At 48.4% G+C, this 45,143-nt stretch carries 40 protein-coding genes, 1 CRISPR repeat array and 2 riboswitches; of the genes, 25 read left to right on the top strand and 15 right to left on the bottom strand.

Going from position 1 to position 45,143, the window contains the following annotated elements:
• The first annotated feature begins 337 nt into the window (after positions 1 to 337).
• Positions 338 to 1,039: a DUF2786 domain-containing protein gene (locus BZG75_RS12800; protein ID WP_021023265.1), complete on the top strand. Its 702-nt coding sequence runs from the start codon at positions 338 to 340 to the stop codon at positions 1,037 to 1,039.
• 314 nt (positions 1,040 to 1,353) lie between these two features.
• The gene (locus BZG75_RS12795) at positions 1,354 to 2,367 is read left to right on the top strand and encodes an outer membrane beta-barrel protein (protein ID WP_077577205.1); all 1,014 of its coding nucleotides are present in this window, start codon (positions 1,354 to 1,356) and stop codon (positions 2,365 to 2,367) included.
• Between the two features lie 99 nt (positions 2,368 to 2,466).
• Here the strand turns inward: BZG75_RS12795 and BZG75_RS12790 are convergent, their stop codons facing one another.
• A complete protein-coding gene (locus BZG75_RS12790; protein ID WP_077577204.1) occupies positions 2,467 to 3,036 on the bottom strand; it encodes a gamma-glutamylcyclotransferase family protein in 570 nt (189 codons plus the stop codon).
• Between the two features lie 110 nt (positions 3,037 to 3,146).
• Between BZG75_RS12790 and BZG75_RS12785 the strand changes: the two genes are divergently transcribed.
• From BZG75_RS12785 to BZG75_RS12770, 4 genes are all read left to right on the top strand, one after another.
• Complete coding sequence (locus tag BZG75_RS12785) at positions 3,147 to 4,634, top strand: carboxypeptidase M32 (RefSeq protein ID WP_077577203.1); 1,488 nt, start codon at positions 3,147 to 3,149, stop codon at positions 4,632 to 4,634.
• A gap of 185 nt (positions 4,635 to 4,819) precedes the next feature.
• Complete coding sequence (locus BZG75_RS12780) at positions 4,820 to 6,424, top strand: ABC-F family ATPase (protein WP_077577202.1); 1,605 nt, start codon at positions 4,820 to 4,822, stop codon at positions 6,422 to 6,424.
• Between the two features lie 103 nt (positions 6,425 to 6,527).
• Positions 6,528 to 7,010, top strand: coding sequence for a DUF2780 domain-containing protein (locus BZG75_RS12775; RefSeq protein WP_077460594.1), 483 nt, complete (start codon positions 6,528 to 6,530; stop codon positions 7,008 to 7,010).
• A 169-nt stretch (positions 7,011 to 7,179) separates the two neighbouring features.
• Positions 7,180 to 8,076 carry a DMT family transporter gene (locus BZG75_RS12770; RefSeq protein WP_025744670.1) on the top strand — a complete coding sequence of 299 codons (897 nt, stop codon included), beginning with the start codon at positions 7,180 to 7,182 and terminating at the stop codon, positions 8,074 to 8,076.
• A gap of 249 nt (positions 8,077 to 8,325) precedes the next feature.
• Here the strand turns inward: BZG75_RS12770 and BZG75_RS12765 are convergent, their stop codons facing one another.
• Positions 8,326 to 10,062: a methyl-accepting chemotaxis protein gene (locus BZG75_RS12765; RefSeq protein ID WP_077577201.1), complete on the bottom strand. Its 1,737-nt coding sequence runs from the start codon at positions 10,060 to 10,062 to the stop codon at positions 8,326 to 8,328.
• A gap of 315 nt (positions 10,063 to 10,377) precedes the next feature.
• Between BZG75_RS12765 and BZG75_RS12760 the strand changes: the two genes are divergently transcribed.
• From BZG75_RS12760 to BZG75_RS12735, 6 genes are all read left to right on the top strand, one after another.
• On the top strand, positions 10,378 to 12,279 hold the full coding sequence (locus BZG75_RS12760) for a bifunctional metallophosphatase/5'-nucleotidase (RefSeq protein WP_077577200.1): 1,902 nt from the start codon (positions 10,378 to 10,380) through the stop codon (positions 12,277 to 12,279).
• 210 nt (positions 12,280 to 12,489) lie between these two features.
• Positions 12,490 to 12,726, top strand: a complete 237-nt coding sequence (locus tag BZG75_RS12755; protein ID WP_021023597.1) for a TA system antitoxin ParD family protein — start codon at positions 12,490 to 12,492, stop codon at positions 12,724 to 12,726.
• Positions 12,695 to 13,042, top strand: coding sequence for a type II toxin-antitoxin system RelE/ParE family toxin (locus BZG75_RS12750; RefSeq protein WP_077577199.1), 348 nt, complete (start codon positions 12,695 to 12,697; stop codon positions 13,040 to 13,042). The genes BZG75_RS12755 and BZG75_RS12750 overlap by 32 nt, the downstream gene beginning before the upstream one ends.
• A gap of 306 nt (positions 13,043 to 13,348) precedes the next feature.
• The gene (locus BZG75_RS12745) at positions 13,349 to 13,672 is read left to right on the top strand and encodes a type II toxin-antitoxin system RelE/ParE family toxin (protein ID WP_077460598.1); all 324 of its coding nucleotides are present in this window, start codon (positions 13,349 to 13,351) and stop codon (positions 13,670 to 13,672) included.
• The gene (locus tag BZG75_RS12740; RefSeq protein ID WP_077460599.1) at positions 13,665 to 13,949 is read left to right on the top strand and encodes a helix-turn-helix domain-containing protein; all 285 of its coding nucleotides are present in this window, start codon (positions 13,665 to 13,667) and stop codon (positions 13,947 to 13,949) included. The genes BZG75_RS12745 and BZG75_RS12740 overlap by 8 nt, the downstream gene beginning before the upstream one ends.
• Positions 13,950 to 14,447: 498 nt before the next feature.
• A CRISPR array of direct repeats spans positions 14,448 to 14,776; the repeat unit is 28 nt; unit sequence TTTCTAAGCTGCCTGTGCGGCAGTGAAC.
• A 218-nt stretch (positions 14,777 to 14,994) separates the two neighbouring features.
• Positions 14,995 to 15,264: a TIGR03643 family protein gene (locus BZG75_RS12735; RefSeq protein ID WP_077460600.1), complete on the top strand. Its 270-nt coding sequence runs from the start codon at positions 14,995 to 14,997 to the stop codon at positions 15,262 to 15,264.
• A gap of 333 nt (positions 15,265 to 15,597) precedes the next feature.
• Here the strand turns inward: BZG75_RS12735 and BZG75_RS12730 are convergent, their stop codons facing one another.
• Positions 15,598 to 16,761, bottom strand: a complete 1,164-nt coding sequence (locus BZG75_RS12730) for an amidase family protein (RefSeq protein WP_077460601.1) — start codon at positions 16,759 to 16,761, stop codon at positions 15,598 to 15,600.
• Positions 16,762 to 16,887: 126 nt separating this feature from the next.
• Positions 16,888 to 18,057: a J domain-containing protein gene (locus tag BZG75_RS12725; protein ID WP_077577198.1), complete on the bottom strand. Its 1,170-nt coding sequence runs from the start codon at positions 18,055 to 18,057 to the stop codon at positions 16,888 to 16,890.
• A gap of 275 nt (positions 18,058 to 18,332) precedes the next feature.
• Positions 18,333 to 18,420: riboswitch (glycine riboswitch) on the top strand.
• Positions 18,421 to 18,423: 3 nt separating this feature from the next.
• Positions 18,424 to 18,501: riboswitch (glycine riboswitch) on the top strand.
• An 80-nt stretch (positions 18,502 to 18,581) separates the two neighbouring features.
• Between BZG75_RS12725 and BZG75_RS12720 the strand changes: the two genes are divergently transcribed.
• Positions 18,582 to 19,985, top strand: coding sequence for an alanine/glycine:cation symporter family protein (locus BZG75_RS12720; protein WP_077460603.1), 1,404 nt, complete (start codon positions 18,582 to 18,584; stop codon positions 19,983 to 19,985).
• Positions 19,986 to 20,064: 79 nt separating this feature from the next.
• Here BZG75_RS12720 and BZG75_RS12715 read toward each other — a convergent pair whose 3' ends face one another.
• Entirely contained in the window at positions 20,065 to 20,739 is a 675-nt protein-coding gene (locus BZG75_RS12715; protein ID WP_242413604.1) for an HAD family hydrolase, read from the bottom strand.
• Between the two features lie 307 nt (positions 20,740 to 21,046).
• Here BZG75_RS12715 and BZG75_RS12710 point away from each other — a divergent pair, with 307 nt between their 5' ends.
• From BZG75_RS12710 to BZG75_RS12685, 6 genes are all read left to right on the top strand, one after another.
• Positions 21,047 to 21,631: an FMN-dependent NADH-azoreductase gene (locus tag BZG75_RS12710; protein WP_077460605.1), complete on the top strand. Its 585-nt coding sequence runs from the start codon at positions 21,047 to 21,049 to the stop codon at positions 21,629 to 21,631.
• A gap of 168 nt (positions 21,632 to 21,799) precedes the next feature.
• The gene (gene sbcB / locus BZG75_RS12705; protein WP_077460666.1) at positions 21,800 to 23,221 is read left to right on the top strand and encodes an exodeoxyribonuclease I; all 1,422 of its coding nucleotides are present in this window, start codon (positions 21,800 to 21,802) and stop codon (positions 23,219 to 23,221) included.
• Between the two features lie 213 nt (positions 23,222 to 23,434).
• Positions 23,435 to 23,932, top strand: a complete 498-nt coding sequence (locus BZG75_RS12700) for a hypothetical protein (protein ID WP_241824054.1) — start codon at positions 23,435 to 23,437, stop codon at positions 23,930 to 23,932.
• A 78-nt stretch (positions 23,933 to 24,010) separates the two neighbouring features.
• On the top strand, positions 24,011 to 24,751 hold the full coding sequence (locus BZG75_RS12695; RefSeq protein WP_077460606.1) for an ABC transporter substrate-binding protein: 741 nt from the start codon (positions 24,011 to 24,013) through the stop codon (positions 24,749 to 24,751).
• A 199-nt stretch (positions 24,752 to 24,950) separates the two neighbouring features.
• Positions 24,951 to 25,847: a cytidine deaminase gene (gene cdd / locus BZG75_RS12690; protein WP_077460607.1), complete on the top strand. Its 897-nt coding sequence runs from the start codon at positions 24,951 to 24,953 to the stop codon at positions 25,845 to 25,847.
• 95 nt (positions 25,848 to 25,942) lie between these two features.
• Complete coding sequence (locus tag BZG75_RS12685) at positions 25,943 to 26,842, top strand: DMT family transporter (protein ID WP_199878897.1); 900 nt, start codon at positions 25,943 to 25,945, stop codon at positions 26,840 to 26,842.
• A 28-nt stretch (positions 26,843 to 26,870) separates the two neighbouring features.
• Here the strand turns inward: BZG75_RS12685 and BZG75_RS12680 are convergent, their stop codons facing one another.
• The gene (locus BZG75_RS12680) at positions 26,871 to 27,503 is read right to left on the bottom strand and encodes a thiopurine S-methyltransferase (RefSeq protein ID WP_077577195.1); all 633 of its coding nucleotides are present in this window, start codon (positions 27,501 to 27,503) and stop codon (positions 26,871 to 26,873) included.
• Positions 27,504 to 27,701: 198 nt separating this feature from the next.
• On the opposite strand from BZG75_RS12680, the gene BZG75_RS12675 reads away from it, so the two are divergent.
• Positions 27,702 to 28,109: a hypothetical protein gene (locus tag BZG75_RS12675; RefSeq protein ID WP_131825143.1), complete on the top strand. Its 408-nt coding sequence runs from the start codon at positions 27,702 to 27,704 to the stop codon at positions 28,107 to 28,109.
• 8 nt (positions 28,110 to 28,117) lie between these two features.
• Here the strand turns inward: BZG75_RS12675 and BZG75_RS12670 are convergent, their stop codons facing one another.
• Positions 28,118 to 28,552 carry a hypothetical protein gene (locus tag BZG75_RS12670; RefSeq protein ID WP_077577193.1) on the bottom strand — a complete coding sequence of 145 codons (435 nt, stop codon included), beginning with the start codon at positions 28,550 to 28,552 and terminating at the stop codon, positions 28,118 to 28,120.
• A 276-nt stretch (positions 28,553 to 28,828) separates the two neighbouring features.
• Complete coding sequence (locus tag BZG75_RS12665) at positions 28,829 to 29,194, bottom strand: hypothetical protein (protein WP_021023613.1); 366 nt, start codon at positions 29,192 to 29,194, stop codon at positions 28,829 to 28,831.
• Positions 29,195 to 29,460: 266 nt separating this feature from the next.
• On the opposite strand from BZG75_RS12665, the gene BZG75_RS12660 reads away from it, so the two are divergent.
• Positions 29,461 to 30,144 carry a DUF2982 domain-containing protein gene (locus tag BZG75_RS12660; protein ID WP_077577192.1) on the top strand — a complete coding sequence of 228 codons (684 nt, stop codon included), beginning with the start codon at positions 29,461 to 29,463 and terminating at the stop codon, positions 30,142 to 30,144.
• Positions 30,145 to 30,272: 128 nt separating this feature from the next.
• Here the strand turns inward: BZG75_RS12660 and BZG75_RS12655 are convergent, their stop codons facing one another.
• Positions 30,273 to 30,917, bottom strand: a complete 645-nt coding sequence (locus tag BZG75_RS12655) for an MBL fold metallo-hydrolase (RefSeq protein ID WP_077460613.1) — start codon at positions 30,915 to 30,917, stop codon at positions 30,273 to 30,275.
• Positions 30,918 to 31,102: 185 nt separating this feature from the next.
• Here BZG75_RS12655 and BZG75_RS12650 point away from each other — a divergent pair, with 185 nt between their 5' ends.
• Entirely contained in the window at positions 31,103 to 32,848 is a 1,746-nt protein-coding gene (locus BZG75_RS12650; RefSeq protein ID WP_021023616.1) for a GNAT family N-acyltransferase, read from the top strand.
• A gap of 116 nt (positions 32,849 to 32,964) precedes the next feature.
• Here the strand turns inward: BZG75_RS12650 and BZG75_RS12645 are convergent, their stop codons facing one another.
• From BZG75_RS12645 to BZG75_RS12625, 5 genes are all read right to left on the bottom strand, one after another.
• Positions 32,965 to 34,725, bottom strand: coding sequence for a L,D-transpeptidase family protein (locus tag BZG75_RS12645; protein WP_077577191.1), 1,761 nt, complete (start codon positions 34,723 to 34,725; stop codon positions 32,965 to 32,967).
• A 149-nt stretch (positions 34,726 to 34,874) separates the two neighbouring features.
• Complete coding sequence (locus tag BZG75_RS12640; RefSeq protein WP_077577190.1) at positions 34,875 to 35,981, bottom strand: DUF1513 domain-containing protein; 1,107 nt, start codon at positions 35,979 to 35,981, stop codon at positions 34,875 to 34,877.
• Positions 35,962 to 36,975, bottom strand: coding sequence for an imelysin family protein (locus BZG75_RS12635; protein ID WP_158009989.1), 1,014 nt, complete (start codon positions 36,973 to 36,975; stop codon positions 35,962 to 35,964). Before BZG75_RS12635 ends, BZG75_RS12640 begins: the two co-directional genes overlap by 20 nt.
• Before the next feature lie 40 nt (positions 36,976 to 37,015).
• Positions 37,016 to 38,413: a di-heme oxidoreductase family protein gene (locus tag BZG75_RS12630; RefSeq protein ID WP_077577188.1), complete on the bottom strand. Its 1,398-nt coding sequence runs from the start codon at positions 38,411 to 38,413 to the stop codon at positions 37,016 to 37,018.
• A gap of 60 nt (positions 38,414 to 38,473) precedes the next feature.
• Positions 38,474 to 39,730 (bottom strand): imelysin family protein, encoded by a 1,257-nt coding sequence (locus BZG75_RS12625; protein WP_077577187.1) that lies wholly within the window; start codon positions 39,728 to 39,730, stop codon positions 38,474 to 38,476.
• A gap of 412 nt (positions 39,731 to 40,142) precedes the next feature.
• On the opposite strand from BZG75_RS12625, the gene BZG75_RS12620 reads away from it, so the two are divergent.
• Entirely contained in the window at positions 40,143 to 40,640 is a 498-nt protein-coding gene (locus tag BZG75_RS12620) for a MarR family winged helix-turn-helix transcriptional regulator (RefSeq protein ID WP_077577186.1), read from the top strand.
• A gap of 183 nt (positions 40,641 to 40,823) precedes the next feature.
• On the opposite strand, the gene BZG75_RS12615 is transcribed toward BZG75_RS12620, so the two are convergent.
• Positions 40,824 to 41,684, bottom strand: a complete 861-nt coding sequence (locus tag BZG75_RS12615; RefSeq protein ID WP_077577206.1) for an aldo/keto reductase — start codon at positions 41,682 to 41,684, stop codon at positions 40,824 to 40,826.
• Positions 41,685 to 41,964: 280 nt separating this feature from the next.
• Between BZG75_RS12615 and BZG75_RS12610 the strand changes: the two genes are divergently transcribed.
• Complete coding sequence (locus tag BZG75_RS12610) at positions 41,965 to 42,462, top strand: GNAT family N-acetyltransferase (RefSeq protein WP_077577185.1); 498 nt, start codon at positions 41,965 to 41,967, stop codon at positions 42,460 to 42,462.
• Between the two features lie 102 nt (positions 42,463 to 42,564).
• Positions 42,565 to 44,880 carry a methyl-accepting chemotaxis protein gene (locus tag BZG75_RS12605; RefSeq protein WP_077577184.1) on the top strand — a complete coding sequence of 772 codons (2,316 nt, stop codon included), beginning with the start codon at positions 42,565 to 42,567 and terminating at the stop codon, positions 44,878 to 44,880.
• Positions 44,881 to 45,143 lie beyond the last annotated feature (263 nt).

Genomic DNA, 45,143 nt, shown 5'->3' with positions numbered 1-45,143 from the left:
GGTCACGGTAATACGTTGGCTCTTTTTATCCACTTGGACAGAGTCGACAGTCCATGGCGGAATCAGTCCAAGGATCGCTTGATAGAGTGCTGTATCTTTCATCTGATTCAGGGCCCAAGTGCAGAGTGTTTCCTTATTGTCCAATTAATCGGAAAACTTGAAAAGAAACACTTTCCACCACATCCGGTGAAGAGCCATAGATAAACAGTTTTAGCCCTCTTTTTACACACGTGACAGCCAAACAACGTGCTCCGCCGAGACGCCCATTATAATCTCGCCTTTGTTGTCGCTTGCGGACGCGATACAATGCGCGTTTGTTCGTTATCGGGAAGTATGAATGTCAGATCCGAAAAGCAAAGCGCTCAAAAAAATTGCTAAATGTCTAGAGCTCAGCAATTCCGCCAATGTCAACGAGGCGGCGCAAGCGATTAAAATGGCCGAGCGGCTGATGCGGAAGCATGGTCTCGATCAGGACGACATTGACTTCATCAGTATGGGTAAAACGCGCTCTGAGAAGCTGTTGCCAGCGTCTATTAACCAATCGATCTTAAAAATTATCCGTGGCATCAATAGTCGCTTTGGCGTCGAGTGCGTATTGGTCAACCACAAAGGGCTCAAGCAGGCTGAATTTATCGGTGATGCCGACCGGGCTATTTTCGCGGCGTTTGCATTTGATGTGGTGTATCGCGATATGAATGAACATATTGGCCAGTTTCGTAACAGCTTCGCAGGCTCAGGCACCAGCACCCAACAAGTCACCCGCCGTGTTCAGTCTTTCACGACGGGCTGGCTTGAGGGGGCGCTCGACAAATTGCCACAGCTTGATGCCCGAGACAGCGACGATAAGATCAAAAGCTATATTGATAAAGAGTTCGCCAACATTGACCGAGAGACATTTAAGCAGCAACTCAAAGACGCCATGGCGGCAATGACCGATGACTACGAACGTGGCATGAAAAAGGGCCGCGAAATTTCAGTTAGTCGCCCTGTAAGCGGTCAAGGCCCACAAAAGCGCCTAACAGGTAACACAAAATCATAACCACAATTCTGTAATAACCAACGCCCCTTTAATACTCTCTCATCACGTGAAAACGGCCGGCGATTTGTCCGGCCTCTGTCAGTATTTTCCCACCAATAAGACACTTGTGTTAAACACGTCAAATCATGGTCAAATCGCTTGTCGCCTATTGTGTTACACGCCTCTCAGGTCTAGCCTAGGATCCATGTCACATTATCTATGTTCCGTCTGCCCGACTCGCTGGCAGTTGCGATCGCATGGTCTAAGGTGACTAAATAACAAGCATTCACAATGCGTAAAATAAGATACTTCATATCCTTAATTAGGAGAGTGGCATGAAAAAAGTCGTGACAGGTCTCGGCCTCTTACTGGCCGTCGCACCCGCAGCTTATGCACAGCAAGACAGTGGTCTTTACATGGGGGGTCGTATTGGGCCGTCGTTTTTAGAAGATAGCTGTGTGTCTGACACCGACTGTGGTGATCAAGAGCTCGGGGCAGGTATCATTACTGGTTATGATTTCAATGACTGGTTTGCGCTTGAAGGCACCTATGATTATTTAGGTCGCTTTGACACTGAATTCGATACCTTTGGTAAAGCATCGGGCGATCTCACCGCGCTGACACTTGCCCCCAAATTGTCGTATCACGTTAAACCCGATACCGCACTGTACGGGAAAGTGGGTGGCGCGATGTGGAACTTTAACAGCAATGCCGGTGATCGCGACGATGTGTCGTTGATGGGCGCGATCGGTGTTGATCACCAAGCCACCGATAAACTCAACCTTCGCCTAGAATACCAACACATCAATGATATGGATGATGGCTATTTCTCAAGCGTTGATAATAACCTCGTCACCGTCGGGATGACCTATCACTTTGGCCGCACCGCCAGCGAGCCAATGACTGAAGCAATGGTTGAAGAGCCAGTTATGGCAGAGCCAGAGCCCGTTCAAGAGCCAGAGCCGGTTGCCGAGCCGCAATCAATTGTGCTCTCAGAGGCCGGCGAAACCGAAATGTTCGGCTTTGATAAAGCAACGTTATCTGAGCAAGCGGTCGCCTCCTTGCAGCCATTAGTTGACCGGTTGCTTAAGCATGAAGAAGCCACAGCGACGATTGTGGGTCATACCGACAGCCAAGGGCCTGCCGCTTATAACCAAACACTCTCTGAAGAGCGTGCACAAGTCGTTGCGGATGTCTTCTTAGACGCGGGCATTGCGGCTGAGCGCTTAACCGTGATGGGCAAAGGCGAGTCCGCGCCAACCGCCAGTAACGAGACTGCCGACGGTCGTGCGAAAAACCGCCGCGTGGAAGTCACTTCGCCAGAGTTCGTTTATGTGGAAGTGAATTAATCACATCGACGATCGCATCATATAAATATGCAAATATAAATACGCAAAGGCCACCGCATTGTCGGTGGCCTTTTCTTGTCATGAACAATCAATGACTGATTAACCGCGCGCTGTAAAAGCGGTCAAGTGCGCCTGCATCAGCCGATCGATGTCTACTCTATCTTGATCGCTCACTCCTGCCACCCGTGGATACCTTGGCTCGGCGCGATCGTTATGATAAGCGCCTTCCCACCCCTGAGTGGTGGTTAAAAACGCGCGGGCAAAATCCGTTGAGTAGCGTAAACAGCCTGCCATGACCGTATCGACATAGGATTGGGCAATCGGCTTGTCTACGTCTGGGGTACGCTGCGTATCGGCAACATACACGTACACGGGGCCATCAAGCGTCACCTCTTCGGGCAGAGTGATGTTTGATTCAGCTAACTGTAACCGCTGATAGCCTGCCTCTCGGCGATCAAAGTCGGGCAATGACTGTGGATCGATGCTGACCAGCACCCCATTACATTGACCTTCACCTTGTAACACCACCAAAGGCGAAATAAACGCCTCACTGACATTGCTCCAATGACGACTTAGCCCGGTCACGGTAACCGGGCACGTCCATCCAGATTCACCGGTCAGCGCCCGTGACGCCGGATTCATTAAACTCCCGTATCCAAATAGATACATGACGTTGCAAACTCCTTTATTGCATAACCTGACAGAACGGTAGTGGCTGCCTTGCTTTTTTCATACAAATTGCCAGAATATCCGGCAATGTTGTTAACAAGGAAGTCATCATGGAACCACTCAATAAGCTCGAAGCCCACTTCAAACGGCTGTCACATTTTCAGCACCTTGCCGCAATCTGCGGTTGGGATCAAGCCACCATGATGCCAGATGGAGGGAATCAAGCCCGTGCCGACGCGATGGCAGAGCTCGCGCTTTATTGCCATCAACAAAGCACCCAACCTGAGCTTAGTGACTGGTTAGCAGAGCTGGACGATAAATTGGAGCAACTGACACCGACGCAAAAAGCGAGCGTGGCAGAGATGAAGCGCGAGTGGCAGCAGGCCAGCGTATTGCCTGACACCTTGGTCAAAGCCAAATCTTTAGCGGGTGCCAAATGCGAGCATGCTTGGCGCCAACAACGTCAAGATAACGATTGGACAGGCTTCGCCAAAAATTTAAAAGAAGTGGTGGCCTTGGCGCGCGAAGAAGCCCATATTCGTGCGGACCAAAAAGGTTGTGCGCCTTACGATGCCCTGCTCGACCTCTACGAGCCAGGAATGACCGCTGATCGTGTCGATGAGGTATTTGGTGCGCTTAAAGCATGGCTACCGGAGACTATCCAGGCGGTAGTCGACAAGCAAGCGCAACAGCCACCCCTTATGCCCAAAGGGCCATTTACCCAAGCACAACAAAAAGCCTTAGGTGAGCAGGTGATGCAGCAGTTGGGCTTTAACTTTGCACAGGGTCGTCTGGATGTCAGCACCCATCCATTTTGTGGCGGCGTACCCACTGATGTGCGCATTACCACCCGCTACGACGAGCAAGATTTTACCTCGGCATTAATGGGCGTGATCCACGAAACCGGCCATGCGCGCTATGAACAAGGGTTGCCTAAGGACCTGGCAGGCTTACCCGTGGGCCAAGCGCGCTCGATGGGCGTGCACGAAAGCCAAAGCCTGTTTTTTGAAATGCAGCTGGCCCGCAGTGAAGCATTTACCACCTTGATTTGTCAGCGTGCTAAATCTGCCTTTAACCGCCAAAACGATCCCGCCTTTCATGTCGAGAATTTCCACCGCGTGTTAACGCAAGTCGCGCCCGGTTATATTCGTGTCGATGCCGACGAGGTCACCTATCCGGCACACATCATGCTGCGCTATGACATCGAGCGCGATCTGATCAGTGGCAACATGGAAGTTGATCATATTCCTGAGCGTTGGGACAACGCCATGCAGCAATACCTTGGCCTCAGCACCGCCGGCAACTATAAAAACGGCTGCATGCAAGACATTCACTGGACCGATGGCAGCTTTGGCTACTTCCCCACCTATACCTTGGGTGCCCTGTATGCCGCGCAATTAATGCAAGCGATGCGCCAGCAACTGGATGTGGATGGCATTATCGCCAGCGGCAACCTGTCGCCCATTTTTGATTGGTTATCCCAACATATCTGGCAACGCGCCAGCACCACCTCAACCGACAACATACTCAAGAATGCCACCGGCGAAACCCTCAACCCCGCCCACTTCCGCGAGTATATTCAAGGGCGGTATTTGTAATCCGTGTCCCCAAGGCCAGCGATATTGGCCTTGGTTTTTTCAGGTTAATCTGTTAATTCCATCACACTTCTGTACAATGCGCGCTCAGTCATATTTATCTTTACACCCTCTCGCTTGGCCGTGAGTCAGATGCTTTGTTGGCATGACTACACGCCCTGGTTGAGCACATTCGCTAGGAACGTCTTTTGATTTCAATCGCCAATATCACCATGCAGTTTGGTGCCGAGCCGCTATTCGAAAACATCTCTGCCAAATTTGGTAACGGTAACCGCTACGGATTGATCGGAGCCAACGGCTGTGGCAAATCCACCTTGATGAAAATCATGAGTGGCGCGCTCACGCCTACCGCAGGCAATGTGTCCATCACGCCAGGACAAACCTTGGGCGAGCTTAGCCAAGATCAATTTGCCTATGAGCAATACTCAGTGATTGATGCGGTGATGATGGGCGATCGCAAGCTGTGGGAAATCAAACAAGAGCGTGAGCGCATTTATTCTTTGCCGGAAATGAGCGAAGAAGATGGCATGGCCGTCGCAGAGCTAGAAAGCCAGTTCGCGGAAATGGACGGTTATACCGCCGAGAGCCGTGCTGGCGATATTCTACTGCAAGCGGGGATTGAAGAAGAGCTGCACTTTGGCCTGATGTCGCAAGTGGCACCGGGTTGGAAATTACGGGTGCTGCTTGCCCAGGCTTTGTTTGCAAATCCTGATATTTTGCTGTTGGATGAACCGACCAACAACTTGGATATTCATACCATCAACTGGTTGGCCGGTGAGCTGCAACAGCGCCAGTGCACCATGATTATCATTTCTCACGATCGTCACTTCTTGAACGCCACGTGCACCCACATGGCCGATATCGACTTTGGCGAGCTACGTGTATATCCAGGCAACTACGATGACTTTGTCGCCGCATCTAGCTTGGCACGCGAGCAACTGTTGTCGAGCAACGCCAAAAAAGAAGCCGAGTTGAGTGAGCTGCAAGACTTCGTAAATCGCTTTGGTGCCAATGCCTCTAAAGCTAAGCAAGCCAGTTCACGCGCCAAACGCATGGAAAAGATCCAGCTTGATGAAGTCAAAGCATCCAGTCGCGTGCACCCTTATATCCAATTCACTGAAAGCAAAAAGCTCCATCGCCAAGCAGTCGAATTACGCGAGGTTGGCCATACCTTTGACGAGACTCCTTTATTTAAAAACGGTCACTTTTTGCTTGAAGCTGGATCGCGCCTGGCGATTATTGGCGAAAATGGTGTGGGTAAAACCACCCTATTGCGTTGTTTAGTGGGCGAGCTTGCGCAAAGCGAAGGCACAATTAAATGGTCAGAAAACGCCGCAATTGGTTACTGTGCACAAGATAACAGTGCCGAGTTTGATAACGATCTCACCGTGTTTGACTGGATGTCGCAATGGCGTACGGCCAAGCATGATGATTTGATTGTTCGTGGCATTTTGGGTCGCTTGTTGTTCTCAGCCGATGATGTGAACAAAAAGGCCAAAAGCTGCTCAGGGGGCGAGAAAAACCGCCTGATGTTCGGCAAGCTGATGATGCAAGATATCAATGTGATTGTGATGGACGAGCCGACCAACCACATGGATATGGAAGCCATCGAATCACTCAATAAAGGCCTAGAGCAATTCCCAGGCACTTTGATTTTTGTCAGCCACGACCGTGAATTTGTTTCCTCATTGGCGACCGATATCATTGAGATCAAAGACCAGCAATTGATCCACTTTAACGGCAGTTACGATGAATACCTCGCCCACTTAGAAAAAGTACGTGCGGTGGCTTGATCATAAGACTGAGCCTGAATTTGCCGCTGATTGGCTTCCATTCAGCGGCAAGTCCCGCTATACCTAGAGTAACGTGCTTATTCTTTATAACGAGCGAGGGATCATGAAATACGCGGCCACACTGTTAACGCTTTCCAGTCTTCTTCTTACCACTCCGAGCTATGCCCTTTTCGGCCAAGGCGATAAAACCACTGATGTGATGACGCAAATGGCAACCCAATTTGCCGGTGATGAGGTGAGCCAATCTCCGCTCGTTAAATCGATCACTGAACAAGTGGATGTGAGCCCAGCTCAAGCAACAGGTGGCGCCGGGGCCTTACTCGCCATGGCAGCGAATGGCCTCACCGGCAGCGATCAACAAGAGCTTGCAAGTTTACGCCCTGATTTATCGTCGCTTTCGTCATTACTCGGAGACAATGCGAGTGCGGGTGGCATCGGTTCAATGGGTGATGTGTATCGTGCAGCAGAAAAACTTGGTATCGACGCGGCCACGTTAAAGCAGTTTGTGCCGGTTGTGCTCGACTATTTGGGCCAACAAGGTGCGAGCGATGGATTGCTAAGCTCGCTAACCCAACTTTGGCCATAGCGCGACGCGACTTAAACACCGATTAAATTACTCCGTCGCCGCATGCCTCGGCAGTTTAAACAACGACAACGCGCGGCAACCGCTGACGCGCGTTTATTTATCGAATCATCAAGCAAAGCGCACCGAGACGCGTTATCATAGTCGCCCTGTTGTTTAAGTTTGTATGATTATGCCTGCCTTCTCTTTCTCTGCGATCCCCGTTGGGATCCGCTTTATGCTTCTGTCTGCGCTTGGCTTTGCCTTGATGTCCGCCTGTGTGAAATACGTGGCTGTCAATGGTATCCCGGTATTTGAGATTGTCGCCGCCCGAGCACTGGTGTCGCTCATCATCAGCTACACCGATGTGAAACGTAAAGGCCTGTCGGTATGGGGTAACAATAAGCAACTCCTGTTGCTGCGTGGTGTACTCGGTACAGCCGCGCTGATGTGTGTGTATTATGCGGTCACGACTTTACCCTTAGCCGAAGCCACTGTTTTGCAATACACTCACCCGGTGTTTACTGCTGTGCTTGGGTTGGTGTTACTCAAAGAGCGATTACAAGGCGCCACGTTGGTGTGTATTGCGCTTTGTTTAATCGGGCTTTACGTGATGGTGCAACCTAACCTTAACGGTAATATTGCGGAGGCCTTGCCCACGTTTAGCGTGATTATTGCGCTTCTGGGGGCATTAGGTAGCTCAATGGCTTATGTGATTGTGCGTAAACTCAGCCGCACCGAAGACAGCTCGGTAATTATTTTGTACTTTCCCATGGTTGCCCTGCCTGTCGCGACCGTGCTGATGTGGCCACAATTCGTGATGCCAAGTTTATCGCTCACATTGCTATTGGTTTTAGTCGGTGTATTTACCCAGGTTGGCCAGTATGGACTCACCAAAGCCATGCAAACCCAACAAGCCGGTGAAGCGTCTGCTTATGCCTATATACAAATTGTGTTCTCAACCTTGCTTGGGGTATGGATCTTTAATGAAGTGCCCTCAATTTGGACCTATCTCGGTGGTGGGTTAATTGTGGCAGGCGCATTATTCAATGCCGTTGGTCATCGCATCTTTCGGCGACGTATCGTATAACACTCGCACATTCAAAGGTTTAATACGAGCAAAACTGGCCTCATTTGAGGCCAGTTTTGGTTTGCTGATCAGGCAAAAACGCGTTAAAGAAGGCTGAATAATTACCAAGTAGAAAAAAGGCTGTCGTGAGAATGTACGAGTGTGTCAGTGTTTGTCGGTAGATCTCGTTGCAATGAGAGAACGTATGAGCGTTTGGACAAAACCGGATTGCTCACTCGAGCAATCCGGTTAACAGTCATCGCCTGTCAATTAGGTACGAATATCCTGAATAGCACCGTTCAATGCGTTAACGTTATCTTTTAAATCAGACACAATCGGGCCCAGTTGATCAATCGCTTCATGCATATCGCTTGATAAGGTTTTTATGTTTGATAAATTGCTCGAGATTTCATCACTGACAGAAAGCTGTTCTTCCGTGGCCGATGCAATCGATGAATTCAGTCGATGGATTTCTATCGCAGATTCTTTGATCGTGCCAAGCGATTCGTTTGCGGTGGTCATATTGTCACGTGTCGATGCAATCTTATCTGCGTTAACACGAATAGTCTGTGTTGATTGTTCCGCCTTACCTTGCAAACCACCGATCATTTCTTCAATCTCTCCAGCAGATTTTTGTGTCCGTTGCGCTAAAGATCTCACCTCGTCGGCCACAACCGCAAACCCACGACCTTGATCGCCTGCACGCGCCGCTTCGATGGCTGCGTTTAGCGCTAAGAGGTTGGTTTGCTCTGCAATGCCTTTAATCACATCAAGTACATTACCTACATTAGTGGATTCATCGGCAAGCTCTTGGATCACCTCTGATGTCTTTTTGAATTCAGTTTCTAAACTGCCAAACTCGACCATGGTTTTATCGAACACATCTTTACTGGTGGTGGTTTCTTTCTCAGTACTACCTGCGTACTTTTCTGCCATGGAGGTGTTCTCCGCCACCGTGGCAAGGGCGGAGGTCATTTCTTCCATGGCCGTGGCACCCATCTCGAGCTCTTGGTTTTGCTGGTTAGATATTTTGGCATTTTTACTGGTAATATCGACCAGACTATCCGTAATCTGAGCGATCATATGATTAACGTCATTAATTTTATTAATCGTCGATGAGTAACTTCCGATAACTTTATTAACAGTATTACCAATGGTTCCAATTTCATTCTTTTTACTATCGTCGACTCGCAACGTAAGATCTGAATTATCATCTACTTTTTTTAGCGTGGATGCCATCCTATCGATTGGATTAACAACCGTTCGTTTCGTGATGATGTATCCCAAAATCGCAATTACGATCACCACTGCTAACGAGATATTGCCGATGAGCACCGTTTTTTTGACACTAGATGCTGCCTCGTTAAACTGTGTATCCGTTCGCTGTTCCAACGCAATAAAAAAGCTTTCGATGGGTTTCATGATTTTTGCTTTTTCTTGGTGATACTGCGAGCTATGCAATAGCTCAATCGCCATTTGTTTGTCGGGCTCTCCTCGAACAGTATAATTACCGCTGCTGTCCGGATATAGTCCTTTAACCGCGTTCATGGCTTTGACTTCCATATTCACCAGCCCATCAGAATTGGCCTGAGCCTTTTTGAGTAAATCAAACTCTTTCTCGGTAAAGCCTAAATCTCTCATCCGTTGATTTAACGAAATAGCTTGGCCATCTGGTTTAGGTTTTTGACCATGTTCTAACACTAAGTCCCAGTAGATCGTATGATAGTTAACAGGCCGAGGTTTCTCACCGTTACGAATGGCTAGAATATCCATGTACATCTTTTCGTACTTTTCATTGCCGGTAACTGTGTAAGTTCTGCCCAGACGCGTTAAGTCATCAGAGCTTTGTCTTAATTCATCGGCCGTTTGATAAGACTCGTATCGGATCTGGGCCATTTCATCGACTTTATTCATCAAGCCATTAAGCTGAATGATCGTAAAAAAACTCACCACAATACCTGCACCAATAATAAAAAATACTAATTTCATGGTGTTATTGATGTTCATACCCACTCCTACCACCTCTATCACATTTATATCTACTTAAAATTGTTCAATTTCAGCGTAGGACAGAATCATTTCATCGACTTTGAAAAATAAAAGAAAAAGACAAAAAAACCTCAAGCATCTGATTAATATAAAATTAAAGCATGATCTTCGTTGTCACAGGCATTGTTCTATCCCTGATATTGTTGAAAGCGTGCAACATCTCATAAAAATGTAACCCACTGATATTAACAATCCAAAAGAATGACGCCAGTCACTCTATGTAGTGCTCATTTCCCTTAAGGTTCGCCTAACTTTTTAAACAGGTACTCTCTGATGAAAAAAAACGCACTCGCTAGTCTGATCATGCTCTCACTCTCGTTCTCCACTCTTGCCGCTGATGGGGATATGCATAATGTCACTATCCTTGGCACATCAGATTTACATGGCCATTTCATGCCATGGGATTACGCGGCAGACAAACTCAATATGCGTGGCAGTTTGAGCCAGATCGCGACCAAGGTAGCGGATATTCGTAGCACCAACAAAAACGTCATCATGGTCGATGCGGGTGACACCATTCAAGGCAACTTTGTCGAGACGTTTAAGGATGAAGCGACAAGTCCAATGATGCTTGGTTTTAACCAAATGGATTATGATGTATGGGTCATGGGTAACCATGAGTTTGATTTTGGCTTGGATGTTTTGCAGCGCTCGCTCGATCAATTTGAGGGACAATCACTCGGCGGCAATATTAAACGACCTGACGGCAACCCTTTTTTACCCGCTCATACCATCATCGAGCGAAATGGCATCAAAGTGGGTGTAATTGGTATGGATACACCGATGACACAAGTCTTTGCCGAAGGCACCGGGCGACTCGAAGGCGTGACCTTTACCAACCCTTCACTGGAAGTTAAAAAAGTGGTCGAGACACTCAAAAATGATGTCGACGCTCTTATCTTAGTCGCCCACATGGGCCTGGATAATGAAAACGACATTGCGAATACCGGGGTCACAGATATTGCCAATGCCAATCCAGAACTTGATGCGATTGTCGCCGGCCATATGCATACTCGCATTGATAAAGCAGTTGTTAATGGTGTGATCGTGACTGAGCCGGATAAATACGGTCGTGCTCTATCTCGTATTGATCTCTCGTTTGAGGAAAAAAACGGTCAATACACATTGGTTAACAAAGATAGTTTTACTTATAAAATTAAAGGCACAGCGTCAGATCCAGAAATGGAAACCTTGTACCAGCCTTACCACCAACGCCTTCGTGCAATGGCAAACCGCGAAGTCGCGGAATTAAGAGGGGTGGATTTGGTCCCCCAGAATGAGATCCGAGGGATCCCGCAAGTTCACATTCAAGATACTGGCATTAGTGCACTGTTCCAAGAAGCCAGTTTTTTCTATGCACCAAAAGCCAACGTGATTGCTCTGCAAATTGATAATGACAATGCCGAGCTAAACGTCGGTCCGATTAAAGCAAAAGATATCGCCTATAACTATCAATATGCTGGCGGCGAAATTACTGTCTATCAAATGACCGGGGCAGATCTACGCAAATATATGGAATGGTCCGCTGACTATTTCAACTCAGTCAAATCGGGTGATGTCACCTATAGCTTTAACCCTGAACGTCGCGCATCGAAATACTCAACCAATGACTTTTTTGCGGGAGTCACCTATACCATTGATCTTACTCAACCGGCAGGAAAACGCATAACAGATTTAGCCTTTGCTGATGGACAGCCAATTACCGATACAACCGAGATAAACCTCGGGATGAATAGTTATCGAATGGGGCACCTGACCAAAGCAGGTGGCGCGTTAGAAGGAAAAGATTTTCCGGTGCTGTTCGACTCAGAACAAGCTTATGGTGAAGAAGAAGGTACCATCAGAAATATGACTATTCGCTATCTAACAGAGGAAAAAGGTGGCGTTTATACCGGCAAACCTATGGCTCGATGGCAGTTAAAAGGTCTAGATATTGACACTAACACACGCAATATCATTAAAGATTTGGTCAACAGCAAGCAAATTGATGTACCAAGTAGCGACGACGGGCGTTATACCAACGTTGCTGCGATCAACGTAAAAGGCTTACGTTTTAACACCAAAGAAGAAAAAGCCGAAGCACTGGCCGTTCGTGAAGCAAAACTCGCTACGGCAACAGGCACAGAGAAAGAAAACCTTGAACGAGAAATCGTCATCATCAACGCGCTGAACTAGGCTCGCTGGTATAGCTTATGCGGTCGGTAACACCCCGGCCGCATACACCCCTGCCCATGATCAAGAATTATCACGATATAAGCCGTGCGCAGTGCAACTGGCGCAGTGCAACTGGCGCATTACGCCAGGCACGCAGCCTTAAACAAATTGCAAGGCGCGACATTTTGTCGCATAATGAATTGTACAGACATATAAGCGAGGTAATGAATCATGCCAACCAGTGTACGGTTAGATGATGAGTTTGTGTCAGATGTAAAAGTGCATGCAGAAGCTGAAATGCGCTCTGTGCCCAAGCAAATTGAGTATTGGGCAAAAATTGGGAAAATCATGACTGAGAACCCTGATTTACCCTATAGCTTTGTGCAAGAAGCCCTGATTGCATCTGAAGAAGTCAAACTTGGTAAGGTAAAACGTTATGAGCGACGGACCCCACGACAATCAGATTGATGTTTTCGTCTCTCGTGTTTTTGAAAAGCAGATGAACAAGCTGTCCGACGCGCAATGTGAAGTGGTCGAGGACCAGATAGATAGAATCATTGAAGAGCCCACGCTCGGCACCCAGAAAAAAGGCGATCTCTCTTATCTTTGGGTGCACAAGTTCAAGCTCGACAGGCAAGAGGTGTTGCTTGGCTACGCTTGGGTTGAAAACAAACTCGAGCTCTACCTGCTTAATATTAGCTCGCACGAGAATTTCTACGCGACGATGAAAAAGCGCAGAAAAGCGGATTTAAAGATCATTGGTGAACCGCCAAATCGACGTTAGTGACAGTGAATGAAAATCCGAAACCCAACGAGATCACTTTCCCTTTCTATGCCGCCTATACGTAACTCGGCATAAGCGCCAGCTCGATCGTGACAGGCCCCCGTTGGCAATGTGCACCTATCCAACACCGTGCTGGGGCTTGTGTCATCGACGCTGCCTATGCGGCAGTGAACAAGAAAGATCGCAGTCTGCTGTCTGTGTGATTGTTATGCGAATCAGATAACACTAATCGCCCAAGATTACTCGGTATGATGAGTGGATTTTGACCCACAGAAACTTATCATATATGATAACAATAAGTAAAAGATGAACTGGAGCATCGTTTTTTACCAAGGCGTGGAGGAGAGTATTCTCAACATGCCTCCTAAGATCCAAGCGCGAATGCTCAAGCTGCTTGAACTAATAGAAAAACATGGCGCAAACTTGGGGCCTCCTCACACAAAATCAATAGGTAACGGCCTGTTTGAAGTTCGCGCCAAAGCAAAAGAAGGGATCGGACGAAGTCTATTCTGCTATTTAGACGGCCCCAACATCTATATCCTTCATGCATTTGTGAAGAAAAGTCAAAAGACACCAATGAAAGACTTAGCATTGGCAACAAGGCGTATGAAAGAGGTGAAAAGTGAATAGCTTACAAGCATTAAAAGCGAAAGCACTACAAAACCCAGACGTGAAACAAGCATACGATGAATTGGCGCCTGAGTTTGAATTGATCGATATGTTACTCAGCATGCGTAAGCAGGCCGGGCTAACTCAACAGCAGGTTGCAGTACGTATGGGGACGAAAGAAGGCAATATTTCTCGACTTGAAAAAGGGAAAGGTAATCCAACCCTTAAAACCCTGCTTAGCTATGCAAAAGCATGCAACTGCAAGCTTAACTTTGGCTATAAACATGCGTCAAATTGACGTGTATGGTCATTGCTAGTCATACGCTTTTATTGATCTTGAACCATCCCCTACTCCCTCGATGCCACGACACACTAACAATGAACTGACATCAAAAAAACAATTATTTTCAGTGTCTAAACTGCCTGTGCGTAGGTCGGCATAAGCGCCAACTCAATCGTGCAAACTTGGTACGATTTGCGCCGCGCGCAGTGCAACTGGCGCCTCCGACATCGGAGCCAACGATTAACCCCTGATCGTGACAGGCGCCCGTTGGCAATTTGCACATATCAACACCGTGCCGGGGCTTGTGTCACCTACGCCAATGGTATCATCGGGCCAAAACTGGCTATTCCGATAACCAATGTACGCCAATAACATCACCGACGTTAAAGTTCGCGTAGGTCGGCATAAGCGCCAACTCGATCGTACAAACTTGGTGTGATTTACGCCGCGCGCCATCCGACATTGAGGCCAACGATTAACCTCGATCGTGGCAGACGGCCAGGTCGTTAATCTTTTCTAAGCTGCCTGTGCGGCAGTGAACCAACTTGTTCTTGTTCTTTTCTTTTTTGGGTGTTTCTAAGCTGCCTGTGCGGCAGTGAACGTTAGCCGCTCATTAATGGACTTCTCTATATCTTTCTAAGCTGCCTGTGCGGCAGTGAACCGAAGCACAAGCCCTTATTGGTGCCACCTCTGTTTCTAAGCTGCCTGTGCGGCAGTGAACGTTGTTATAATCAAATTCGAGCTTGTCGGATATTTCTAAGCTGCCTGTGCGGCAGTGAACAACGAGTACGGACGCGCCTATCAGAACTTGAAATTTCTAAGCTGCCTGTGCGGCAGTGAACTATAGAATAACGAAATAATAGCCTGTGACAACAGGCCGTTAGGATAAAAATCGTTTTTTACCCTTATTAAAAACGCCCAGTCGTAACTGACTGTATTCGCTATTTATTTCTAAATATCCCAAAAACAAGGGTAAAAGCATTGCTCAGTCTGAGGGCTCACGCTGATCGGTCTTTCATGCTCTACGCGTACTGTTTGCCATTAGCGCAAGGAGACCGATATGGCATTGAACGAGCAACCGGGAGACATTGACCGGATCATTGAAATGGCGTGGGAAGATAGAACCCCCTTTGAGGCGATTGAGACGCTGTATGGCTTGCGTCAGGATGACGTCATCGCTTTGATGCGGCGCGAGTTAAAACCACGCAGCTTTAAGGTATGGCGTGAGCGGACGCGCGGGCGTAGAACCAAGCATCAGGCCCTACGGTCAGAGCACGTCTTACGTAGCCATTGCAAGACGCAATACAAAATAAAATCCGCCAAAAAGTGATAGGTTTAGCGATAGATCGTGTTTTGTGAATAACGTGGATGCGTTAATTGGGCGTCTCCGAAACGTTACGGGAAGGTGACAGCCAATTTGTCACTTTCTTATACCACGAGGCCTGCGTGCCAAAACTCATAAAGCACTAAGTTAACCTATTAAATATCAAATAGTTAAAAAGTTAAACACCGACTAATCCAACCAGTTATCCACAGTTTCTGTTGATAGTAAATGCACAACATAAAACTTATTTAAAACATATAAATCATGCATTTACCGATGTAAAAAGGTTTTTTATAGAAATTTCTTGACGAAGCTGAGGATAAGGAAGCAATCCATCCTTTAGTTTAACCATCGACGCGCAACTTCCATCAACAACTTATCTTTATAGGGATGAGCAAGTAACGTTATCCCATAGGGCACGTTATCGTGAGTGAATAAAGGCATTGTTAGTTGTGGTAATCCACAAACATCGGCTAACGCCATAAGGCGGCGCTGGGCGAGATTAAAGGTATCACTGGCGGGTTGGTCTGCATCACGGGGCAAAATCGCGCCTGGTGTTGAGGGAATAATCAATACCTTATCACTCGGCCACATGGCGGTAATGGTATCGCGTAGCTGCTTGCGCGTTTTCTTGGCCTGATAATGGGCTTTGTAATCCACTTCCCGCAGCCGTTCAAGGTAGCTTTGGGTTGAGGTAGGTAAGTCAAGTTCGGCGCTGTCTAGCCAAGCTTGATACATCAGTAAAAATTCTTGACTGGCAATCGCAACTTGGGTTTTCTCTACCCGAGTAAGCACTAATTTATTCATCGCTAAGGTGGTTTCTTGGGGAAGGTGAAGCTGTTCGAGGTGTTGATAGACCTGCTTCATTGCTTCATCCGAGTAAAACAAGGCAAAAATTGGCTCAGCAATGACCACGCCTTGAATATTGGTGACCGCGGTTGAGGGCTTTGCCACCAGCTCTTGAAACTGGCTTAAATGTCCGAGACTCGCACTGCACACGCCAATATTATCAAAGGTATCAGCCATGGCGATTATCCCGGTAGTATCGACCAAACCAGGCGTGGGCCGATAGCCATAAAGGCCGCAATGCGCGGCGGGGATCCGCACGCCCCCGAACGCATCATTGCCTAAACCCAGATCCGCCAGTTTTTTCGCCACTGCGACTGCGATACCGGCATTGGCACCACCCACACGGTATTGACGATAGTGGGGGTTGCGAAGTTCGGCGTAAAAAGGATTAAATCCGGTGATACTAAAGCCGAGCGGATCGATTTGCACCTGGCCGATCACACTGGCACCCTGCGCCATCATCGTTTTCACCACGCCCGCATCTTGGCTTGCGGCTGTGCGCGTTTCCGACCAAGCCGGAATGCCTATCCCTGACACACACGCTTCGAGCGATACCGAATGCGACACCGCTATCTTGTGGCGCCGAAATACGCCGCTTGCACTGTCTTGCCGCGGTGGCTCAAATTGGTGCGCGAACATCGCTTGATCGAGCATAGTGACTGGCCTCAAATAAGTGTTATTGCTTACTGATCAGTGTAATACATTCAGGCGATACTGAGTTGAAATTCCTTCTATCTGACGGTTGCCATCTTTAACCGAGAACACTCGCGGTAACGCTGCCTACTCACGGTTCACCGCAGTAAGATCCGATGTTTGTCGGCACGATTGTTCAAACGCCCTTAACTTCGGGGTCAGATCAGCACTCACAAAGGTGTCATCGAATATTTGTACCTTACGTGCTAATTGCCAACTATCGATAGATGCCCCTTGGCCATAAGGAATCGCATACACATGAAAATGCTGCCGCTGTGCGACGTAATCGAGATTAGGTGGCACGCGCAACGGTTGATAACTGCGGTTCAAATAGATGTAAAAATCGCCCACGCAATTTGCCACGATGTATGAGCCTTGTTGACTACGCAGCGCGAGATACGGCTGGGCGATATCAGTATATTGATTGATATGCCATTTTTCTGCCGTCGGGTTGAGTTCAATCATCGGTGCGGCCGGTAAACTCGGTGGCGGTGCTGCGGGCGACTGAGTGGCGGCAACAGTATCAACCGGCTCAGAGGCTGGTGGCTTGGGATTAATGATACGTACACGTTGCGCGGTATCAGGCTGGCTGTCACCGATAAGTGGAGCAAGCCACCGTTGCCATTGCCCAATAGGCACCATTACCAGCGCAATGGCGCACCATGAGGCCAATACCCAACGCCAAGCCAGCCCAGGTTTGGCCGGTTTTAAAGTGACTGGAGTGGCTTTATGCGTCAGCTCCGTTTCTAGCTGTTCCACGCGCGTTAACGCGTCTTTAAGCTCGCGGTTGCGTTGTGTGGCCTCTTTTTTTTCTTTGTCGTGCTCACGTGTCAGGCGCGCATGTTGTCCGTCTAATGATTGGTGCTGACGCTCAAGTTTTTGGTACTGCTCTCGCCACTGACGATTATCAAACTCAAGTTTGGCAATTTTAGCCGTGAGGTGTGCCGGAATTTGTTGGCCGGCCTGACGAGATTTGAGAGTGCGGTTTTCTTGCTGCAACACCGCTAACTCTTTTTGCAGGCGTGCAACCTGGCTGCGTAACGCCGCCTGACTTCCCTCGTTTTGCGTTTGCCCTAAAGCGCTATCGTCGCCCTTCCCTAATTTAACGGCCTGGTATGCTTCACTGACCAGCTGCATCAACCCAGTGCTGCCACCTTTATCCGGATGCACACGGCTAGAAAGTCGCTTATAGCGTTGTTTAACCTGCGCGGCCGTTTCGCGGGCATTCACGCCTAAAAGTTCGTTCCAAGTGGTCATGCTAGGGCTCGTTGAGTCAGTGGTTACCGATTAATGGTAATAATAATATAGGCCAATGTCTTATAACATTGAGCCATCTCGTTTAAAAACGGGCGTTAATCAGTGCAAGACACACTTAGGCAACTGACACATATCACGCGGCATCTATAGCTAGTAGAACCTTCTATAAAGCGATATTTTTTACCTTTTCAGAAGAACAATGCCCTGTTCACTTAATTTTGCATTGCATTCATATTTCTGTGATCTATCATACTTTCCGTCATAACGACGTTCCTATGAAGACAGCAGGAGAGAGATGGCAAATGCCATCCGCCGAAGAAGTAAATCTTTCAGGCACTTAATTGTATGGACTGCTGTTGGAGGAAACTCTGGAGAGACCCGTTAATTCGGGCGCCGAAGGAGCAAGCTTGTTTTCAAGTGAAACTCTCAGGCAAAAGGACAGAGGAGATACCCACCCCAATATGTAGCACTTTTGTTAATATTAGTGTGGTCTATCTTCTCCTTTGATGTTTAAAGGGGGATTAATGCCATTTTTTTCACAACTACCCGATATACCCGCGCTTCTCGCCACCATTGACGACTGGATTTGGGGCCCACCGCTTTTATTGTTATTAACCGGTACCGGGCTCTTTTTTACCGTTCGCTTGGGCTTGCTCCAATTCCGCCGTTTGCCCTTTGCGCTCAAGCAAATATTTAAACCTTCTGATGCCACCAGCCAAGGCGATGTCTCTGGTTTTGCCGCGCTATGTACCGCATTATCTGCCACCATTGGTACCGGTAATATTATCGGGGTTGCCACAGCAATTTCGTTAGGGGGCCCAGGCGCACTATTTTGGATGTGGTTAGCCGCTTTTTTAGGGATGGCGACCAAATACGCTGAGTGTTTACTGGCGGTGAAATACCGCGAAACCGATCATAAAGGTAATATGCTTGGCGGGCCGATGATGTACCTATCCAAAGGCGCCGGCAAGCCGATATTAGCCAAATTATTTGCCCTATTCGGCATCGGCGTGGCTTGTTTTGGTATTGGCACTTTCCCACAGGTGAACGCCATTAGTAGCGCCGCGACCCATTTGTTTAATATTCCCACCGTTGCCGTCGCTGCTATCCTTACGGTGCTAGTGGCGTTAGTGACTATCGGGGGCGTGAAATCTATCTCGGCCGTCGCCGCCAAAATCGTTCCTGTGATGGCCGTATTATACGTCGCTGCCTGCTTGTGGGTACTCGGCGCCAATATATCCCAATTACCCCATGCGGTTGGCCTGGTGTTTGAGTCCGCGTTTAACGGCATGGCAGCCACCGGCGGCTTTGCTGGGGCAGGTATGATGCTCGCCATTCAATCAGGGATTGCTCGTGGTGTGTTCTCTAACGAGTCTGGCCTAGGGAGTGCCCCCATTGCCGCGGCGGCCGCTAAAACCGACTCGTGCGTTGAGCAAGGGTTGGTATCAATGACAGGCACCTTTATCGATACCTTGGTGATTTGTACCATGACAGGGTTAACGTTAATTTTAACGCAATCATGGTCAGGCGAATTAGCGGGAGCAGCAATGACATCGCATGCCTTTGCCGTGGGCATGGAGAGCAGCATTGGCCCTATGTTAGTAAATATCGGCCTACTCTTTTTCGCCTTCACGACGATTTTAGGCTGGCACTACTATGGCGAGCGCTGCGTCGCGTACTTGTTTGGCAAAAAAGCGATTTATATCTATAAACTATTCTTTATCGGCTTGATCGCATCCGGTGCCTTTATTCAACTGAATACGATCTGGATTCTTGCCGATATTGTTAATGGCTTAATGGCGGTCCCCAACCTCATCGGTTTGTTACTGCTGCGTAAAGTCGTGATTGAAGAGACCCAAGCGTATTTTTCGTCACAAGACAGTGACCAGGCCAGCGAGATAGCGCAACCCTGTTCACAATCATCATGATCGCGTGACAGTTACTTTGTACAAAAAAGCCGGTTCATAGACTGAACCGGCTTGTTGTGCATATGTGGGGCGAGAGGGATTAAGCGTATTGACGCTCAGCTTCCTCAATCCCTAACTTACCAAGAATTGCTTGAGGATTGATAAAGTGATTCACCCGCACCTCGTGCTCTACCTTGTCACCCACCGCGACGAATTCATAGTTCAGTGATTGCGTGGCTTGCTTATCCCGTACACCATCACCGAAATAGATTCGACGATCAAAATACACACCGTAATCTTGTTTGGCTCGAAATGCCGCCAACGCCATGACTTCACTCCGGCTCATGGCATCGGAGCAAGATGAAAATACAATGCCGTCGATATTAAAACCTGCCGCTTTTAACTTCATCCGTGCGGTTTCTTCCCACCCGCCGGTGGCAATGGCTAATTCAACCGAGGGCACATGGCGCATGTGTTCTACAAATTCCACCGCGCCGGGAATTGGCGCTAAGCCTTTCTCTGCAATCCTAACCGCCAATTTTTGCCTAAACACCTGTTTGATCTCTCTAAACAGCCTGATCTTGTCATGGTTGAGTCCATGGGTGTCGATTAACTCTTCGATGATCCCCGCATCGGTCACATTGGTGTAGCTTCCCCAATTATCTGGAACCGCTAAACCTGTGACTTCATCAATCGCCTGGCTGAAACACTCGTGGTCCATTTGGCAGCTGTCTACCAGCGTACCGTCCACGTCTAACATAAATAAGTTTTTCACGCACATTTCCTCAAATCCCGTTGTGTCCCACAAGTGACCGACTTGTGATTTGATCGGGCGCTTTGCCGTTCTTGATCTTCGTTTTTTATCAACACAACGAGCATTATAACATTATTTTTACATTCTGGACGACTATCGGGCGACATCATACGCCCCTATTCACTCAGCGCAACGCTACCGTGAGAAATAACCGGGCCCAACAAAAATTTTGAACAAGTTTAACGAATTTATACGCTGGTTTTACCGTGTCGTTTCTCTACACTCTAACGTGTGCTGAATCACGCCAACCCATTTTAAGGAGAAATATATGAAAGCGCTGGTCTTAAAATCAAGCATTCTCGGCCCCTACTCTAGCTCAAACGCAGTCATTGACAGTGTAGTGGATTCCCTGTCTCCAGAGACGCTGATTGAGCGCGATCTGGCGGCGACTCCTTTGCCTACGCTAACAGGAAATAACGTCGGTGGTTTGCGTGGCGCAGACGAGCTCACCGAGCCGCAACAACAGGTGCAACAAGCATCGGACCAACTGATTGAAGAAATACAACAAAGCGATACCCTAGTGATCGCGGCACCTATGTATAACTTTACCATCCCCGTGCAGTTAAAAGCATGGATTGATCTGGTTGCCCGTGCAGGGGTAACGTTCCGCTATACCGAAAACGGGCCTGAAGGCCTGCTAACCGGTAAGCGCGCCATTGTGGTCACCACACGAGGGGGGATGCATAAAGGAGGAGACACGGATCATGTCACCGGATATATGCAAACGGTGCTTGGCTTTATTGGGATCACAGATGTTGAGTTTGTCTATGCAGAAGGCCTCGCTATGGGCGAAGAAAGCGCGACAAAAGCCATCGACGAGGCGAAGCAAACACTGAAGCGCCTTACCTCTTAATGCGTCTTTGTTTGTAAATGATTGATCAGAGCCTGCCTCGTTGCAGGCTTTGATGCATTTGATCTTATCACCGACAGGATTGGTGATACGTCCTGCCAGTGTTACCATGAGCACTTATCGCAGGGTATTGACTCTGCTTTCTTTTGTTTGATCAAATTGGATTCGATTGTGACAGACGCGGACCAGCCAACCTTTTTTATTTACGACTTTGAGACGTTCGGTACCCATCCGGGTAAAGACAGGCCTTGCCAATTTGCTGGCGTTCGCACCGACAGTGATTTTAATATTATTGGCGAGCCTCTGGTGCTATTTTGTCAGCCCCCCAATGATTACTTGCCGGCCCCAGAAGCTTGTTTGGTCACAGGCATTACCCCGCAACTCGCACTGAAAAAAGGGCTGCCCGAACCCGAGTTTATTGCCCAAATCCATGCGGCTCTGTCCCAACCGAACACCTGTGTAATTGGCTATAACAATGTTCGGTTTGATGACGAAGTGACACGTTATACCTTATATCGTAACTTTTTTGACCCATATGGGTGGAGCTGGCAAAACGGAAACTCGCGCTGGGATTTACTCGATGTGATGCGCGCTTGTTATGCGTTGCGGCCGGAAGGGATTGAATGGCCACATGACGAAAACGGTAAGCCCAGTTTTAAGTTAGAAAACTTGTCCGTCGCCAATGGCATTGAACACAGTGATGCGCATGACGCCATGGCGGATGTGCACGCGACCATTGAGTTAGCGAAAAAAGTGAAAGCCGCGCAACCCCGGTTGTTTGATTACCTTCTCACTCACCGCCATAAGAATAAAATTAAGCACCTGATTGACGTGGTCAACATGACACCACTGGTACATGTCTCAGGTATGTTTGGCACCGAGCGAGGCAACACCAGTTGGGTTGTGCCAGTGGCATGGCATCCTGACAACCCCAATGCCGTGATCACCGTTGATCTTGCCCGCGATCCTTCACCTTTATTCGCGCTTGATGCCGATGCCCTCCGTGAGCGTTTATATACTCCTCGTCAAGCATTGAGTGACGACCAATTGCCGGCACCATTAAAGCTTATCCATATCAATAAATGCCCGGTCTTAGCCGATGCCAAAGTACTTCGTCCTGACGATGCCGCGCGTCTTGGCGTGGATAGAGAAGCATGTCTTCAACATCTTAAAGCACTAAAGGCGGCGCCCGAAATCCGAGAGAAGCTGGTGGCTGTCTTCGCGCAATCCAAGCCCTTTGACAATCAAGATGTTGATAACGCACTGTATGCTGGCTTTTTTTCAAAAAGTGATCGCAGCGCGATGGACATTATCCGCGCGCAAGATCCAGAAAACCTTGCCGGGATTGACTTGAGTGTCGACGATTGGCGCATCAAACCTCTGTTGTTTCGTTATCGTGCCCGCAACTATCCGTGGACACTTACTGACGATGAACAAAAAAAATGGTTTATGCACCGCCGCGATTATTTTGAAACACACCTTCCCACGTACATGGACAACCTACAGCAACTGGCGGATCATCATCAGGCGGATGAGCACAAGGTCCGTATCTTAAAAGCGGTTTACCATTACGTCGAATCATTAGTCGGTTAGCCTCGATATACGATGTCGTGTTTTTCGATAGGTTCAACAACCGTTATGGCGCCATAGCGGTTGTGCTTTTTTTAATCTATTGTTATTCCTTATAAAATCAGAAAATTCAACATCATGCCTGCATAACTAGACCCAAAAAAGACATGCTAACGAGTTGCAGTTCTGTGATTTGAGTCCACACTTTTATAAAAGCTGTCGTTTGGAGTGGGCTTGATGATGACAACAAAAGTAAATACACGCTGTTACCGTTTTCCTGAAGTAGATTTTGAGCCAGAGAGCCGCACACTGTATTGGACGGATCAGGCAATCACGGTTTTGTCGTATGAAGAATCACGAATGCTCGAAATGCTTTGTTATTACGCAGGCGAGGTGTTGTCAAGTCGCACCTTGTTTAAACAAGTCGCATTACCCGACAGTTCTTTTGCACAACACCAAAGTGTGGTCACTTCGCTCATGGCTAAGTCTTACCGCAACGGTAAAAAGTGCTTGCCCTTTGACGTGGTTGGCGAGTTTGGTTTTCGTGTTGCTTTACCCCAACAAACCTTTGCGCAACGGCCAACCACACCGGCGGAAAATCAACCTGATCTCACCCCACCTCCGGCAACGCAATCACCGGCATTAGGGGATCCCTCTTTTAGCATTACAAAACCGCTTATTGTGTTGATTGCGACCGCAAGCCTCATTATTGGCATTACTGCGTTACTCACCTAGTGCACAGCTTTGATGTTTTTTGGGCGCTGAAATACACAAGCTAAGTCACGTGCCTATTCGAGTCAGTAAGGAAGGTTCATGCTCGCCAGATCAATTGTTATTGCCGCCATGATATCTATATTTATTAGTTTATCGGCTGTTGCTAGAAGCGAGTCCAACCACGTCATCAAGCTATATATGGGAGAGCTTCCAGGCCTGATCAACCTTGACCAATCAGGCCCTTTCGTCGATTTTGTTCACTTTCTTGATGACCAAGACCCGAATACTCACATTGAGATCGAGGTATTTCCCATTCATCGTGCGATTAATGGCATCGTACAAGGCCGTGCAGATATGATGTTACCTGCCGTTCGCCCTCCGAGTACTGTTACCGATCTACCGTTTGCGTTTAGTCGCGAATCATTTGGTGATGTTACCCATGTTTTATACACAAATAAGAATAATCCGTTACCTGTCGATGAGCTTTGGGCCGAACCGGAACGCTATAACATAGAAGCCGTGCCTTATTACATGCCGTTTAACGTTGCACGCTCTCATGGTATCAAACAGTCATTGCTTCGGCTGGCAGCAGGTCGTATTGATGGCTTTGTTTGGGCTCAGGAAGAGGCCGACATGATACTTAAACAATTGGGATTAACACATATTCATCGTGCGCACTTTGCCGACTTACAAGATGTATTTGTGATTCCCAAAGGCGAGCAAGGAAAGCCAATTGATGCTTACCTAACGACATTGATTACTCGCCTTCGCAACAGTGGGCAATTGGAGAAAGCTTATCGAAAAGTTCATCGCCCTTACGTGGACTGGCAACCTGAATAATCCCTGCCACCACCGCCTATCAAAGCGTTCATAGCGTTCATAGCGTTCATAGCGACTGCATTTTAAGCATAAAAATATTGATGTCACTCTAACTTTCAGCAACGAAATCGGTCTTGCATATTATGCGTGACTCTAATCACATAATTATCAGAGGTGCTTCCCTACACTGAGCCTCCGTTAATGACTAAGAAGTGATGCTATGCGAACTGCACTAACCGATGCACTGACACAATTGCCCGACGCATTACAACGCGTTGTCTCTGATTGGATAACTGACACACACTTTGGTGCGACATTTTCACCAGAGCAAGTGGCGCAAATGGAAGCCGAAAGTGGCCTATCTGGCGCCGCATTGCGTCTTACTCTATTGCCAATAGCGGCGGCTTATGCGGTGACTCCGATATCAACGTTTAACGTTGGCGCCATCGTTCGTGGCGAAGATGGCACCCTATACTTGGGAGCCAATATTGAGTTCACAGGGGTGCAACTAGGCCAAACCATTCACGCCGAGCAATGCGCGATTGCCCATGCGTGGACCAAAGGGGCAACTCGCTTAACCGATATCACGATCAACTACAGCCCATGTGGTCATTGCCGTCAGTTTATGAATGAGCTAAACGGTGCAGAATCACTCACCATTCAGCTACCAAAAACGGATCCCAAACCGTTACATACGTATTTACCAGAGTCCTTTGGTCCTGCCGATTTGGGAGTGGAATCACGTTTATTAACTGACGCGCCACACCAGTTATTCACAGACGATATTGATATCCCACTACTCAAAGCTGCCGCCGATGCAGCGAACCGAAGTCATGCACCGTATTCGGGTAACTACAGCGGCGTGGCCGTTGAAACATCTGATGGGGCTTTTTTCTCTGGGATGTATGCCGAAAATGCAGCGTTTAACCCGAGTTTACCCCCGCTTCAAGTGGCGCTCATTGCGACCAATATGGCCGGCTATCACTGGGACGACATTCGGGCGGTGGCGCTAGCCGAGATGACAAACAGTACGGTGAGTCATCTGACCGATACCCAAGCCACATTGGACGCGATGGATCCTGATATTCCTTTCGTCTATTCGACCCTTTCAACTTAACCACATGATGCGTTTGGCCTCAGCGGGGATTTCTGATCGCTCTGAGGCCTAATTTGCGCTACTATCCGTACGTCTTTTTTCGGATTGTCACGGTAATGAAACAAGTTCATCATCCCCTCCAAGGCGCGGCCTGGATGCTCACGGCAGGCTTATGCTTCGCATTAGTCAACAGCCTTTCTCAATATGTTAGCTTCAAGTTGGGCTTGCCTTCGACGACCGTTGCTTTTATTCAATATGCCATTGCCTTAGTGGCCATGATCCCCTGGTTAAAGCAACTGGGGATTCGTCAATCTTTAAAAACCCAGCACCTTGGGCAACATTGTTTGCGGGTGTTTATTTCTGTTATTGGGATCCAACTTTGGCTATGGGCGCTCGCTTATCCGGTTCCCATTTGGCAAGGCATAGCCCTACTAATGACATCACCGCTGTTTGCAACCATAGGATCAGGGCTATTTCTTCGTGAACGGGTTGGTATTGCACGTAGCTTGGCCACACTTGCGGGTTTTTGTGGCGCGATGATTATCCTAGAACCTTGGTCAAATGGTTTTACATGGGCAACGTTACTGCCGATAGGCGCCGCTTTCTTTTGGGCGACCTATTCATTAATGGTGAAACGGTTATCAGCCTACGATCCACCGACCACGATGGTCGTTTACCTCCTTTTGTTGATCACCCCATTTAATCTACTCTTGGCCGTGCCTGACTGGACACTGCCGTCATCTGCAATGGCATGGTGGATGTTGTTCGGTGCCGGAATGCTCACCGCACTCGCACAGTGGGCAATAGCCAAAGCCTATGCCGTATCAGATGCCTCGTTTGTTCAGCCGTTTGATCACGCTAAACTGCCGCTGAACATCCTCTTTGGTTGGCTAGTATTCAGCTGGATTCCACCTGGCCGGCTATGGCTAGGCGCAGGAATTATTATCGCAGCCGTTTTTTTTATTACCCACTGGGAATCACGACAGTCTAATCAACCTCGAGTCAAAACCGTCTAGCGCAAAGCGGCGCTATCCGAGCATGGCTCTACCAAACCGAGCACGAAGCGTTGGCTTTTATCAACCAGACTTGCTCTCCTCGGTCACCCTCTGGCTCGGTTTGCGTCTCTAACAACCTAATATCGAGCCCTGAAAACGCCTCTTCCACTATCGACGTATCGATGGAAAACGGCGGATTATCATCGGCCTGCGGATAAAACAAGGTGATCAGTAATAGGCGGCCTCCCGGCGCTAAAAGATCACGCACACGATGCACATACTGATCCCGCATCGACGGTGGCATCGCCACCAAAGCGGCACGATCGTAGATCAGCGAAGTCGGGCTCAAACGTGCGGTAAAAAAGTCACCACTGATCAGATCCAACTCATCGAAACAATAATGTGTATGACCCGACGGCGCACGGTGAACTTGCGGGGTATACAGGTTTTCTGAAAAAAAGGCCCGTACCGCGATATCACTCAGTTCTACACCAATCACATGTTCGTGTTTTTCCGCAAGCCAGTTTAAATCGATGGATTTGCCACACAAAGGCACCAATACTGTCTCATCGGGCATTGGACAAAGTGTTGACCAATAACGCATAAGCATTGGATGCACACTGTCCCGATGAAACCCTATTTGATTTTCAGCCCAACGCTGATGCCAAAATTCTTGCTCCATGGTTTCTCCGAGAAGATGAAAAGCGGCCAGTTTAACAAGTTATTAAATCAATCTCATTAGCAATTGCTTAAAAACGGGTGGAAATTGTTCACGATCCTGATCACAAATTAGTCAACGAGTAACTTGCGAGGCAGTCCACAAACAAGTACTGTTTATACATACAGTAATGATCATATATACAGGTGCTTTATGTACGCGATGTCTAATGAGTCAAATCAAGCAACGACGCAAACGTCAGTACAGATGCGTGACGGAAGCTATTATTCCTCTGCGTTGAACGCACAGACACCCATCAATGCCCATTGGCTGTCAGTGTTACAGGCGTTAGCATTCAAAGCACGACAGCAAAAGTGGATCACGATCATTAATCCACCCCGCTCATTGAACGCCGAGCAGCTTAGTCATTGGGGAATTAATACCAATCAGGTAAGAATGATTTATCGTCGGCATGGGTTTGACGATGAAGCACTGATTGACGCCGCAATGGCCGCAGATACGTCATGCGCGATCATTGCGTTTACACCCACATTGACACGTTTAACCTGTTACGAACACAATCAGCAGTGGATTGCACGCGTCGATCCAACATTGGCACAACGTCATTAGTACGCGCTTCAGTGCAGGCAAGTATCCGCGTCAGAGATGAAAGTAAATCTAACCCACTCGCGGTTTTCATTACTGTATTCAAGCTGTGCACCTGCTTGTTGGCTTATCGACTCCATTTGCCGATACTCTAATGCATAAGGCATTAATACAGTGAGTTCTTTAATCCCTTGCGCACGAGCCAAACCGGCCAGTTGAACCAAATTGGATGTATCGGTATGACGCACTGACATCACACGCGCGGCGTCTTGCTGTAGGCGCTCTTGAGCGGTTAGTGGTGATTGATCGCCACCCGCTTGATACTCAAGCACAGTATTAAACATGGGCAACAAGCTTCGAAAAATATCGAAAAAAGTCCAATTGGACTGCTGGCTTTCACACAAAAAATGCGTGTAATCGAAAACAACCTCTGTGGGTATTTTCAGCTGGGTTGACAGCGCATCCATGGCTTACCTCCAGACTAAAACCTAAGCGGATACACCCACTATAAGCAGTTTTAAAAAGATGTCTGGAAGATTATACAGTATTTTGCACTCGATCATGCTTTATACACGTAACACGATTATTTCGAAAAGCTTTTTTAACACAAAGAAAACAAATAGTTGAAAAGAAACCGATTTTCTTAGCATGTGTAAAATGAAGTAACTGATAGGCGGTATTATCGAACACCCGCTTAAGTACAAAGACAAATCATACGACTTAAGCGGATGAGCAAACACTGATCAAGATGCTTTGTAAATCACCTTGTTGGCGGCCATTTGAACACGCTCGACTGCGCCCTCTTCGGTCAATTTTTTCAACGCACCTGTCGCCCAAGAAGCGGCTTTACTGTCTTCTTGTCCTGCAGCCAGACCAATGCCTTTCGGGTTGATCCCTTCAGGGTTGGCTTTAACGATGTCTAGTACTTGCTGCTGCTTAGGGGTGAATGACGAAACGGTATCCACAACGGGCGCTTTTGCTGCAGAGTCTACCGCCGGTTTAGCCGCTACCGCGGGTTTCGCTTTTACGGGACGTTGACGCGCTGGCGACGATGCCTTAACACGCTTGTTGAGTTTACCTTGTACTTTACGTTTGTGAGAAATTTTCATTCAATCATCCTACTCAGACGCACTACGTTCAGGCTCGCTGAAAGCAGCGGGTGAAAAACAAAGCGCGTGTTATACCAAATTTCAGCTCACTTTTGTAGGTAAGCGTCCCTTAGTCGGTGCAAAGTTCGTGACATTCAGCGACAAATGTTTACCTATTCGGTGTTTTTTAGGCAAACTAATCAGACACTTTCATCGTACACTTACAAGGTAAATCGTGGCTAAACGCTTGTACTCGCCGCTTTATCTATGGCGTGGAATGGAAGATTATGGATGCACTCAAGACAATAAAAATCTACCCGCCCCAATTTGAAGCGGCGCGATGGAGCATGCTAATCGCAATGGTTGTCGCATTTGCATTGGTATGCTTTTTTTTAATCCAACCCTCCTTGTCACTTGGGCAAGGCATTATCGGCCTGATCGCTATCGGCGCAATTTTATATGCCATGCATAAACTTCTGCAGCGCGTACAACTGTCGTTTTCGCTCTCATTTATGCATATACAGCATCACAGCTTTCGTGGCGGTTGGGCACTCAAATGGCGCCATATTGACACGATAGGGATCCCTCAAATCTATCCGCAAGGCCTTGGCGAGCCACTGCCTTGGATGGGGATTAAAATCAAACACTATGATGCATTATTAGATGGTATTAGCTTGAGAATGGTGACTCATATCATCATGACTCAACGGGCATTACTGATTACAGCTTACCGTCGTGCGGGCAGCAAACCCAGTAAGCCATTGGAAGATATGATGTTTGATGACACCCCATATCGTGGTGCCAATGGTGTGCTTTATAAAGGTCTGATGGCGATGTTGGCCAATCGTATGCGATATATGCGCGAATTGTTAGGTTATGACATTTTTATCAGCGAAGACTTACTCGATCGCCCCCTAGAAGACTTTATCGGAGTGACAAGACGCTATCTGGCTGCTGCCAGTACGCAATAATGGTCTTGGGATAAATAGGCTCTTCTAAACAAAACAAACAGGCTCTAAACAAACAAGCTCTAAACAAACAGGCTCTAAACAAACAAGCTGGCCCGTACTCTGAGTACAAGCCAGTTTATTGACAAGCGTTAGAAAGCACCGGTAAGAAAAGGATTAGTTTTACGCTCATGGCCCAGCGTTGAGGTGGGTCCGTGGCCGGGAATAAAAGTCACATCATCTCCCACCGGAAGCAGCGTGTTCTTGATGGCGTCAATCAAGGTCGCGTGATCGCCTTTTGGAAAGTCGGTACGGCCAATACCACCGTTAAATAACACATCGCCTACCCATGCGGTACGGCTTTCTTCATCCACAAAGACAATATGTCCTGGCGTATGCCCGGGGGTAAATAAGACCGACAAAGTATGCTTGCCGACGGTGACCGTATCACCTTGCACTAACCACTGATCCGGCTCGAACGGCTCGGCGTGGGCAAAACCAAACATTTGTGCCTGCGCCGGTAAGGCTTGTAACCAAAATGCATCTTCTTTGTGCGGACCAATCACCGGAATATCAAGCGCGTTAGCCAATTCTACTGTGCCACCCACATGATCTAAATGGCCGTGAGTAAGAAGGATTTTCGTCACGGTGACATTGAGTGAATGAATCACTTGGCGAATTTTAGCCACGTCACCACCTGGGTCGACGATCGCTGCGTCTTGAGTTTGATCGCACCAAATAATCGAGCAGTTTTGTTGAAATGCCGTGACCGGCACAATCTCATAATGCAACGCCATACAGTTAGCCTTCCTTTTGTATAAGTGCGGTAGCCGCCGATAACGACGTAAATACGGGCCTCACTATGCCATGCTGTCATCAGTTTGCAACTGTGCTGCCAAGGAGATGTCACCTTCACGCTCTAGGCTGAGATAAGGATACCTGGATACCTTTCAGGTGCGCTTTATTGTATGCAGGGCTGCTTATGTTAGATATTGATAAAGTATTATCGTCGCATTACCCCCGGTTAGAACAGCGCGGTTGGCTCATGCGCCCCGTCAGTAAAACGTTAAAGCGTTTACTTCATGAGCAGGAGTTTCAAGCGTTTGCTGAACGCTACCCGCATCTACAAGGATTCGAGTTTGTTGAACAGGTGCTGGATTATTTTAACTTTAGCTATCGGGTCAGCGATAGAGAAAAAGAGCGGATCCCGGAATCTGGACGGGTGGTGATTATCGCCAATCATCCAATCGGATCACTGGATGGCTTGGCGCTGCTTAAACTCGTACGCTCAGTGCGTCCAGACGTTAAAGTTATTGCCAATGAATTACTCATGCAAGTCGGCCCACTTCACAGTTGTCTGTTGCCAGTCAACAATATGGGAGGCCGAACGCCTAAACAAAATCTACAACAAATCACACAGTGGCTAGAGCGTGATGGCGCTTTGATTATCTTTCCAGCCGGTGAGGTTTCGCGCGTCGCACCAACAGGAATTCGAGACGGTGTTTGGCACTCTGGCTTCTTACGTATGGCGAGTAAATCAAACGCCCCTATTTTGCCGATTCATGTCGACGGGCGAAATTCTGCCCGTTTTTATGGTGCGTCAATGGTCTATAAACCTTTGTCGACTTTGTTACTGGTTGAAGAGATGTTTCGACAAGAGAACAACACCATCGCCTTCACCGTGGGCGAAATGATCCCACACCACAGTTACAGTGCCAGCGCGAACCTTCCGGTAAAAACACGGGTTAAACTCTTTCGTAAACACCTCTACCGGATCGCCAAGCGTAAGCAAGGCTTATTTCCCACCGAAACTGCGATTGCCTCACCGGAGCCACGACTGGCGCTCAAGCATGCAATTGCACTCGGCGAGCAACTCGGACAGACACCCGATGGTAAACTCATTTATTTACTCGACTATCAAGCCGATTCGCCGGTGATGCGCGAAATAGGTCGTTTACGTGAGGTCGCGTTCCGCGCTGTTGGGGAAGGCACCGGACAGCGGCGTGATCTTGATAAATACGACCAATACTATTGGCATTTGGTCTTGTGGGATCCGATTGAGCTCGATATCGTCGGTGCATACCGCTTATGTGATACCCAAGCCACTCTGGCTCATCAAGGGCTTGGAGGGATCTATAGCGCAAGCTTGTTCGATTATGAACAAGGGATGCAGCCTTTTCTTGACCAAGGATTAGAGCTAGGCCGTAGTTTTGTTCAGCCCAAATATTGGGGAAAACGAAGCCTCGATTATTTATGGTTAGGCATTGGCGCCCTACTCGCTAATCGCCCACAGTACCGTTATTTATTCGGGCCTGTCACTATCAGCAACGCGATGCCACAACCCGCTAAAGAGCTACTGATCTTCTTTTATCGCACCTACTTTCGTGGCGACAACCGCTGTGCGCGATCGAAACGACCGTATCAACTCGCCGAAAGTAAACAAAGTGAGTTGCTCGACCACTTTTGTGGCAACGACTATGCGCGCGATCTGAAAAAGCTAAAAATGTTACTCGATCACCTTGGCGTCGGGATCCCAACGCTTTATAAGCAGTACAGTGAGCTATGTGAGCCTGGCGGCGTACAATTCTTAGACTTTGGTGTTGATCCTGATTTCGCCGACTGCATTGATGGACTGGTTTTAGTCGACCTCAAGCGTTTAAAACCCAAGCGCTACCAACGCTATATTGCGCCACATCTAACCACTCCCCCAACCTCTACTTGTGACTAAACCTCGCTGTGAGTACCTTGCAGTGAATAAGCGTCGCGGTGAACAAACAAAGCCCCGCGCTCTCTGTCTTGATGGCGCGGGGCTATGACTGTCAACTCTTGTGATCGTGATTGAGACTACTGTGACCGTGATGAGGATATATCACGTTGCTGGGTTAAGTAGCTCGGCTCCTGAGTGGTGATTTGTCGTTCGGCATGACTATCATAGGCATATACATCATCGCGAAACGCGAGCTTGCCGTCTTCAGTGACCCATGCTGTTTGGTAAATGGTTTGTACGGAAAGGCGCGTTTGCAACGACACCCACTTAGTTTGTGTTTTATCCAAATACCCTTGGTAGTTAGCCAACTGTTTCCCGGACAAATCCAGCACCAAATCCGCCAACTGCTCGGCCTGCTCCACCCGAATACACCCAGAACTAAACGCGCGGCGCGAGCGACTAAATAAGCTTTGTGCCGGCGTGTCATGTAAATAAATGGCGTTTCTATTTGGAGTGTTAAACTTGTACTTTCCTAATGCATTGCCTTGGCCCGGTGCCTGTTGCAATCGATAAGGGAAGCCGTCGTCGTTCACGGTTTGCCAATTAATCGTACTCGGGTCGATAGCGATGTTGCTTTGCCAGTTAGGCAAAATGCGATACTGATTGCGAGACAAATACTGCTGGTCATCCGCCAGTTTGGGCAAGATATCTTTTTGCACAATGCTACGAGGCACATTCCAGCTGGGGTTCAGCACTACCGAATCAAGTTGCGACGTAAACAGCGGCGTACGCCTTGATTGTCGACCAACGACCACTTTACTTTCGAATACATTTCGATCGTCATGCCATACATGCATGCGATAATCGGGAATGTTCACCACAATTCGATTGGGATTATCGTTAGGCCACAACCGCAACCGTTCTGCATTAAGTGCCAATAACCGAATCCGTGCTTGTGGGTCCAAATTTAACCACTTCGCGGTTGCTGGGCCGATAATGCCATCCATGGATAAACCATGCTGTTGCTGAAAGCGTTCAACTGCACGAAGCAAGTCACCACCGTAGCGCACAGTGTCGCCATTTATCGCTTCCAAGCGCTCAGAGCTGCCCCAAAACCCCTGTAGCCTCAGATTATCCACCAAGTTAAGCGCTAACGTTGTCGCAATCGCTTGGTCCGGGTATATGACGTTCTCAGCCTGAATCGTTGGCCAAACCGACTGTGCCTGCTCTTGTAAGCGAACAATTTGTTTTACTAATGCATCGTATTGCGAGTGTTGTGGACGCCGCTGCCGCAAAAACGGAGCCAGTGACCCGTTAAGTCCTGCCTTAAATAACGCAGCACGCCTTTGCGATGAGGGAGCTGGCAAGGGGGTGCGATGAGACGCGCCAAAAAACCATTGCATTCCTTTATCGGGGATCACACTTAAATAGCGAAGCAGCGCATAGGCGGTATCGGTAGCAAAAATATCATAGGCCGCATCGCTGGGCTGCTGACGAAGTTGCCGCAATTGCCATGCTCGCCATTCAAACTCAGGACTAAAGCCAGCCAGTGAAATCACATTCACTTGCGTTTCTAACTCATCTCGCGCCGCATCTTGTGTCCAAATCAACGAAAATCCATTATCCAGGTAGTCTTGAGTCAGCGCTTGGGGATAGGCCAATACGGTCGCATCCGGTGCCGCCGATTCAAGCCAATCGCGCGCATACTGGTAGGCTCGCTGGCGATGAACATCCGCCGATACAGTTTGATCATCAGGCACTCTTTTCCCCGAGATCTGCGGTTCAGTCAGTAACCGTACTCCCCCCGTTTCACTGGCGTTATTGGCCATCACTGGCTTTACCAAAAAGCAAAACACTATCAGAAGGTTAGCCAACCAGGCATCGTGCCTTCTCATCATACGCCCCTCCTCATCCCTGTTATGATTATGGCAAAGTTTTACTGCAAAGAAGCAAAATTAACGTCTGTTTTTCCTCATCACAACGCAAGGTATTGAAACAAAAACGGCAGCCAAAATTGACTGCCGTTTAGAACATTATCATGTATTCATTACACTAAGGTTATCCAGTGATTATCCCATCGGACTGGCGTCATTTTATAATCCGGATGGTGTGCATTATTTAGCGTCACCATTTTACCGCTACCCGCACTGAGGTTAATCACATCACCATCGCGACTCGCGCCAGAAGCATCTATCAGCGGATGCAGTCCAAGTAACTCGCCACTATTTAACGACCAAATACCATAACAATTGCCACGGGGCGACGTGGCGACAATCCAACCATTGAGGGTAGCAATACTGGCAACATAGTTATTAAAACGCGACCACTGCTCTGGTGAAGCATTCAACATTTTCATCGGCTCACCACGGCGATGAATCGCGACAAGGGGGGCGTTATCAGCACCATGGTATTGCTGACCTGTCACCACATAACCCTCATCTGACACCATTAAATGACGAATACTGAGCTTCTTATTTGCAAGCTCAGCGCGCTCGATCACTTTGCCACTGTCGATATCGATATAGACCAGTGCCGGTGACATAGCGTCAATGTTTAACACTGTGCGTCCATCAGTATGCATGCCACCGACACCCACGACTAACGTGTTAGTATCCACCAGCGCTAACTCATGAGGACCAATGCCAAAGCCGCTTATTTCACGCACTTTTTTTACCTGCCCCTGCGCGGTTAATTGGTAAACACCGATCACACCTTCGCTGGTTTGCCGTTTACCCTCGGTGGTATATAACCATTTTCCATCATCAGAAATGGCGCCGTGTCCATAAAAATAACGATCGGAAGCGGCCCTTATCCGTGACAACGTCACTCCACGTTGGTAGTCAAACACCTGCATAAAATCACCAGGCCGGCGCGCAAATGCCACCCCTAGCGTTCCAACCTCTCGTCGCTGAGCGGCGACACCATGACCCCGATCGGGCAATGGTAGGCGGAAAACGGGTTGCCCAGACGGATCAGCGCCAACCACCGCGAAAGAGCCATCACGACTCAGCGCACAGCCCAGTAGCTCACACCGCGCTGCTGCGGTATTACCACGACAACCACTCAGTGTATTTACGACGGTGGGTAAAGCCGCGCCCATTAGCGCCGCCTTGAGTAAACGGCGGCGTTTCTGACTAATCGCCATCGGTTGCATTAAACCCCACAACTATGCCTAAATCTTGTGCGACTTGGCCACCCAACACGAGTTTTAGATATTCCAGATTGTTATAGACGGTGAGCATGTCACGGTAACCCGGTACGCTGTTGAGCCTATCAAACAGCGGCTCACCGTCTTTGGGCACACTGTCATAGGCGAGTTGCCAATGCTCGCTAACACGATCGGCTACCTTATGGTTGCCTCGCTCGCGTAGCGCTTGCTCGATACCACCTTCAGCGTGATATTGAACTTGCATCGCTTGAATGCTCTCGCTTAATAGTGTTAGAGAGTGCCGCGATCGCCAGGCTTCTCCTTGGTAGGGGTTAGGAAAACCAGGTTTGCCCAAAGGGCCGGCAAGCTTTTTAAGCACATAATCGAGCTGATGTGTCAGTGCGCCAAGTTTTTCTGCCGTGGCCATCGAAGATGGCATCCCTAACCACGGATTTTTCTGCCACGCTAGGGTTAATGCCGTTGCACTTTGCTGCAAACGCCCACTGACGGCCATGGCTACTTCGCAGTGTTTTGGCTGAGTTAAATCCGCTTGGCGATCATACAACAACCATTCCATCGCGCCGACACCTTGCACGGCCACACTTTGATCCGCTAATGCATCCGCGGTCCAGGTAGTATCACTGGCCAGCAAGGCATTCATTTTCCGTCCGGTGGTATTCTTTTTGTCAGGATAAAACTGAATCCGCCAACTTTGTGCCAAGGCTTGCTCTGAGCCCTTTTCCACGCCTTGTAAAGGCATCCAAGCGGCCATAACCTTCTTCCATGCTTGACGCGCCTTATCCACATCCGTGCCCTGCGAGCAAACCGATTGCGTGGTCTGCGCAAGCGCCTTGGTTGCAGAGAGGAACTGTTCGCTTCTTTGTTTTTGTAGTTGCCAAAGGCCATGATTAGGCCCTGTCTCAGCTTGAGACAAACATCCGCCGAGCAACACGGTGGCGCTGAGCGTAAGCACCACAATAGGATTAAATCGAAAACGCATACCACAAGACTCCAGCATGGTGTTTTTATAATAAGTGTTTTTATAATGAACGTAAAAATGCAATCAGTGCATCACGGTCCGCTTTTGGCATCGCCAGTACACGCTGTTTGGCGCCATCGGCTTCGCCACCATGCCATAAAACGGCTTCCATCAACGTTCGGGCGCGGCCGTCATGTAAGTAGGTACCATCAGCATTAACCTCTTTGGTGTAACCAATACCCCAAAGTGGTGCCGTTCGCCATTCTCGGCCGTTCGCAATAAACTCACCACGGTGATCCGCTAGTCCTTCTCCCATATCGTGTAACAGTAAGTCGGTATAGGGGTGAATTTCTTGTTCACTCAGTGCCGCCAGATCAGGACGTTTTGCTGTTGTGAACGACTCAACGTGACAAGCGTTACATCCAGCATTAACAAACATCTCTTGCCCTCGTTGGACTTGCGAGTCTTGGATGTTACGACGCGCGGGAACCGCGAGATGGCGAGCATAAAATTCAACAAAGTCGAGAATATTATCACTCACTTCGGGATCGCCGCCATTGGGCATATCGTCGCACACCGACTGCGACGGCATACAGTTATGATGAGGGAACATCGAGGTTGTTAGCCCGATATCACCATTAAAAGCGGCTGCATTTTGTTGATTCACGTTGGGTAATCCGGCTTTCCACCCAAACCGCCCCAGTGCGGTACGCTGTGTGTCGATATCCCACACTTGGTTGGGGCGCCCGGAAATACCGTCGCCATTGGCATCCTCAGGATCGGCGTACGCATAGATCGCCTCAGCGGGGATCGACTCGAGTAGCCCAAGACCTATCATCGGTGGTGCAATCCGCGCTGACAGCTGCACATTCTCTGCCATCGGACCATAATTAAGGTCTGTAATAGCTAAGTTTGGCTGGCGTAATGTCACAGTCTCACCGTCTTCAAAGGTCACCGGTACTTCGCGATAGCTGATTGCTATTTTGCCCTCTGGCTTGACGCCTGGTAAGGAAAAATCTTGAAGTTGACCGCCATAATTGGGCTCTGGAATATTGCCATATTGGATCAGCTTTTGTTTTTCCGCTTCACTCATCGCTGGCACACTCAGCCGAACCAACATGGAAACGGCATTGATATCACCTGGCGATGGAGGATGACCTCGCCCATCTTTGATATGGCAATTTTGGCAGCCATTAGTATTAAATAATGGGCCAAGGCCATCACGGGCATCCGTTGATGCCGGTGAACTGACCCAAGGATTACGAAAAAAGCTATTACCGACACTGAAATCAATGCGCTCACTCATCGGCAGGTTAGCGGCAGGTTGGGAAAAGGCGTTCGGTCCTTCCTTGATAACGGTTGTTCCCCCACCGGATGTGCGCTCGAATGCAAGTGCGGAGGTGGTCACCAAAAAAGTAAGACATGTCACGTTAAGGTAAGCAATGACATTGGGCTTCATAGTGTGTCCTGACAAGGCAAAAAGCCCCGTACCACGGGGCTAACTAAAGTAATATGTCGTTTAGAATTGGTGATCAGCGGTGTCTGGATTCAGGTTATCAATACCGATCACTTGCGCCGCTTGTTCAATATGCTTGGTCTGATCCACCAGCGCCGCGATAGATGCGTTGACCAGTTGATTCCCTTCGTTATTACCAGCAGCAATCAGCTGATCAAAATACACGTTGTTGTCCTCCGCAGAAACAACCAAGGTTTTAACTTGCTGCTGCGCTTGATCAAAGCTGGCTTTAATTGCCTCTGCGGCATCGGCATTTTTATCTCTAACCAAATCAAGGACTGACGGTCCCGATAAGGTATTACCATTCACGCGCTGATATGTCCCCGTCATGACATTGTAAATGCCCTGCTCGTTATAAAAATGCGAATTGTGCGTATTGTCAGAAAAACAGTCATGCTCATCTTCGGTTGAGTTAGCTTCTAGCGCGACTTTCATTCGCTCCCCCGCCAGTTCACCTAACGACAGTGATCCCATACCAAATAGCATTTTGCGTAGGCCATTCTCACTTGAATCGGCAAGCAGACTCGCACGGTAATTATCTTTGTTACCCTCAGCCCATTGATCACGCATCCACGCCAGATCATCAACCAATAGATCAGCAGCCGCTTTCAAGTAATCACGACGACGATCACAATGGTCATGGGTACAGGCTTCACCATAGGCGAAATCGGTATAAGGGCGCTCACCGGCTCCTGCGTTGGTGCCGTTTAAATCTTGCCCCCACAACAGGAACTCGATGGCATGGTAGCCCGATGCAACATTGGCTTCTGAGCCGCCCACTTCATTTAAACTTGCCAGCAGTGTCGGCGTGATGTCAGCAACATCAAGATCGGTGGCGCCAATCTGAATGCGCTGATTCGCAATAATGTTAGCTGTCGCTCCGGCATTACCGAGTTCTGCCTGATAACCATCCGCGACATAATCAATTAACCCCTCGTCCAAGGGCCAAGCATTGAGCTGTCCTTCCCAGTCATCGACAATGGCATTGCCAAAGCGAAAAACTTCTGACTGTTGGTAAGGCACACGTGCATCTAGCCACGCCTTTTTGGCTGCCTGAAGGGTTGTTTCAGAAGGTTCGGCAATAAAAGCGTTCAGTGCACTGTCGAGTTCAACCGCGGTTGTGTGAGCATCAGCAAAAACGGCGTGAGCAATGTCTGCATAATGTGCCACGACCTCTTGTTGGGTCGCCGCATTAGCGCCAAATGGGGCCGCAAATAGTGAGAGCGCAATCAGGTTGCGCTTAAACGGTGTCAATTCCATAGTCGTGTTGTCCTTCGCCTTATATGAACGGTTATGATAACCATTATCGTTTGTACGAAAGAATTCTAAGCATAATGTTACGAAATGCAACAAAGAATTTTTCTCATTACGCGAAGTGTGATGGCTATGCTATGTGTAAGGTTGACGGCAATACGTTGCAATGCACATCCGACCTGTTATTTAGGTAAACCGATGACTAAAGGCCATTTTTTGCATTTACTCACTGAAACAGTCAAAAATAACAATAAATTAGATTTAATTTGAACTCTAATGGTTATAATAGACTGAAAGCACGTTGATTATTTGCTCGTTGAAACAAACATAAATCATCGATTTTTCCCTCGATACCTTTGCACTACAACCGTGGTTATTGTAAGTTTCGGGGGCAATTTTTTCTGGTGGAGGTGAGGTAATGGAAAAACACGAAGAAGTACTGGTCGCATTGCGGCAAATTATACGCGCAATCGATTTGCATTCACGAAAGCTTAACAAAGTATCGGGGATCACTGGCCCCCAATTGGTACTGATGCGTGCGATTAAAGAGCTTGGTCAAGTGACGATTCGTAAGTTATCTGTCCATACCAACATGAGCCAGGCCACAGCAACCACCATTTTGGACCGCTTAGAAAAGCGTGGGCTGATTTTGCGTGTCCGGAGCGAGCTTGATAAGCGTAAAGTGCACGCACACCTGACCGAACAAGGAGAAGCGGCATTGGAACAAGCCCCTAAGCCACTGCAGGAGAACTTTATCTCTCGCTTTCAAAGCCTAGAAGAGTGGGAACAATCTCTGCTGCTGTCTTCTGTCCAACGTATCTCATCAATGATGAATGCAGACGATATTGATGCCGCACCGATGCTAGAGGTGTCTGCGCTTACCTCGCATCACTCCATGTCTCAGGCTAAAAAATAGCAGCTACCGGCGGGTAAACAGGACGTCTCCACCGGTCAACCTGCCAGCAAGGCGCCAGAAAAGCCATGGATTGAACGCTTTTTGTCGCCATTGCTCATCGAAAAATAAAAAGACGGCACCACGTACCGTCTGTTGATTTTTCCCTTGATCAACGCCTTCGCACGAATGACCAACACCGTCGCTCTAAGGCACGTTATGCCCTTTCGACGCGACCCATATGCGATACCACTGCTCACGCGTTAATTTAAGATCATAAGCCTGTTTAGCGGCTTTCACTCGCTCAATGTTCCCCGAGCCTATAATGGGTAATGGTTTCGATGGATGGCGCATCACCCAAGCATAAATCACTTGATCGATACTCGCGCCGCCTAACTCCTCACCAATAGTGCTAAGCGTTTCGCGCACACGGACAGCCTGTTGTGACTCACCCGTCAATAATTCACCGCCAGCAAGGCATGACCACGCCATCGGTTTTATCTGAAGACGCTGAAGCTGATCAAGCGTGCCATCGTGGATCACATCAAAACGTAGCGGGTTGATTTCAACCTGGTTGGTGACGAGCGATTCGTCCCAGCGAGATTGCAATAAATCAAATTGTGACGGCGTAAAGTTTGATACCCCGAAGTGCGCGACTTTTCCGTGATAGCGAAGCGTTGTAAACGCCTCTGCCACTTCATCCGCGTCCATCAATGCATCAGGGCGATGCAACAATAACACGTCGAGCTTTTCCACCCCTAAACGCTTCAGTGAATGATCCACCGACTCCAGGATGTGATGATAGCTGGTGTCATAATGATTAATTTTACGATTAGGGGCCGCCTCGCTGACCAACTTAATGTCGCACTTGGAGACAACTTGGATCGATTTTCTCACACTCGGATCCAATTTTACCGCTTGTCCAAACAAGGTTTCACAGCGATAATCTCCATAGATATCAGCATGATCAACCGTTGTAATTCCCAAATCAATATGGGATTTGAGAAAACTGAGCCGCTGCTGCGGGGTCATCTGCCAATCATCTAATCGCCAGTATCCCTGCACCATAGGCGAGAAAAACGGGCCGACCGGAGAAATGGATGTCGCTTTAAACTCTGACAAAACGCGTCCTTATATGCCGAGAAGTGAAGATCTCATGCTAGTCCGAACAATTTCACGTCACAATCCCTTTTTTATTAATATAACGAGATAGTTTGTTTTCTCTCAATTTTTGATTTTTTGCGTACCACGCGTTTGAACGAAAGATGAGCAATTTGTCATCAATACTTGGCGAATGGGACGAACTTCGATATCTTATGCGCCGCAAAAAAGCAAAAAGGAAGCGAAAATGCTTATTCGACGCATGGAGTTGCGTGATTGTGACGCGATCAATACCATTTATAACTATTACATCACCCACACTGCGATCACGTTCGATTTAGCCCCTTGGCAAAAGCAAGAGCGTGAACATTGGTTTGCGCAATTTGATCCGTCCTCCCGCTATCAAGCTTGGGTGGCAGAGCAAGATCAACAAATCGTTGGGTTTGCTTATAACACGCCGTTCAACGCTAAACAGGCTTTTCATATCGCCTCAGAGATCACGATTTACGCCGCGCCTGATGCCGGCGGTCGCGGTATCGGCTCACAGTTGATGCGCACTTTGCTCGAGGGGATGCGAGAGCAAGATCTTCGCCGTGCTTACTCGCTGATCACACTCCCCAACCCCTCTTCACTGGCGCTTCATCGTCGTTTTGGCTTTCAGCAAGTTGGCCAACTTAACGATGTCGGTGAAAAGTTCGGCCAATACCATAGTGTCGCCATGCTCGAGTGTGATCTGACCGTGTGAGCATGCTGTTGGCCCGTTGAATAAGCCCCCACCCTCTTCATCATGCACCGTTACGGTGCCCTCATTTGATACCGTCGTCACGACGTTCAGGAGTTTAGTAGTATGAAAGTTCGCACAAAGGTATCTGCGGCAATCATCTCCGCCTGTGTTATCTGTATTCTCGCCACCGCAGCAGTGCTCGCCAATCGCACCACTGCATTGTTTGGCGACCAAATGCAAGATCAAGCCATTAGCCAGCTCAAAGCAGTCCGTGAAGCTAAACAATCAGAGCTCAGCAGTTATTTTTCATTTATCGGTCAACAGTTGACATCAATGGCCGATTCAACCATGACTGAAAATGCCGTTAACGCATTTAGTCAGGCCTATTTACGCTACAGCCGTGAAGTACGGACCGACCGCGCGTCACGCCGCGCCCTGCAGGATTACTATACCGACACCTTTGGTAATGCCTACCAGGCGCTTAACGATACGAATGCCAACGCTCGTTCCAACCTCGCCGCGCTCGCCCCCGCCACACGTACACTGCAACAATTTTACATCAGTGGTAGCCCGCACCCTTTGGGCGAGAAAGACAAGTTAGTTACCACTAATGACGGGTCAACCTACGATAACGTTCACACCCAGTACCATCCCAACTATCACCGTTTTGCCGAGACCTTTGGCTACCAAGATATTTTATTAGCAGATGCGAACGGTCGTATCGTTTATTCGGTGGCGAAAGAAATCGATTTTGGCACCAGTTTGTTTGCCGGTCCCTACGCCACCAGCGGGATGGGAGATGCGTTTTTAGAGGCTATCGACGCGCAAGCAGGCGACATTAGTTTTGTTGATTATCGCCCTTATTTTCCCAGCTATGACGAGCCAGCTTCATTTATCGCTACCCCTATTGTTGAAAACGGCGAAACACAAGGGGTGCTGATCTTTAAACTGCCCATCGCACGATTAAGCGGTGTCATAAGTGGCCAAGGGCACTGGCAATCTGCCGGATTTGGTGAGACGGGCGAAATGTTTATGGTGGGGCCAGACAAGGTTCTCCGTACCGAGGCACGCGCGTTACAAGAAGATAAATCGGCCTATTTAAATTTGTTACGCACCAATGGCGTAAAACCCGGTTTGATTAACCGCATCGACTTCACTGACACCGCGGCTGGACAAATGCCAATCGATTCTCCAAGTGTGGCCCAGGCGCTCGCGGGCCAAACAGGCACGGGGGAAGAAAAAAGCTACCGCAACCAAACCGTTTATACCGCTTATGCGCCGATTGATGTATTTGGAAAGCGCTGGGCGTTGGTGAATCAAATTAGTCAACAAGAAGCGCTTGCCCAAGTGACGACCATGAAAGACACTATTTTAAACGCCACCGTGCTCACATCGCTGGTTCTGGTGGGTGTCGCGATACTGATTGGTTATGTACTGGGTGGCAATATTGCTAAACCCATGATTGCGGTGACCACACGGATTAAGACGATCGCCGAAGACAAGGATTTAACTCAACGGCTGCCGGATAAAGGTAAAGATGAAATGGCGCTGCTCGGCCGTTCGCTCAATCAGATGTTTGCCAGCTTCCAAACCGTGATCCAAGAAGCGCATCAAGCATCTGGATTACTTGGGCAAGCCGCTAACGATATTAACCAAGACGTAGTCACCATGCACGATCGCGTTACCGACCAGGTCAAGCATACCCATCAAGTGGCCTCAGCGGCGACGGAAATGGCTACATCGGTCACGGATGTCGCGCAATACGCCGATCAAGCCTCAACCGCGTCAGACGATATCACCCAAGCGGTGAATAAAGGCTCGCAAATTGGTGACGATCTGGTGGAACAGATCCGCACGTTGTCATCGAGTATGGACGCCGCCACGGCGACCATGAGCCGCTTATCGCAGCAAAGTGAGGAAATTGGCACCGTGCTCGATGTGATCCAAGCGATTGCCGAGCAAACAAACTTGTTGGCATTAAATGCTGCTATCGAGGCCGCCCGTGCCGGCGAACAAGGCCGCGGATTCAGTGTGGTCGCCGAAGAAGTACGTACCCTTGCCTCTCGCACCCAGGACTCAACAGAAAGTATTCGCGATAAAATTGCCGCATTGCGCCAAGAGACGCAATCGGCGGTGGCGGATATGGATACCACCAGCCAAACCGTAGAAGCCTGTGTGGACTATTGTCAGCAAAACAACGCCGCGCTGGTTGATATTGCTAACATGGTTACCGAAATAAACCAAATGACCTCACACATCGCCAATGCCACACAGCAGCAAACGCAAGTGACAACGGAGATTAGCGAAAGCATCACAGACATTGCACAATCAGCAGAGACTGTCTCGCAACGTACGCATGACACGGCAGAAACCGTCACCGGCTTAAGCCAACGTTCTGCGCGATTGGCTGACACCATCGGCCATTTTAAAACCGAATAATAAATCTCACAATATTAACGCTTTGTGCCATCATCGCCGATAGCCCCACAGACGTTAAAATACGTGTAGATACCATCTCTCCGAACCATCCGTAAAGGGTTATGTAACCACTTGCGGGTGGTATTCGCTTTGATGTTTTACAACACCAAAACAAATCTGTACCAGCTTGCGCATTCCAGCTCCTAAAGCCTGCATTTTACTTTTACCGTTTTCCATTAGGCGCTGATATTGTACCTGGATATCCGGGTTATATCTCAAGCAAA

Source organism: Salinivibrio sp. AR640 (genome assembly GCF_001995405.1).
GTDB lineage: Bacteria > Pseudomonadota > Gammaproteobacteria > Enterobacterales > Vibrionaceae > Salinivibrio > Salinivibrio costicola.
This window is presented reverse-complemented; position numbering and strand designations above follow the sequence as displayed.

Bases quoted from the DNA above. Each gene is read 5' to 3' on its own strand.
- BZG75_RS12750 (WP_077577199.1), top strand. From the start codon at position 12,695: ATGAGCGACGGACCCCACGACAATCAGATTGATGTTTTCGTCTCTCGT.
- BZG75_RS12725 (WP_077577198.1), bottom strand. From the start codon at position 18,057: ATGACCACTTGGAACGAACTTTTAGGCGTGAATGCCCGCGAAACGGCC.
- BZG75_RS12765 (WP_077577201.1), bottom strand. From the start codon at position 10,062: ATGAACATCAATAACACCATGAAATTAGTATTTTTTATTATTGGTGCA.
- BZG75_RS12730 (WP_077460601.1), bottom strand. From the start codon at position 16,761: ATGCTCGATCAAGCGATGTTCGCGCACCAATTTGAGCCACCGCGGCAA.
- BZG75_RS12660 (WP_077577192.1), top strand. From the start codon at position 29,461: ATGGATGCACTCAAGACAATAAAAATCTACCCGCCCCAATTTGAAGCG.
- BZG75_RS12640 (WP_077577190.1), bottom strand. From the start codon at position 35,981: ATGCAACCGATGGCGATTAGTCAGAAACGCCGCCGTTTACTCAAGGCG.
- BZG75_RS12700 (WP_241824054.1), top strand. From the start codon at position 23,435: ATGATGACAACAAAAGTAAATACACGCTGTTACCGTTTTCCTGAAGTA.
- BZG75_RS12625 (WP_077577187.1), bottom strand. From the start codon at position 39,730: ATGGAATTGACACCGTTTAAGCGCAACCTGATTGCGCTCTCACTATTT.
- BZG75_RS12755 (WP_021023597.1), top strand. From the start codon at position 12,490: ATGCCAACCAGTGTACGGTTAGATGATGAGTTTGTGTCAGATGTAAAA.
- BZG75_RS12605 (WP_077577184.1), top strand. From the start codon at position 42,565: ATGAAAGTTCGCACAAAGGTATCTGCGGCAATCATCTCCGCCTGTGTT.
- BZG75_RS12710 (WP_077460605.1), top strand. From the start codon at position 21,047: ATGAAAGCGCTGGTCTTAAAATCAAGCATTCTCGGCCCCTACTCTAGC.
- BZG75_RS12695 (WP_077460606.1), top strand. From the start codon at position 24,011: ATGCTCGCCAGATCAATTGTTATTGCCGCCATGATATCTATATTTATT.
- BZG75_RS12670 (WP_077577193.1), bottom strand. From the start codon at position 28,552: ATGGATGCGCTGTCAACCCAGCTGAAAATACCCACAGAGGTTGTTTTC.
- BZG75_RS12665 (WP_021023613.1), bottom strand. From the start codon at position 29,194: ATGAAAATTTCTCACAAACGTAAAGTACAAGGTAAACTCAACAAGCGT.
- BZG75_RS12800 (WP_021023265.1), top strand. From the start codon at position 338: ATGTCAGATCCGAAAAGCAAAGCGCTCAAAAAAATTGCTAAATGTCTA.
- BZG75_RS12655 (WP_077460613.1), bottom strand. From the start codon at position 30,917: ATGGCGTTGCATTATGAGATTGTGCCGGTCACGGCATTTCAACAAAAC.
- BZG75_RS12630 (WP_077577188.1), bottom strand. From the start codon at position 38,413: ATGAAGCCCAATGTCATTGCTTACCTTAACGTGACATGTCTTACTTTT.
- BZG75_RS12615 (WP_077577206.1), bottom strand. From the start codon at position 41,684: ATGGTGCAGGGATACTGGCGATTAGATGATTGGCAGATGACCCCGCAG.
- BZG75_RS12795 (WP_077577205.1), top strand. From the start codon at position 1,354: ATGAAAAAAGTCGTGACAGGTCTCGGCCTCTTACTGGCCGTCGCACCC.
- BZG75_RS12635 (WP_158009989.1), bottom strand. From the start codon at position 36,975: ATGCGTTTTCGATTTAATCCTATTGTGGTGCTTACGCTCAGCGCCACC.
- BZG75_RS12790 (WP_077577204.1), bottom strand. From the start codon at position 3,036: ATGTATCTATTTGGATACGGGAGTTTAATGAATCCGGCGTCACGGGCG.
- BZG75_RS12720 (WP_077460603.1), top strand. From the start codon at position 18,582: ATGCCATTTTTTTCACAACTACCCGATATACCCGCGCTTCTCGCCACC.
- BZG75_RS12685 (WP_199878897.1), top strand. From the start codon at position 25,943: ATGAAACAAGTTCATCATCCCCTCCAAGGCGCGGCCTGGATGCTCACG.
- BZG75_RS12675 (WP_131825143.1), top strand. From the start codon at position 27,702: ATGTCTAATGAGTCAAATCAAGCAACGACGCAAACGTCAGTACAGATG.
- BZG75_RS12745 (WP_077460598.1), top strand. From the start codon at position 13,349: ATGAACTGGAGCATCGTTTTTTACCAAGGCGTGGAGGAGAGTATTCTC.
- BZG75_RS12735 (WP_077460600.1), top strand. From the start codon at position 14,995: ATGGCATTGAACGAGCAACCGGGAGACATTGACCGGATCATTGAAATG.
- BZG75_RS12785 (WP_077577203.1), top strand. From the start codon at position 3,147: ATGGAACCACTCAATAAGCTCGAAGCCCACTTCAAACGGCTGTCACAT.
- BZG75_RS12650 (WP_021023616.1), top strand. From the start codon at position 31,103: ATGTTAGATATTGATAAAGTATTATCGTCGCATTACCCCCGGTTAGAA.
- BZG75_RS12645 (WP_077577191.1), bottom strand. From the start codon at position 34,725: ATGATGAGAAGGCACGATGCCTGGTTGGCTAACCTTCTGATAGTGTTT.
- BZG75_RS12680 (WP_077577195.1), bottom strand. From the start codon at position 27,503: ATGGAGCAAGAATTTTGGCATCAGCGTTGGGCTGAAAATCAAATAGGG.
- BZG75_RS12760 (WP_077577200.1), top strand. From the start codon at position 10,378: ATGAAAAAAAACGCACTCGCTAGTCTGATCATGCTCTCACTCTCGTTC.
- BZG75_RS12610 (WP_077577185.1), top strand. From the start codon at position 41,965: ATGCTTATTCGACGCATGGAGTTGCGTGATTGTGACGCGATCAATACC.
- cdd (WP_077460607.1), top strand. From the start codon at position 24,951: ATGCGAACTGCACTAACCGATGCACTGACACAATTGCCCGACGCATTA.
- BZG75_RS12620 (WP_077577186.1), top strand. From the start codon at position 40,143: ATGGAAAAACACGAAGAAGTACTGGTCGCATTGCGGCAAATTATACGC.
- BZG75_RS12775 (WP_077460594.1), top strand. From the start codon at position 6,528: ATGAAATACGCGGCCACACTGTTAACGCTTTCCAGTCTTCTTCTTACC.
- BZG75_RS12770 (WP_025744670.1), top strand. From the start codon at position 7,180: ATGCCTGCCTTCTCTTTCTCTGCGATCCCCGTTGGGATCCGCTTTATG.